Origin of the sequence: Arthrobacter sp. S39, from assembly GCF_004320525.1 — a bacterium.
Classification (GTDB): Bacteria; Actinomycetota; Actinomycetes; order Actinomycetales; family Micrococcaceae; genus Arthrobacter.
Genome location: NZ_SIHX01000016.1, coordinates 1 through 56,790, shown reverse-complemented (window position 1 = coordinate 56,790; position 56,790 = coordinate 1). Strand labels below are relative to the sequence as shown.

At 66.3% G+C, this 56,790-nt stretch carries 53 protein-coding genes and 1 pseudogene (1 of these 54 only partly in view); 32 read left to right on the top strand and 22 right to left on the bottom strand.

All coding sequences use genetic code 11. The features are described 5' to 3' along the window. The 5 genes from EYS21_RS21220 to EYS21_RS21200 form a co-directional block, all read right to left on the bottom strand. Positions 1-1,145: the beginning of a molybdopterin cofactor-binding domain-containing protein gene (locus tag EYS21_RS21220; protein ID WP_131135227.1), read on the bottom strand. It extends 1,705 nt beyond the left edge of the window; only the first 1,145 of its 2,850 coding nucleotides appear in the window; the start codon lies at positions 1,143-1,145; its stop codon lies beyond the left edge, outside the window. A gap of 3 nt (positions 1,146-1,148) precedes the next feature. After that, positions 1,149-2,078 carry an FAD binding domain-containing protein gene (locus EYS21_RS21215; RefSeq protein ID WP_131135226.1) on the bottom strand — a complete coding sequence of 310 codons (930 nt, stop codon included), beginning with the start codon at positions 2,076-2,078 and terminating at the stop codon, positions 1,149-1,151. After that, positions 2,069-3,301, bottom strand: coding sequence for an XdhC/CoxI family protein (locus EYS21_RS21210; RefSeq protein ID WP_131135225.1), 1,233 nt, complete (start codon positions 3,299-3,301; stop codon positions 2,069-2,071). The genes EYS21_RS21215 and EYS21_RS21210 overlap by 10 nt, the downstream gene beginning before the upstream one ends. A 100-nt stretch (positions 3,302-3,401) precedes the next feature. After that, on the bottom strand, positions 3,402-4,949 hold the full coding sequence (locus EYS21_RS21205; RefSeq protein WP_207307845.1) for an NCS2 family permease: 1,548 nt from the start codon (positions 4,947-4,949) through the stop codon (positions 3,402-3,404). Between the two features lie 15 nt (positions 4,950-4,964). Beyond that, positions 4,965-5,459, bottom strand: a complete 495-nt coding sequence (locus EYS21_RS21200) for a nucleoside deaminase (RefSeq protein WP_131135223.1) — start codon at positions 5,457-5,459, stop codon at positions 4,965-4,967. Between the two features lie 407 nt (positions 5,460-5,866). Here EYS21_RS21200 and EYS21_RS21195 point away from each other — a divergent pair, with 407 nt between their 5' ends. Next, on the top strand, positions 5,867-7,240 hold the full coding sequence (locus tag EYS21_RS21195; protein ID WP_131135222.1) for an 8-oxoguanine deaminase: 1,374 nt from the start codon (positions 5,867-5,869) through the stop codon (positions 7,238-7,240). 131 nt (positions 7,241-7,371) lie between these two features. After that, positions 7,372-8,616 carry a non-homologous end-joining DNA ligase gene (ligD, locus tag EYS21_RS21185; RefSeq protein WP_131135221.1) on the top strand — a complete coding sequence of 415 codons (1,245 nt, stop codon included), beginning with the start codon at positions 7,372-7,374 and terminating at the stop codon, positions 8,614-8,616. A gap of 124 nt (positions 8,617-8,740) precedes the next feature. Here the strand turns inward: ligD and EYS21_RS21180 are convergent, their stop codons facing one another. Then, positions 8,741-8,920 (bottom strand): hypothetical protein, encoded by a 180-nt coding sequence (locus EYS21_RS21180; RefSeq protein ID WP_131135220.1) that lies wholly within the window; start codon positions 8,918-8,920, stop codon positions 8,741-8,743. Positions 8,921-9,281: 361 nt separating this feature from the next. Here EYS21_RS21180 and pucL point away from each other — a divergent pair, with 361 nt between their 5' ends. Together pucL and EYS21_RS21170 are read left to right on the top strand one after the other, a co-directional pair. After that, complete coding sequence (gene pucL / locus EYS21_RS21175) at positions 9,282-10,190, top strand: factor-independent urate hydroxylase (protein ID WP_131135219.1); 909 nt, start codon at positions 9,282-9,284, stop codon at positions 10,188-10,190. Positions 10,191-10,349: 159 nt separating this feature from the next. Beyond that, positions 10,350-11,849: a nucleobase:cation symporter-2 family protein gene (locus EYS21_RS21170; RefSeq protein ID WP_131135218.1), complete on the top strand. Its 1,500-nt coding sequence runs from the start codon at positions 10,350-10,352 to the stop codon at positions 11,847-11,849. 140 nt (positions 11,850-11,989) lie between these two features. On the opposite strand, the gene EYS21_RS21165 is transcribed toward EYS21_RS21170, so the two are convergent. After that, positions 11,990-12,745, bottom strand: a complete 756-nt coding sequence (locus tag EYS21_RS21165; protein ID WP_131135217.1) for an IclR family transcriptional regulator — start codon at positions 12,743-12,745, stop codon at positions 11,990-11,992. Between the two features lie 209 nt (positions 12,746-12,954). Here EYS21_RS21165 and EYS21_RS21160 point away from each other — a divergent pair, with 209 nt between their 5' ends. The 6 genes from EYS21_RS21160 to EYS21_RS21135 all read left to right on the top strand — a co-directional run bounded on the left by EYS21_RS21160 (position 12,955) and on the right by EYS21_RS21135 (position 19,914). After that, positions 12,955-14,421, top strand: coding sequence for an NAD-dependent malic enzyme (locus EYS21_RS21160; RefSeq protein WP_131135216.1), 1,467 nt, complete (start codon positions 12,955-12,957; stop codon positions 14,419-14,421). A 25-nt stretch (positions 14,422-14,446) separates the two neighbouring features. Beyond that, the gene (gene aceB / locus EYS21_RS21155; RefSeq protein ID WP_131135215.1) at positions 14,447-16,045 is read left to right on the top strand and encodes a malate synthase A; all 1,599 of its coding nucleotides are present in this window, start codon (positions 14,447-14,449) and stop codon (positions 16,043-16,045) included. 3 nt (positions 16,046-16,048) lie between these two features. Further along, positions 16,049-17,326 (top strand): aldolase, encoded by a 1,278-nt coding sequence (locus EYS21_RS21150; protein ID WP_131135214.1) that lies wholly within the window; start codon positions 16,049-16,051, stop codon positions 17,324-17,326. Positions 17,327-17,337: 11 nt separating this feature from the next. Then, complete coding sequence (locus EYS21_RS21145; RefSeq protein WP_131135213.1) at positions 17,338-18,150, top strand: bifunctional allantoicase/(S)-ureidoglycine aminohydrolase; 813 nt, start codon at positions 17,338-17,340, stop codon at positions 18,148-18,150. Between the two features lie 187 nt (positions 18,151-18,337). Beyond that, the gene (locus tag EYS21_RS21140; RefSeq protein ID WP_131135212.1) at positions 18,338-19,489 is read left to right on the top strand and encodes a serine hydrolase domain-containing protein; all 1,152 of its coding nucleotides are present in this window, start codon (positions 18,338-18,340) and stop codon (positions 19,487-19,489) included. 65 nt (positions 19,490-19,554) lie between these two features. Further along, on the top strand, positions 19,555-19,914 hold the full coding sequence (locus EYS21_RS21135; protein WP_131135211.1) for a VOC family protein: 360 nt from the start codon (positions 19,555-19,557) through the stop codon (positions 19,912-19,914). Between the two features lie 25 nt (positions 19,915-19,939). On the opposite strand, the gene EYS21_RS21130 is transcribed toward EYS21_RS21135, so the two are convergent. The 3 genes from EYS21_RS21130 to EYS21_RS21120 all read right to left on the bottom strand — a co-directional run bounded on the left by EYS21_RS21130 (position 19,940) and on the right by EYS21_RS21120 (position 22,901). Beyond that, positions 19,940-20,665, bottom strand: a complete 726-nt coding sequence (locus EYS21_RS21130) for an HAD family hydrolase (protein ID WP_131135210.1) — start codon at positions 20,663-20,665, stop codon at positions 19,940-19,942. Next, the gene (locus EYS21_RS21125; RefSeq protein WP_131135209.1) at positions 20,665-20,958 is read right to left on the bottom strand and encodes a hypothetical protein; all 294 of its coding nucleotides are present in this window, start codon (positions 20,956-20,958) and stop codon (positions 20,665-20,667) included. The genes EYS21_RS21130 and EYS21_RS21125 overlap by 1 nt, the downstream gene beginning before the upstream one ends. A 116-nt stretch (positions 20,959-21,074) precedes the next feature. After that, positions 21,075-22,901 carry a glycoside hydrolase family 15 protein gene (locus tag EYS21_RS21120; protein WP_278184760.1) on the bottom strand — a complete coding sequence of 609 codons (1,827 nt, stop codon included), beginning with the start codon at positions 22,899-22,901 and terminating at the stop codon, positions 21,075-21,077. A 130-nt stretch (positions 22,902-23,031) separates the two neighbouring features. Here EYS21_RS21120 and EYS21_RS21115 point away from each other — a divergent pair, with 130 nt between their 5' ends. Genes EYS21_RS21115 through EYS21_RS21105 form a run of 3 tightly spaced genes read left to right on the top strand, consistent with a single transcriptional unit; the run spans position 23,032 to position 25,600 of the window. Further along, positions 23,032-23,763, top strand: a complete 732-nt coding sequence (locus tag EYS21_RS21115) for a GAF and ANTAR domain-containing protein (RefSeq protein WP_131135207.1) — start codon at positions 23,032-23,034, stop codon at positions 23,761-23,763. A 1-nt stretch (position 23,764) separates the two neighbouring features. Further along, entirely contained in the window at positions 23,765-24,496 is a 732-nt protein-coding gene (locus tag EYS21_RS21110) for a DUF72 domain-containing protein (RefSeq protein WP_131135206.1), read from the top strand. Positions 24,497-24,541: 45 nt separating this feature from the next. After that, positions 24,542-25,600 (top strand): phosphatase domain-containing protein, encoded by a 1,059-nt coding sequence (locus EYS21_RS21105; protein WP_131135205.1) that lies wholly within the window; start codon positions 24,542-24,544, stop codon positions 25,598-25,600. A 41-nt stretch (positions 25,601-25,641) separates the two neighbouring features. On the opposite strand, the gene EYS21_RS21100 is transcribed toward EYS21_RS21105, so the two are convergent. Then, the gene (locus EYS21_RS21100; protein ID WP_131135204.1) at positions 25,642-27,186 is read right to left on the bottom strand and encodes a family 1 glycosylhydrolase; all 1,545 of its coding nucleotides are present in this window, start codon (positions 27,184-27,186) and stop codon (positions 25,642-25,644) included. 107 nt (positions 27,187-27,293) lie between these two features. Between EYS21_RS21100 and EYS21_RS21095 the strand changes: the two genes are divergently transcribed. After that, complete coding sequence (locus tag EYS21_RS21095; protein WP_131135203.1) at positions 27,294-28,775, top strand: ATP-binding protein; 1,482 nt, start codon at positions 27,294-27,296, stop codon at positions 28,773-28,775. Here EYS21_RS21095 and EYS21_RS21090 read toward each other — a convergent pair. The 4 genes and pseudogenes from EYS21_RS21090 to EYS21_RS21080 form a co-directional block, all read right to left on the bottom strand. Further along, positions 28,767-29,144, bottom strand: coding sequence for a hypothetical protein (locus EYS21_RS21090; protein WP_131135202.1), 378 nt, complete (start codon positions 29,142-29,144; stop codon positions 28,767-28,769). The genes EYS21_RS21095 and EYS21_RS21090 overlap by 9 nt on opposite strands. 30 nt (positions 29,145-29,174) lie before the next feature. Beyond that, positions 29,175-29,381, bottom strand: coding sequence for a hypothetical protein (locus EYS21_RS23845; protein ID WP_242633547.1), 207 nt, complete (start codon positions 29,379-29,381; stop codon positions 29,175-29,177). A 129-nt stretch (positions 29,382-29,510) separates the two neighbouring features. Next, positions 29,511-29,614: pseudogene (locus EYS21_RS23840) on the bottom strand (hypothetical protein); the annotation flags it as partial. A 126-nt stretch (positions 29,615-29,740) separates the two neighbouring features. Continuing rightward, positions 29,741-30,163 (bottom strand): Hsp20 family protein, encoded by a 423-nt coding sequence (locus tag EYS21_RS21080; RefSeq protein WP_131135232.1) that lies wholly within the window; start codon positions 30,161-30,163, stop codon positions 29,741-29,743. Between the two features lie 153 nt (positions 30,164-30,316). On the opposite strand from EYS21_RS21080, the gene EYS21_RS21075 reads away from it, so the two are divergent. Beyond that, positions 30,317-30,637, top strand: a complete 321-nt coding sequence (locus EYS21_RS21075; protein ID WP_131135201.1) for a MerR family transcriptional regulator — start codon at positions 30,317-30,319, stop codon at positions 30,635-30,637. Positions 30,638-30,674: 37 nt separating this feature from the next. Here the strand turns inward: EYS21_RS21075 and EYS21_RS21070 are convergent, their stop codons facing one another. Both EYS21_RS21070 and EYS21_RS21065 read right to left on the bottom strand, forming a co-directional pair. Next, positions 30,675-30,983 (bottom strand): MmcQ/YjbR family DNA-binding protein, encoded by a 309-nt coding sequence (locus tag EYS21_RS21070; protein WP_131135200.1) that lies wholly within the window; start codon positions 30,981-30,983, stop codon positions 30,675-30,677. A gap of 2 nt (positions 30,984-30,985) precedes the next feature. Continuing rightward, complete coding sequence (locus EYS21_RS21065) at positions 30,986-31,783, bottom strand: phosphatase PAP2 family protein (RefSeq protein WP_242633546.1); 798 nt, start codon at positions 31,781-31,783, stop codon at positions 30,986-30,988. A gap of 139 nt (positions 31,784-31,922) precedes the next feature. Here EYS21_RS21065 and EYS21_RS21060 point away from each other — a divergent pair, with 139 nt between their 5' ends. The 6 genes from EYS21_RS21060 to EYS21_RS21035 all read left to right on the top strand — a co-directional run bounded on the left by EYS21_RS21060 (position 31,923) and on the right by EYS21_RS21035 (position 37,793). Further along, positions 31,923-33,047, top strand: coding sequence for a DNA alkylation repair protein (locus EYS21_RS21060; protein ID WP_131135199.1), 1,125 nt, complete (start codon positions 31,923-31,925; stop codon positions 33,045-33,047). Positions 33,048-33,253: 206 nt separating this feature from the next. Then, positions 33,254-34,378 (top strand): multiple monosaccharide ABC transporter substrate-binding protein, encoded by a 1,125-nt coding sequence (gene chvE / locus EYS21_RS21055; RefSeq protein ID WP_207307844.1) that lies wholly within the window; start codon positions 33,254-33,256, stop codon positions 34,376-34,378. A 111-nt stretch (positions 34,379-34,489) separates the two neighbouring features. Beyond that, the gene (gene mmsA, locus EYS21_RS21050; RefSeq protein WP_131135197.1) at positions 34,490-36,019 is read left to right on the top strand and encodes a multiple monosaccharide ABC transporter ATP-binding protein; all 1,530 of its coding nucleotides are present in this window, start codon (positions 34,490-34,492) and stop codon (positions 36,017-36,019) included. Positions 36,020-36,023: 4 nt separating this feature from the next. After that, entirely contained in the window at positions 36,024-37,334 is a 1,311-nt protein-coding gene (mmsB, locus tag EYS21_RS21045) for a multiple monosaccharide ABC transporter permease (protein WP_131135196.1), read from the top strand. 37 nt (positions 37,335-37,371) lie between these two features. Then, entirely contained in the window at positions 37,372-37,581 is a 210-nt protein-coding gene (locus EYS21_RS21040; protein ID WP_131135195.1) for a hypothetical protein, read from the top strand. Between the two features lie 14 nt (positions 37,582-37,595). Further along, on the top strand, positions 37,596-37,793 hold the full coding sequence (locus tag EYS21_RS21035; protein WP_131135194.1) for a hypothetical protein: 198 nt from the start codon (positions 37,596-37,598) through the stop codon (positions 37,791-37,793). A 94-nt stretch (positions 37,794-37,887) separates the two neighbouring features. Here EYS21_RS21035 and EYS21_RS21030 read toward each other — a convergent pair whose 3' ends face one another. The 3 genes from EYS21_RS21030 to EYS21_RS21020 form a co-directional block, all read right to left on the bottom strand. Next, positions 37,888-39,696 (bottom strand): S8 family serine peptidase, encoded by a 1,809-nt coding sequence (locus EYS21_RS21030; RefSeq protein ID WP_131135193.1) that lies wholly within the window; start codon positions 39,694-39,696, stop codon positions 37,888-37,890. Positions 39,697-39,924: 228 nt separating this feature from the next. Then, positions 39,925-40,797 carry an NAD(P)-dependent oxidoreductase gene (locus EYS21_RS21025; RefSeq protein WP_131135192.1) on the bottom strand — a complete coding sequence of 291 codons (873 nt, stop codon included), beginning with the start codon at positions 40,795-40,797 and terminating at the stop codon, positions 39,925-39,927. Between the two features lie 13 nt (positions 40,798-40,810). Then, complete coding sequence (locus EYS21_RS21020) at positions 40,811-41,389, bottom strand: adenylate kinase (protein ID WP_131135191.1); 579 nt, start codon at positions 41,387-41,389, stop codon at positions 40,811-40,813. 355 nt (positions 41,390-41,744) lie between these two features. On the opposite strand from EYS21_RS21020, the gene EYS21_RS21015 reads away from it, so the two are divergent. Beyond that, positions 41,745-42,488, top strand: a complete 744-nt coding sequence (locus tag EYS21_RS21015) for a GAF and ANTAR domain-containing protein (protein ID WP_131135230.1) — start codon at positions 41,745-41,747, stop codon at positions 42,486-42,488. A gap of 70 nt (positions 42,489-42,558) precedes the next feature. Here EYS21_RS21015 and EYS21_RS21010 read toward each other — a convergent pair whose 3' ends face one another. Both EYS21_RS21010 and EYS21_RS21005 read right to left on the bottom strand, forming a co-directional pair. Continuing rightward, complete coding sequence (locus EYS21_RS21010) at positions 42,559-43,758, bottom strand: MFS transporter (protein ID WP_165478371.1); 1,200 nt, start codon at positions 43,756-43,758, stop codon at positions 42,559-42,561. Further along, a complete protein-coding gene (locus EYS21_RS21005) occupies positions 43,755-44,597 on the bottom strand; it encodes a MurR/RpiR family transcriptional regulator (RefSeq protein ID WP_131135189.1) in 843 nt (280 codons plus the stop codon). The genes EYS21_RS21010 and EYS21_RS21005 overlap by 4 nt, the downstream gene beginning before the upstream one ends. A gap of 163 nt (positions 44,598-44,760) precedes the next feature. On the opposite strand from EYS21_RS21005, the gene EYS21_RS21000 reads away from it, so the two are divergent. The 10 genes from EYS21_RS21000 to EYS21_RS20955 all read left to right on the top strand — a co-directional run bounded on the left by EYS21_RS21000 (position 44,761) and on the right by EYS21_RS20955 (position 56,656). After that, entirely contained in the window at positions 44,761-45,357 is a 597-nt protein-coding gene (locus EYS21_RS21000) for a tripartite tricarboxylate transporter TctB family protein (protein WP_131135188.1), read from the top strand. A gap of 2 nt (positions 45,358-45,359) precedes the next feature. Then, complete coding sequence (locus EYS21_RS20995) at positions 45,360-46,883, top strand: tripartite tricarboxylate transporter permease (RefSeq protein WP_131135187.1); 1,524 nt, start codon at positions 45,360-45,362, stop codon at positions 46,881-46,883. Continuing rightward, entirely contained in the window at positions 46,880-47,890 is a 1,011-nt protein-coding gene (locus EYS21_RS20990; RefSeq protein ID WP_131135186.1) for a tripartite tricarboxylate transporter substrate binding protein, read from the top strand. The genes EYS21_RS20995 and EYS21_RS20990 overlap by 4 nt, the downstream gene beginning before the upstream one ends. A gap of 2 nt (positions 47,891-47,892) precedes the next feature. Continuing rightward, entirely contained in the window at positions 47,893-48,531 is a 639-nt protein-coding gene (locus EYS21_RS20985) for a methyltransferase (RefSeq protein WP_131135185.1), read from the top strand. A 142-nt stretch (positions 48,532-48,673) separates the two neighbouring features. Beyond that, complete coding sequence (locus EYS21_RS20980; protein WP_131135184.1) at positions 48,674-49,651, top strand: phosphodiester glycosidase family protein; 978 nt, start codon at positions 48,674-48,676, stop codon at positions 49,649-49,651. 8 nt (positions 49,652-49,659) lie between these two features. Continuing rightward, the gene (locus EYS21_RS20975) at positions 49,660-50,763 is read left to right on the top strand and encodes a bifunctional glycosyltransferase family 2/GtrA family protein (RefSeq protein ID WP_131135183.1); all 1,104 of its coding nucleotides are present in this window, start codon (positions 49,660-49,662) and stop codon (positions 50,761-50,763) included. Positions 50,764-51,233: 470 nt separating this feature from the next. Further along, positions 51,234-52,925 carry a fibronectin type III domain-containing protein gene (locus EYS21_RS20970; protein WP_131135182.1) on the top strand — a complete coding sequence of 564 codons (1,692 nt, stop codon included), beginning with the start codon at positions 51,234-51,236 and terminating at the stop codon, positions 52,923-52,925. Between the two features lie 584 nt (positions 52,926-53,509). Continuing rightward, positions 53,510-54,244, top strand: coding sequence for a DUF4956 domain-containing protein (locus tag EYS21_RS20965; protein ID WP_242633545.1), 735 nt, complete (start codon positions 53,510-53,512; stop codon positions 54,242-54,244). Continuing rightward, a complete protein-coding gene (locus tag EYS21_RS20960; protein WP_131135181.1) occupies positions 54,241-55,029 on the top strand; it encodes a polyphosphate polymerase domain-containing protein in 789 nt (262 codons plus the stop codon). The genes EYS21_RS20965 and EYS21_RS20960 overlap by 4 nt, the downstream gene beginning before the upstream one ends. A gap of 34 nt (positions 55,030-55,063) precedes the next feature. Then, complete coding sequence (locus EYS21_RS20955; RefSeq protein ID WP_131135180.1) at positions 55,064-56,656, top strand: carbohydrate-binding domain-containing protein; 1,593 nt, start codon at positions 55,064-55,066, stop codon at positions 56,654-56,656. The last annotated feature ends 134 nt before the right edge of the window (positions 56,657-56,790 follow it).

Here is a 56,790-nt window from a genome sequence, read left to right as displayed (position 1 = left end):
CTGTCCACCGAGGCGATGGAGGCATGGGTCTCCAATGCGACGTGCTGGACGCGCTGGGTCTGGTAGGTCTGCTCATGGACGAAGCTCGCGGCCGCGAAGCCCTCCTCCACGCTGCCCAGTTCCGAGTGGAGTTCGGCCACGACGTTTTGCTCCGGCCGGGCAATCCGGGCAGCGTGGGCGTCCTTCTCCCCGTGCAGCGTGGGCGCGCCGGGACGGATGGCATCCTGCGGAGTGAACACAGCGTCGAGGATTTTGTACTCCACGGCGAGTGCCCGGACGCCCAGTTCGGCTGCCTGAACGGAGTCAGCGACGACGGCGGCGACCCTCTGGCCGCGGAACCGCACCACGTCGTCCAGCACGCGGGTGTCGTCGGGGTCGTCCGTGTACAGCTCATGCTGGGCGGTGGAAAACAGCGATGCAGGGGCATCCTCGTGCGTGAACACCGCCACGACTCCGGGCACTTTGAGTGCTGCTTCGGTGTTGATGCTGAGGACGCGGGCGTGGGCGTGCGGCGAGCGCAGGAGCTTCAGGTGCAGCAGCCCGGGCAGCTGGTCTGCGGGAACATCCAGGGTGTAGCGGGCTGTGCCCGTGACGATGGCACGGCTGGCGGGGGCGGGGACGTCGTCGCCCATCCCCCCGGGCCGCGGTTCGGGCTGGCCCTCGCCCGCGATTCCGGAACCCGGTCCGGCCGGATCCGGGTGGCCGGCGTGCCCGCAGACGGCGTCCTCGATGGCGCGGTAGCCCGTGCAGCGGCACAGGTTGCCCTTGAGGCTGCGGGGCAGGTTCTCCTTCTGTTCGTCGGTGAACGTCGCAGCGGTCATCAGCATGCCTGCGGTGCAGAAACCGCACTGGAAGCCCTGCCGCTCCAGGAACTGCTGCTGGACAGGATGCAGATCCCCGCTGGCTGCGCCGGACTTCCCGGCCAGCCCTTCGATGGTGGTGACGGCGTGCCCCTCGGCCCGGACGGCCGGGTAGATGCAGCTGTGGACGGGAGTGCCGTCCACGTGCACGGTGCAGGCACCGCAGTCGCCGCCGTCACAGCCCTTCTTAACGCCCAGGTTGCCCTGCTCCCGAAGGAACGTCCGCAGGCACTGCCCGGGGCGCGGCCCGGCTTCCGCCGGAATGCCGTTGATCTCGATGGCCATTCGTCAGGCCCCTTCCTGCTGTGGGATGTGCCGGGGCGCGGGCGAACTGCGCACCTGCGGCGGCCAGAAGTCGCCGGACACGACTGCTCCGTCTTCGGAGCCGGCGAGCTCGGCGCGGATCTCCTCCGCCAGGCGGTAGGTCATGTCCTGCCGCCAGGCCGTCAGCCCGTGGATGTCGTTGTGGTAGAGGTTATGGGGAATGGCGTCGTCCAGTGCTGCGGCCAGTTCCGCTGCGCCCGGCAGGTGCCGGAAGCGCAGCTGCACGGGCCGTTTGGTCGCTGCGGTGACGGTCAGTATCAGTGATGTGCCGCCGTCGAGCCTTCCGATCAGCAGGACGCCGGAGCGTCCCAGGTTGCTCAGCGACAGGCGGCGGAACGCCACGCGGGAGGAAAGGGCCGACGCCGGGAGGTGGATGCTGCGCAGCAGCTCACCGGGTGCCAGGCAGTTTGTCCCGTCCCCGGTGACGAAGTCGGCCACGGGGACGGTGCGGGTCATGCCGCCGGGGCCAAGGATGGTGGCCACGGCGTCGAGCCCTGCGCAGAGCGAGGTCATGGGTCCTGCCGGGAGTGCGGTGCAGATGTTGCCGCCCACCGTGGACATGTTCCAGACCTTGAAGGACGCCACGAAGGAGTCGCAGCTGGGCCGGACGAGGTCCAGCCCGGGCCAGCCGCGCCGGGATAGGTCCGTGGATTCCGGGAGGGCGTAGAGTTCCGCGACCGTGCAGGTTGCGGCCAGTTCGATACCGTCGTCGGTGACCGTGACGGGGGTCCAGCCGGCGGAGCCCAGGTCCAGGAGGCGTTTGAGCGGTTCGGGGCCGAAGGCGTAGCTTCCGTAGGAGAAGAGGACGGTGCCGCCCGCCAGCCAGGCGTCGCCGTCGCGCCAGTCGGCCGGGTCCGTGGTGCGGACCACCGCCTCGATGGTGTTCATGTCCATGCGATCTCCTGCTGGCTGATGATGGTGGGCGCCGCCTGCGCGGCGGTCTGGTGGATGGGTCCGGAGGTTTCCCGGAGCGGCGCGCATGAGGACTTCCGGCTGCGGGAGGCGATGAGCTCCGCGGTGACGGAGACGGCCACTTCGGCCGGGGTTACGGCGCCAAGGTCCAGCCCGATCGGCGAGTGCAGCTCCGCGATCTTTTCGGGCCGCACGCCGATGTCGAGGAGGTCATCCACCCGCTGGAGGTGGCTGCGGCGCGACCCCATGGCGCCCACGTAGGCAAGGTCCAGGGCCAGCGCCGTCTCCAGCAGCGGGATATCGAACTTGGGATCGTGGCTCAGGACGCAAACGACGGTGCGCGGGTCGAGCCGGCCCGCGGCCGCCTGGGCTGCAAGGTATCGGTGCGGCCATTCCGTGACGACGTCGTCGGCGCAGGCGAAGCGTGCCTGGCCGGCGAAGGCGGGGCGGGCGTCCACCAGGGTCACCCGGTAGCCCAGCAGTTTTCCGGCCGGCACCAGGGCGGCGCCGAAGTCATTGGCACCAAACACCAGCATGCGGGGCGGGGCGAGCCGGGTTTCCACGAGGAGGGTGACGGGTTCGCCCGCATCGTCCGGCGTTGCCGCATCGGGACCGGTGGGGCACGTGCCCGGCGAGGCCATAGTGACGACGCCGGAGCCGCCGCTGCGGAGGAATGACTCGAGCTGCGCCACGCCCGTGTGGGCCACAACAGTGTGGTCCCCGCCGGCGTGCAGCAGCGCGGCGGCTTCCGGGGACCCGGCCACGCTGAACGTGGCCGGGTCCGGAATCACGACGGCGCCGCTGCCGCCGGCATCCAGCCGGCGGACCAGTGCTACGGGCTCCCCCGGCGGGACGGTGGCGAGCTGCCCCACGGCTTCCCGCAGGCTGCGGCCGGCAGGCTCGATGTGGATCCCAAGTTCACCGCCGCAGGTGAGTCCGGCGGCGAACGCGTCCGCGGCACTGTAGCCGAAGGTCCCGTGGCGGGTGCCGCCGTCGTGCATTGCGTCCAGGGCAAGCGCCACCACGGCGCCTTCCACACAACCACCGGACAGGCTGCCCAGGACGGCCCCGGACTCGGCCACCAGCATGGACGTGCCCACCGGCCGCGGCACCGAACCGGTCGCCGCAACAACGGTGGCCACGGCATACCGCTCTCCGGCCACGGCAGGCGGCCATGAACTGAGCGAAGGTATCAGGTCGAGCATGGCGGCACTCCTTCATCCGGCGCGGCGGTGGTTTCCATATTGTCGTTCCTATCGGGGGCCGGACCAAGCACCGGTCCGGCGGTTGTGCAGTGAAATGCGGTCAGGCGCCCAGCAGCAGGTTGATCGGTCCGCGGGCGAAGTACACCAGGAAGCCGGCGCTGACCACCCACATGAGCGGATGGATCTTCTTCGCCTTCCCGGACGCCGCGCCGATGATCGCCCAGGACACAAAGCCCACGCCGATGCCGTTGGCGATCGAGTAGCTCAGCGGCATGGTCACGATGGTGAGGAAGGCCGGCAGTGCCACGGAGAACTTGCTGAACTTGATCTCGCGGATCTGCGCCATCATCATCGCGCCCACCACCACCAGGGCTGCGGCTGCCACCTCCAGCGGGACAACGCTGGTCAGCGGGGTGAGGAACATGGAGCCCAGGAACAGCACGCCGGTGACCACCGACGCCAGGCCGGTGCGGGCGCCTTCGCCGATCCCGGCCGCGGAGTCGATATATACGGTGTTGGAGGAGCCCGACGTGGCACCGCCTGCCACAGCCCCGAAGCCTTCGACGATGAAGGCTGCCTTGAGCCGCGGGAACGTGCCGTCCTTGTGGGCCACTCCGGCGCTCTTGGCCAGGCCCGTCATGGTGCCCATCGCGTCGAAGAAGTTGGTGAAGACCAGCGTGAACACCAGCATGGTGGCGGCGAGCCCGCCGATCCGGCCGAAGGCGCCGAACATGTCGAACTGTCCCACCAGGCCCAGGTCCGGGGCGGACACGAGCTGGCCGGAAAGGACCGGGGTGTTCAGGTGCCAGCCGCCGGGGTTGGTGGCGCTGGCGGGGCCGATCTTGAGGAAGGCTTCGACGACGGCGGCCAGTACTGTGGTGGCCACGATGCCGATCAGTAGGCCGCCCTGGACTTTGCGGGCCACGAGGATGCCCATGGCCAGCAGGCCCACCACAAACACCAGGGTGGGGATGGAGGTGATGGAGCCGCCGTCGCCCAGCTGCACAGGCGGGCCGGCCACCGTGGCGCGGATGAAGCCGGAGTCCACAAACCCGATGAAGGCGATGAACAGGCCGATACCCACCGTGATGGCGGCTTTAAGTTCCTTGGGGACGGCCCGGAAGATGGCGGTACGCGCCCCGGTGATGCCGAACAGGACAATGAGGACGCCGTTGATGACCACCAGCCCCATGGCCTCGGCCCAGGTGACTTCCTGGATGACCGAGACGGCGAGGAAGGAGTTGATGCCCAGCCCGGCGGCCAGGCCGAACGGGAGGTTGGCGACGAGGCCGAACAGGATGGTCATGACGCCGGCCGTCAGCCCGGTGACTGCTCCCACCTGGGCGGCGGAGAGCCAGCCGCCGGCGACGTCGGTAGGCGCGTTGTCCGCCGCGAAGCCGCCCAGGATCAGCGGGTTCAGGATCACGATGTAGGCCATGGTGAAGAAGGTGACCAGCCCGCCGCGGAACTCGCGGACGATGGTCGAGCCGCGCTCGGTGATCTGGAAGAAGCGGTCCAGGGCTTTCGACGCCGGCGACTTGGGGCTGTTGGGCCCTTGCGTTGGAGCGGGGGCAGTTGCAGTGTGTGCCGCAGTGCGGGCGGGCTTCGGAGCCGAATGCTCCTCGTGGGAATGATCCAGGATGGTCATGTCTGCCACCGGGCCCTAGTAGTCAATCCTGGATTCGAGCGTGTTCCAGGTGTTGAACGGCTCCAGCGGCGTAGGCGCCTGGGGATCGTCCAACGTGAGTTTTGCCACCGGCATCAGGGAATCCCTGTCCCGGTTCTCGAAGTATTCGTAGAAGACAGCGTCGTCGAAACCGACGGAGGCGGCGTCATGGCGGTCGGCGGCGAAGACGACCCGCTGGACGCGGGCCCAGAGTGCGGAGGCCAGGCACATGGGGCATGGTTCGCAGCTCGTGTAGAGGACTGCGCCGGTGAGATCGAACGTTCCCAGTTCCCGGCAGGCGTTTCGGATCGCGGTGACCTCGGCGTGCGCGGTGGGATCGTTGTCGGCGGTGACGCGGTTGACGCCGTCGAACGTCTGGCCATCAGCCGTGACGATCATGGCCCCGAACGGGCCCCCGCTGTTCAGGACGTTGGCCGTGGCCAACTGGATGGATCGGGCCAAATACTGTTCGGCCGTGACGGTGGTACTCATGATGCGACTCCCTTTGCTTGGAAGCCGGTATCCCGTTGCGGGACCAGTAGAACCAGATGCGACGGTTACCAGGCTTCAGCATGTGCTGTGAAGGTTAAGTTGCGCCTGGTAGATAGCTTCCCGAAGTCCGGGTGCCCGCCTTTGGCAAGTTCGAGATTAGCACCACGGTGTGGCCTGCGCCATAGTTTTCTGGAAATTTAATTTCGCAATGTGAAATCCATGTTTCCTGGGCTTAACGCCCGGCAGTCACATTTGGCGGCCACCTGTTGCCTCATTGACGGGCTGCCCGCGGCGCCCCTACGCTGATCCCCAACCGCAGCTGCCCGCAGCCGCGGCCACCTGGATCAGCAGACAGGGCTTCACTGAGCTGGCATCGCCATATTGACCCTTCCAGCCAAAGGAATCCCATGAACGCTATCCCCACTCACAGCACAGCCACCCGGCTCTGGATCAGGAACCCCCAGGCCGCCTTTACCGCCAATACACTGGACGCCTCGGGCGGCCTGGTGGTCAGCGGGGGCGTCATCGTGGAGGTCCTTGCCGCGGGCCAGCAGCCTTCGGCACCGTGCGAGTCAACGTTCGACGCCGGCAACCACGTCCTGCTGCCCGGCCTGATCAACACACACCACCACTTCTACCAGACCCTCACCCGCGCCTGGGGCCCGGTGGCGAACGCCCCGCTGTTCCCGTGGCTGCAGAACCTGTATCCGGTGTGGGCGCGTCTCACGCCGAAGGACCTGGAACTGGCCACCACCGTTGCGCTGGCCGAACTCCTGCTCTCCGGCTGCACCACTGCGGCGGACCACCACTACCTTTTCCCGGACGGCCTGGAAAACGCGATCGACGTGGAGGTGGAGGTGGTCCGCCGGCTCGGGATGCGGGCCACCCTGACGCGCGGCTCCATGACGCTGGGAACGGACGACGGCGGCCTGCCGCCGCAGTCAACGGTGCAGGCTCCGGAAGTGGTGCTGGCGGACAGCGAACGGCTGATCGGCCAGTACCACGAGCGCGGCGACGATGCAGTCATCCAGATTGCGCTGGCCCCCTGTTCGCCGTTCTCGGTGACCAAGGAGATCATGGCCGAAAGCGCCCTGATGGCCGAGCGGCTGGACGTCAGGCTGCACACCCACCTGGCCGAAACGCTGGACGAAGAAGACTTCTGCCGGGAGATGTTTGGCCTGCGCACCGTTGACTACCTGGACAGCGTGGGCTGGCTGACGGACCGCACCTGGCTGGGCCACGGCATCCACTTCAGCGACGCCGAGATCGCCCGGCTGGGAGCCGCGGGCACCGCCGTCGCGCATTGCCCCACCTCCAACATGCGGCTGGCGTCCGGCACTGCGCGCGTCCTGGAACTGGAGGACGCGGGAGTTCCGGTGGGGCTGGGAGTGGACGGATCGGCGTCGAACGATGCGTCCAACATGATCCTGGAGGCCCGGCAGGCGCTGTACCTGCAGCGGCTCCGGTACGGGGCTGACGTCCCGGTGGAGCGGGCGCTTGGCTGGGCGACCCGGGGCTCGGCGGCCGTCCTGGGCCGCCCCGGACTGGGGCAGCTGGCGCCCGGTATGCAGGCGGACCTGGCCATGTTCCGGCTGGACGACCTGCGCTTCTCCGGCAGCCACGATCCCATCGCCGCACTCCTCCTGTGCGCCGCGGACCGGGCCGACCGTGTCATGGTGGGCGGCGAATGGCGGGTGGTGGACGGGCAGATTCCGGGGCTCGACGTTGCCGGGCTCATCGCGGAGCACTCCGCCGCAGCGCGCCGGCTGGTGAACGGGTAGGGCTGGGTCCGCCGTTTCGACGGTTCCCTGCACACACGATGTTCGGTCACGTCGAGCGTGCAGGGAACCGTCAGAACGGGGCCGATGCATGAGGTCTGGCCGGGACATCTGATCGTTGCTAGCGTGGCGGCATGAGCCCGTCCAAGACCCCGGCCGAGATCCTCACCATTGACGGCACAGAGGTGCGCATCTCGAGTCCGGACAAGGTGGTGTTCCCCGGGCCCGGGCTGACCAAGCTTGACCTCGTCCGCTACTACCTCGCCGTCGCGGATGGGGCGCTCCGCGGTGCCGGCGGCCGGCCCATGGTGCTCAAGCGCTTCCCGAAGGGCATCGACGCCGAGCCGTTCTTCCAGAAGCGGGTGCCCGAAAACCACCCCGGCTTCATTGATACAACAACGCTGCACTACGCGTCGGGGACGTCGGCCGAGGAGGCCGTCATCCGCGATGCTGCGGGCCTGGCGTGGGTGGTGAACCTTGGCTGCCTCGACCTCAACCCGCATCCGGTACGCGCCGAGGACCTCGAGCACCCCGACGAACTCCGGGTGGACCTCGATCCGATGCCGGGAGTCAGCTGGTCACAGATCGTCGACGTCGCCTATGTCGCGCGGGAGGTGCTCGACGACGTGGGGCTGGTGGGGTGGCCAAAGACGAGCGGGTCGAGGGGACTCCACATCCTGGTGCGCATCGCGCCGCAATGGTCGTACCGCGACGTGCGGCTCGCCGCCGAGACACTCGCCCGCGAAGTCGAAAACCGCGCCCCTGGCCTCGCCACCGCGCGGTGGTGGAAGGAGGAGCGCGGCGAAAGTGTCTTCGTCGACTTCAACCAGAACGCCAAGGACCGCACCGTGGCATCCGCGTACTCGATCCGGGCCCTGCCGGATGCCCGGGTCTCGACCCCGCTCACCTGGGACGAGGTCCGCTCCACGCGGCCGGAACAGTTCACGGTGCGCACCGTGCCCGGGCGCTTTGCCGCCATGGGCGACCCGCACGCCGGGATCGACGACGCGGTTGGCTCTCTCGACGGGCTCCTGGCCCTGGCGGCGAAGCTCGGCCCTGCCGAGAAGCCGCCCCGCGGCGGCGACGGCTCCGGCCGCCGCCAGTCACTGATGCCGCTCATCGAGGTGGCCCGCACCAGGACCAAACCCGAGGCGCTCGCCGCGCTCGACGAGTGGAAGACCCGGCATGCCGGCGTCGTACCGGCCCTGCACCCGGCCGACGTGCTCGTGGACGGAATGCGCGGATCGAGCTCACTCTGGTACCGGGTGCGGGTCAACCTGCAGCACGTGCCCGAAGCGGACCGCCCGCCGCAGGAGGAGCTGATCTCCGACTACGACCCCTGGGCCGGCAGGGAGTGGCCGGGACGGCCCGTGTCCTGACGCCCGCGACCGAGGCTGGCGACGCACAAAACGCCCCGCGACGCGCAAAAGGCCTGGCGACACCCGAATTCCGAATTCGGGTGTCCCCAGGCCTTTTACGTGTCCTCAGCGAAGATGCGTGTCGTCAGCTCCGGAAGCCCGGCAGGGCATGGACCCAGCGCGAGAAGCGGCCGGGGACGTGCTCCCGGTCTGCGGGCAGATAGAAGTCCGGATCCGTTCCGCCTCCAAGGGGGAGGTAGAACTCCTGGACTGAGGGTGCCGCCGTTTGTGCCGGTGCAACCGGCGTTGTGTCCTGCTGGTACATCTGATCCTCCTCCGAGGTGGTTGGTGATGCTTCATGGATTCCGCAAAGTGGAAAAGAACTTTTGCTATGTGAAATAGCGTAGACGGCCATCTCCTAGTTCGTCAACGGTCTGGAGCGCAGTCAGTCACAAACTGATTTTTCAGATTGTGATGTACACCACCGCGCCGCTGGGCTATTCTGGGAACCAACTCGTGGCGCAAGTCACGTAACCTGGGAGCAGCAGGCAGGGTCGTAATGAGCTGGCATCAATCGATGTCGGCTCATTTTTTGTTGGGCCGACGGTACTAGAAACGCGTGGGAAACGCGCGCTTAATTTCTATGTGGGACCTTGTCCCGCATACCTGAAGTTGGGAATCTGACCATGAGCAGCAACATCATCCTCGGCCACAACCAGTACGGAAAGGCCGAAGTCCGGGTCGTCAAGATCACCCGCGACACCGACCGCCACGAGATCGAAGACCTGAACGTCACCTCGCAGCTGCGTGGCGACTTCGAGGCCGCACACCTCGAGGGCGACAACGCCCACGTGGTGGCCACTGACACCCAGAAGAACACCATTTACGCGCTTGCCCGCGCCGGAGTCGGCTCGCCCGAAGCCTTCCTCCTGCGCCTCGGCGAACACTTCACCTCCAGCTTCGACTGGGTCACCGGCGGCCGCTGGGAAGCCGAGTCCTACAGCTGGGACCGGATCCAGGCCCACGGCAGCGAACACGACCACTCGTTCGTACGCAACGGCCAGGAAGTCCGCACCGCCGTCCTGGTCCGCGACGGCGCCACCGCGCACCTGATCTCCGGGCTCAAGGACCTCACCGTCCTGAAGTCCACCCAGTCCGGCTTTGTGGGCTACCCCAAGGACAAATACACCACGCTCCCTGAAACCACGGACCGCATCCTGGCCACCGACGTTTCCGCCCGCTGGCGCTTCAAGACCGGGACTGACTTCAGCACCCTGGACTTCAACAAGAGCTACGAGGACATCAAGGGCCTCCTGCTCGAAGGCTTCACGGAGAAGTACTCCCACGCCCTGCAGCAGACGCTGTTCGACATGGGCACCAAGGTCCTGGAAGCCCACAGCGAGATCGACGAAATCAAGTTCTCCATGCCCAACAAGCACCACTTCCTGGTGGACCTCTCGCCGTTCGGCCTGGACAACCCCAACGAGGTCTTCTTCGCGGCCGACCGCCCGTACGGCCTGATCGAGGCCACGGTCCAGCGCGACGACGCCACCCCGGCGGACATCGCCTGGTCCGGCATCGCCGGCTTCTGCTAGACCAGTCGCGGTGATTGGGCCTGTCGGGATCCGCGGATCTCGACAGGCTCGGCCACCGGTGATCGAGCCCGTCGCGAAATCCACCGGGCACGTCGCCGCGCTTTTAGCCAGACCACGTTAGCCAGACAAAGACGTCTGCCATGAACCAGAAAGTCTGCCGTGAACTTCAAAAAACCCAACCTGGCCGCCAAGACCGGCCGCCAGCCCTCTGACCGTCCCGAAGACCAGCGCCTCTCCATTGGCAGCAGCTTCGCCTACGGTTTCCAGCACGTCCTCACCATGTACGGCGGCATCATCGCCCCGCCGCTGATCATCGGCGCCGCGGCCGGCATGTCCTCCCAGGACATCGGCCTGCTGATCGCCGCCTGCCTCTTTGTGGGCGGCCTGGCCACCATCCTCCAGACCGTGGGCATCCCGTTCTTCGGCTCCAAACTGCCGCTCGTCCAGGGCGTCTCCTTTGCCGGCGTCTCCACCATGGTGGCCATCGTCCACGGCGGCGGGGGGATCCAGTCCGTCTTCGGCTCGGTGATCGTTGCCTCGCTGATCGGCCTGGCCATCACGCCGCTGTTCTCCAAGATCATCCGGTTCTTCCCGCCGGTGGTCACCGGCACCGTCATCACCACGATCGGCCTGACGCTGATGCCGGTGGCCGCCAACTGGGCCATGGGCGGCAACAGCAAGGCCCCCAACTACGGCAGCATGGCCAACATCGGCCTGGCCGCAGCGACCATGGGCATCGTGCTGCTGCTCAGCAAGGTGGGCAGTGCCACCATCTCGCGGCTGTCCATCCTGCTGGCCATGATCATCGGCACGGCCATCGCGTTCGTCACCGGCATGGCCGATTTCTCCAAGGTGGCACAGGGCGAAATCGTCGCGTTCCCCACGCCGTTCGCCTTCGGCCCGCCCACGTTCCACATCGCGGCCATCATCTCCATGCTGATCGTCATCCTGGTGACCCTGACCGAGACCTCGGCGGACATCATCGCCGTCGGCGAGATCGTGGGGACCAAGGTTGACTCCCGGCGCATCGGCGACGGCCTGCGCGCAGACATGCTCTCCAGCGCCATCTCGCCGCTCTTCGGTTCCTTCACGCAGAGCGCCTTCGCCCAGAACGTCGGACTGGTGGCCATCACCGGCATCAAGAGCCGCTTCGTAGTGTCCGCCGGCGGCGTCATCCTGGTGGTCCTCGGGCTGCTGCCCGTGCTGGGCCGGGTAGTCGCAGCGGTGCCCACGCCCGTCCTGGGCGGCGCCGGCGTCGTACTCTTTGGAACCGTGGCCGCGAGCGGCATCCGCACGCTGTCCAAGGTTGAGTACCGGAACAACATGAACCTGATCATCGTGGCGGCGTCCATCGGCTTCGGCATGATCCCGATCGCCGCACCGGCCTTCTACGACCAGTTCCCGTCCTGGTTCAGCACCATCTTCCACTCCGGCATCAGCTCCGCGGCCGTGATGGCCATCGCGCTGAACCTGCTCTTCAACCACCTGAAGGCAGGGAACTCGGAGAACCAGTCGGTGTTTGTGGCCGGCACCGGACGCGTGGTCCGCGAGGAGGACCTCAAGTGCCTGGCCGACGGCGACCGCTACGAAGGCGGCAAGCTGATCGACTGCGACGGCAAGGAAGTCCCGGTGGAGTCGTCGTCGAAGTCTGACCACTAGCCTCCCCCACTACCCAAAGCGCGAACTGGCAGCAAATGCCCTCAAATGAAGAATTTGAGGGCATTAGCTGCCAGTTCGCGCCGGGTGCGGTTGGAACTATAGGGAACGACGACGGCGGGACGCGCCGGGTGCCGTTGGGCTCAGTTGCGGTTGAGCTCGTCCGAGATCGCCTGGGCTGCCTCGCGCAGCATGGGGACGGCGCGTTCACCGAAGGACTGGTCCACGCGGGATACCGGCCCGGACACGGAGATGGCCGTTGGCGTAGGCGCGTTGGGCACGGCCATGGCGAAGCAGCGCACGCCCAGCTCCTGCTCTTCCTCATCGATGGAGTAGCCGCGTTCCCGGATCCTGCCCAGGTCCGCCAGCAGGGACTCAATGTCGCCGATGCTCTTGGACGTGGGCGTCGGCATGCCGGTGCGGGCCACGATGCCGCGGACCACGTCGTCGTCGAGCTGGGCCAGGATGGCCTTACCCACTCCTGTGTCATGCGTGTGGGCGCGGCGGCCCACCTCGGTGAACATGCGCATGGAGTGCAGGGACGGGACCTGGGCCACGTAGATGACCATGTCCGAGTCGAGCACCGCCATGTTGGAGGTCTCCCCCAGCCGGTCCACCAGCGTCTTCAGCTGCGGCCGGGCCACGGCGCCCAGCTGCTTGTTGGCGCCTTCGCCGAGCCGGATGAGCCGCGGGCCCAGCGCATACCGGCGGTTGGGCAGCTGGCGGATGTACCCCAGCGTGACCAGGGTGCGCAGCAGCCGGTGGATGGTGGGAAGGGGCAGATCTGTGGAGGACGAGAGTTCGCTGAGCGTTACTTCCCCGCCGGCATCCGTGATCAGTTCCAAGAGTTCGAAGACGCGCTCTACGGACTGCACGCCGCCCGAGGCTTTTTCAGCCATGTACCAGTCTCCTGAGGACTCGATTTCCGACAACTCTTATCCGCATCGTGAAAAGAATTGCCCTAGAACTCCCAAGATACATCACGGCCACACGCCAGTCGACGAACCACGCAGGCTTGTATTTCCACAAAGTAGATAATAATATCCATAATACGAAAACATTTAGATCAGCAACGAGCCCGGCTACGGGCCTAACAGGAGGACATTCAATGGCGAACCCGAGCCCCGGAAATTCGATCACCCTGCGCGTGGAAGCACCGTCAAGCTTCTCCGCAACCAGCGAACTGGCCGCAGCCGTCGGAGCAGCCGGCGCGGCCATCACCGCCCTGGACGTCACCGAGTCCCACCACGAAACCCTGGTTGTGGACGTCACCTGCAACACCACCGACGACGAACACGCCGCCCGCGTCAAGGACGCCCTCAACGCGCTCGACGGCGTCAAAGTCCAGCATGTCTCCGACCGCACCTTCCTGATGCACCTCGGCGGCAAGCTTGAAGTCGTCCCGAAAGTAGCCCTGCGCAACCGCGACGACCTCTCCCGCGCCTACACTCCCGGCGTCGCCCGCGTCTGCCTGGCCATCGCTGAGGACCCGGCCGCGGCCCGGAACCTCACCGTCAAGCGGAACACCATCGCCGTACTCACCGACGGCTCCGCGGTGCTGGGCCTGGGCAACATCGGCCCCGCCGCTGCCCTGCCCGTCATGGAGGGCAAGGCCGCCCTGTTCAAGCAGTTCGCCAACGTGGACGCCTGGCCGGTCTGCCTGGACACCCAGGACACCGAAGAGATCATCATGATCGCCAAGGCCATGGCCCCGGTCTACGGCGGCATCAACCTTGAGGACATCGCAGCGCCGCGCTGCTTTGAAATCGAGAAGCGCCTCCGCGACGAACTCGACATCCCCGTGTTCCACGACGACCAGCACGGCACGGCCATCGTCACCCTGGCCGCCCTGGTCAACGCGCTCCGCGTCGTCGGCAAGAAGCTCGATGAGGTCCGCATTGTGGTTTCCGGCGTCGGCGCTGCCGGCTCCGCCATCATCCAACTGCTCAAGGCCCAGGGCGCCCGGCACATCGTTGCTGCCGGCCGTTCCGGCGCCATCCACTCAGGCGAACAGTACAACGACGAACACCGCGCCTGGATTGCCGCGAACACCAACGAGGAAGGCTTCGCCGGCACCCTGCACGAGGCCCTCAAGGGAGCGGACGTGTTCATCGGCGTCAGCGCCCCGCACGTGATCGGCGAAGAGCAGGTTGCCTCGATGGCCGACAAAGCGATCGTCTTCGCAATGGCCAACCCGACGCCGGAAATCGACCCGTCCATCGCGTCCAAGTACGCGGCCGTCGTTGCCACCGGACGCAGCGACTTCCCCAACCAGATCAACAACGTCCTGGCGTTCCCCGGCTTCTTCCGCGGGCTCCTGGACGCCGGGGCGTCCGACATCACGCCGGAGATGCTGGTTGCCGCCGCAGAGGCTATCGCCAACCGGGTGGCTGATGATGAACTGAATGCCAGTTACATTATCCCCAGCGTCTTCGATCCCCACGTCGCCTCCGACGTCGCTTCCGCCGTAGCAGCGGCAGCGCACGCGGCGGCGGCAACCGCAGCAGCCAGCACGGCCACGGATGCAGCAGGGGCTTCAGCTGACACTGAAGCCGCCGCCTTCGCCAACGCCTGATTCGCAGCCAACGAAAGGACCAGAAATGGCCATCACAGTCACAGACCCCCGGCCGATCGAACGCGCGGAGGAGATCCTTACCCCCAAGGCGCTGGCGTTCCTGGAGGAACTCCACAAACGCTTCGCCGGCACCCGCAACGAGCTCCTCGCCGCCCGCGGCGTCAAGCGCCAGCGGGTAGCGGACACCGGCAAGCTGGACTTCCTGCCGGAAACCCAGGACGTGCGCGACGGCGACTGGAAAGTTGCGGAGGCCCCTGCGGCCCTGCAGGACCGCCGCGTTGAAATGACCGGCCCGGCGAGCCCGGCCAAAATGGCCATCAACGCCCTGAACTCCGGCGCCAAGGTGTGGCTGGCCGACCTTGAGGACGCCAGCACGCCCACCTGGGGCAACGTCATCGACTCCATCCTGAACCTCCGTGACGCCGCCCAGGGAACCCTGAGCTACACCTCCGCCGAAGGCAAGGAATACAAGCTCCGCACCGACGCGCCGCTGGCCGTTGTGGTGGCCCGCCCGCGCGGCTGGCACATGCCGGAAAAGCACCTGCTGATCGACGGCGAACCTGCCGTGGGTGCGCTGGTGGACTTCGGACTGCACTTCTACCACGTGGCCAAGCAGCTGGTCCTCAACGGCCACGGCCCGTACTACTACCTGCCCAAGATGGAAAGCCACCTCGAGGCCCGGCTCTGGAACGACGTCTTCGTCTTCGCCCAGGACTTCCTGGGACTGGGCCAGGGAACGGTCCGCGCCACGGTGCTGATCGAGACGATCCCGGCTGCGTTCGAGATGGACGAGATCCTGTACGAACTGCGGGACCACGCCTCGGGCCTGAACGCCGGCCGCTGGGACTACCTGTTCAGCATCATCAAGTACTTCCGCGACGCCGGCGAGGAATTTGTCCTTCCGGACCGGGCCTCGGTGGTCATGACCGCACCGTTCATGCGCGCCTACACCGAACTGCTCGTCAAGACCTGCCACCAGCGCGGCGCATTCGCCATGGGTGGCATGGCAGCCGTCATCCCCAACCGCAGGCACCCCGAGGTCACCGAGGCGGCCTTCGCCAAGGTCCGCGCTGACAAGACCCGCGAAGCGAACGACGGGTTCGACGGCTCCTGGGTGGCCCACCCGGACCTGGTCCCCACCTGCCGCGAGGTGTTCGACGCCGTCCTGGGCGAGCGCCCCAACCAGCTGGACAAGCAGCGCCCCGAGGTTTCGGTGACCGCTGACCAGCTGCTGGACATCGCTTCCGCGGACGGCCAGGTCACCGAAGGCGGGCTGCGGCTGAACCTGTACGTCGCCGTTGCCTACACCGCGGTGTGGCTGTCGGGCAACGGTGCCGTGGCCATCCACAACCTGATGGAGGACGCCGCCACCGCGGAGATCTCCCGCTCGCAGGTGTGGCAGCAGATCCGCAACAAGTCAGTCCTCGCCGACACCGGAAACACTGTCACGCGGGAACTGGTGGAGCGGATCCTGGGCGAGGAAACGGAACGGCTCCGCACCGAATTCGGTGACGAGGCCTTCCGCCGCTACTACAAGCCGGCCAGCGACCTGATCGCGGACATCTGCCTGTCCGAGGACTACACGGACTTCCTCACCACCCCGGCCTACGAACTGGTGGGCTGAGCGATGGCGGTCTCCCCCACGCCGTCGCTCTCCGCGGCGGACACCGCCCACATCGACGCCCAGCTGGCCGCCACCGACCGGCTGCTGGACCGGAACTACCCGGGCGACGACGGCTCACGCCAGCCCGTCCACACCGTCTATATCCCCGCGGACCGGTTCACGCCGTCGTTCGCTGCCGACTGGGGCGCCCAGGCGCTCACGACGGCGGCGGCGCACGGCGGCCTGGAACGGCTGGGCCGGCTGCTGGGCCAGGACGCCGAACTCGCCGGGGCAGTAGCGCCGCGGGTCCAGGCGAAGCTCGAAAGCGAACCGGTCGAGGACCTCCGACTCGACTTCGAGGACGGCTTCGGGGACAGGGGCGACGACGCCGAGGACGCCGCGGCGGTTGCCGCGGCGGCCGCCGTGGCCACCGCCGTCGCGGCCGGCTCCGCGCCGCCGTTCATCGGGATCCGGTTCAAATGCTTCGAGGCCCCCACCAGGGCCCGCGGCCTGCGAACCCTGGACCTCTTCGTCTCCGGACTCGTCTCTTCCGGCGAGCTCCCGGCAGGACTGATCCTGACCCTGCCCAAGGTCACCACCGTGGCGCAGGTCCAGGCAATGGACTACGCCGTGTCCCGGTTGGAGGAAGTCCACGGGCTTCCGGCCGGCCGGCTGCGGTTCGAGGTGCAGGTGGAAACACCGCAGCTCATCCTCGGCCCGGAGGGCACCTCCCCCGTGGCGCAGCTGCCGCACGTGGTCCCGGGACGCATCAGTGCCCTGCACTACGGCACCTACGACTACTCCGCGTCGCTGCAGATCTCGGCCGAGTACCAGTCCATGGAGCACCCGGTGGCTGACTTCGCCAAGGAGGTCATGCAGCTGGCCGTCGCCGGCACGGGCATCCGGCTTTCCGACGGTTCCACCAACATCATTCCGGTGGGCGACGCCGTCGAGGATGCCTGGAAGCTGCACGGGCGGCTCGTCCGCCGCTCGCTGGAGCGGGGCTACTACCAGGGCTGGGACCTGCACGCCGCGCAGCTGCCCAGCCGTTTCGCCGCCACCTATGCGTTCTACCGCGAGGGGCTCCCGGCCGCCGCGGCACGCCTGCGCAACTACGTCGAACGCACCGAAGGCGGGGTCATGGACGAACCCGCCACCGCCCGCGCTCTGGCCGCCTTTGTCCTGCGCGGCGTCCAGTGCGGCGCAGTGGGGACCGAAGAGGTCCAGGCGCTGGCCGGCGTCGAACTTTCCCAGCTGACCGCACTGGCGCACCCGCGGCTGGCACACTCCACTTCGAAGTAAAGGATCCCATGATGGGCAAGTACTACCACCCCCAGGGCGGACTGCCGCCGCAGACCCACCTCACCACGGAACGGGCCATCGTCACGGAGGCCTACACGGTCATCCCCAAGGGCGTTATGACCGACATCGTGACCAGCACCCTGCCGGGTTTCTCCAACACCCGCTCCTGGATCCTGGCCCGCCCGATCTCCGGGTTTGCCACCACGTTCTCGCAGCTGATCGTGGAGATCGGCCCCGGCGGCGGCGCTCCGAAGGCCGAGTTTGAGGCAGGGGTTGAAGGCGTCATCTTCGTCACTAAGGGCAAGGTCAACCTGACCCTCGACGGCGAACTCCACCAGCTGGAGGAAGGCGGCTACGCCTACCTGGCCGCCGGTTCCACCTGGGGCCTGGAGAACGTCTCGGACGACATCGTCTCGTTCCAATGGATCCGCAAGGCCTACGAGCGGCTCGAAGGCTACGAGGCCAAGTCCTTCGTCACCAGCGATGCCGCGGTGGAGCCCACCGCGATGCCGGATACCAACGGCGCCTGGAAGACCACCCGCTTCACGGATTCGTCCGACCTCGCCCACGACATGCAGGTGAACATCGTGACGTTCCAGCCGGGCGGGGTCATCCCGTTCCCGGAGACCCATGTCATGGAGCACGGCCTGTACGTGCTGGAGGGCAAGGCCATGTACCTGCTCAACAACGACTGGGTTGAGGTGGAGGCCGGCGACTTTATGTGGCTGCGCGCCTTCTGCCCGCAGGCCTGCTACGCCGGCGGTCCCGGCGAGTTCCGGTACCTGCTGTACAAGGACATGAACCGCCAGATCCGCCTCACCTAACCCTGCCGTCCCTATCCCAACCAGGTAGCACTAAGTGTCGTTATGGAGCCTCATAACGACACTTACTGCTACCTACTTGGGGTTAATGGAGGCACCGGGGCATTGACCCCGTACTTCACTACGAGGAGCATTGAGGTGCCGGCACTGCAGGTACCTGGCCGAGGCGCCGGCTTGAAGGGTCAGCGACATGCCCGGCACCAGGCGGCACCGCATCAGGAACAGGATCGCGGCGGCTGTGTCCGCAGCGCTGGTGGCCGCTGCCCTGGGCAGCTGCACTCCTGACCCCCTCCCACCGGACCGGCATGAGGACATCTACGCCGCGCTGGAGGCTTTCAGCCGGTCGATGATCGAGGACGGCGCCCCGGCAGTCCTCATCGAGGTGAGGCACAGCGGAAAAGCGTGGACCCATGCCAACGGCGTCCGGAACCTCGACACGCGTGAACCCGCCACGGCCTCGGACCCCTTCAGGGTAGGCAGCATCACCAAGTCCATGGTGGCTGTTTCCGTCATGAAGCTGGTGGAGGAAGGCAAAGTCGGCCTGGACGAACAGGTCAGCAAATACCTCCCGGAGTTCGGAACCGTCCTTCATCCGCCGGGCCCGGTGACTGTACGCCAACTCCTGATCCACGAAACCGGGCTGCCCGAGTTTGGCATTCCCCTGCTGGCCTCGGGGCCGTGGCCGGAAGTTATGAACAGGCCGCTCAGCCTGGAGCAGCAACTGGCGCTCGCGGCCACGGTGCCGTGGGAACGGCGGCTCGCCCAGGGCTTCGAATACTCCAACTCGAATTACGCGGCGCTGGGCCTGATCGTCCAGCGGCTCCGCGGCAAGGGCATCAGTACAGTCCTGAAGGAGGACATTGCTGATCCGCTGGGGCTGGAGTCAACCGGGCTCCCCCGGCCCGGTGCCGCCCCGGCCACCATGGTCCACGGCTACATCACCGTGAACGGCCAGCGCCTGGACGTCACACAACCCGCATGGCTGTCAGAGTTTGCCGCGGGCGGCGCAGTGTCCACCGTGTCCGAGGTCAACACCTTCTACGCAGCCCTGTTCGAGGGAAAGCTCCTGCGGGACGAAAGCCGGGCAGCGATGCTGCGGCGGGACGGCGACTTCTATGGCTTCGGCCTGTGGAGATGGAACGACACCTGCACCAACAGGCTGTACCACGGGCACCGGGGCGACATCGATGGCTACGGGTCCGTTTCCATGAGCAGCGAAGACGGTTCGAGGCAGCTCACCATCGCCGTGGCCTACCCGCCGGAACCGCCGACGCTGGATACGAATCCGCTGGTCCTGGAACTTGAAGACGTAGCTGAACAAGCATTGAACGCACTCTGCTGAGTTCGGCCGGGCCCGGACAACCGCCGGGGCTTGCCTGCCTGTCCTGATGGGGGAAGCATACAAACATGCTGACTATCGGAACCACTGTCCTCGGAGTGGAGGACGTTACCCGTTCCACCGCGTTCTGGTGCGACGCGCTGGGCTACGTCCCGCGCGAGGAGGGCGACGACACCTGGGTGGTCCTCGTCCCGCATGGCGGCAACGGGGCCAGGCTCGCCCTGATGCTCAGCGAGACGCCAGTCCAGGAGCACCCGCGGATCCACCTGGACCTCTACGCCGACGACCAGAACGCCGAGGTGGCCCGATTGCTGGACCTGGGCGCCTCGCGCGTGGACTGGGACCTGTATCCGGACGATCCTGATTTCATCGTGCTCGCGGACCCGGACGGAAACCGGTTCTGCGTGGTGGACGTGGCCCGGTCCTGAAGCAGGCCGGGGGCGCGCCGGTGGGTTAACCCCCGGCGGAGGACGCCGTAAGCAGCCTTCCGATGGCGCTTGACTGGAGATTGTCCAGGAGGTCACGCGGACCCGAGTAGACCTCGGCGGCGCCGGCGTCCCTGAGTTCAGCAGCAGTTGTTCCGCCGCAGGTGAGTCCTATGGCGGGCATACCGATTGCGGCTGCGGCCTGCATGTCCCAGACAGCATCGCCGACGTAGACGGCATCGGAAGGCTGGACGCCAACAGCCTCCAGCGCGGCCACCAGGATGTCCGGGGCCGGCTTGCTGGCCTTCGCGTCGTTGGCACTGGTGGCTGCATGGATGTGGGCGTCGGAGCCGAGGGCCCGCCGGGTTGCCAGCAGGTCCTGCGTCCGGGCGGACGACGCCAGGGCAACCGCCAGTCCTCCGAAGTGGCATTGCGCCAGGAGGTCCCTCGCGCCGTCAAAGGGGCGAAGGACGGCCCAACTGGACGCAAAAAGGGCGGCGTGGCTGGCCAGGATCTCGGCGTCGGCGTTCCTGTCCCTGCCCTGCGGAAGGAGGCTGTCAACCAGCCGGTCGCCGCCCATGCCCACGCAGTGGTGGATGGAGGCCATCGGCACGTCGTGGCCCTGCTGCCGGAATGCCTGCCACCAGGCCAGCGTATGGAGATAGGACGAATCCACCAGGGTTCCGTCCACGTCAAACAGGACGCCCCGGCGTCGTTCCGCCGCTCCCGCCGGGCGAAGGTGCTGGGGGTCCATCAGCCGGCTGCGGCCCGCGTGGTCCCCGAAACCCTGTTGAGCCGTGGCGCGGCCCCCTCCTTGGCGGACACCACCGGCCGGACCCGTTCACGGATGACCGACCCGGCGCCGTCTCGGCTGCGGTCGCGGATCAGCCCAGTCCCGGCAATTTCGCGTGCCATGGCCACGCCGGCCACCGCGGCGCGCTTGGTGGGAAAGGTCACCGAAATCGCCATCAGGTCCCCGGCCCCATCCATCATCCTGACCCTGTAGCCACCGTCAGCTGCATCCACCAGTTCAAAATAACCGGCCATTCGAATCACTCCTCCGTCAGTCACTGCGCTGTGCTGGGAGCACGCCGCGAAGTGTTAGTAAGTATACTTACTGGTTCTGTTGGGGAAAAGTGCTGCAATCCCCCAATTGCAAGCAGTCACGACACATTCTCCGTCTCGGACGGAATGGGCGCATCACTCCGGCGAACCGTATCCTGATGCAGCTCCAATGCGCTAGTCACAAGCCCGAAGTGGCTGAATGCCTGGGGTGTATTGCCCAGCTGGCGCCCCGCCCTGACGGCCCATTCCTCACTCAACAGGCCCACGTCGTTCCGCAGTTCCAGGAGCCGCTCGAACAGCTCGGTGGCTTCCCGACGGCGGCCCGCACCCAGGAGCGCCTCCACCATCCAGAACGAACACGCCAGGAACACCCCCTCATCCCCGGGAAGTCCGTCGTCGCTTTCGGCCGGGCGGTACCGGAGCACAAACCCGTCGTCGGTCAGTTCGTCCAGGATCGCGTCGATGGTCCCCACCACCCGCGGATCGTCGGGTGGCAGGAACCCCACACGCGGGATGAGCAGGAGGCTGGCATCGAGTTCGGGCCGGCCGTAGGACTGCACAAACGTGTTGCGCTCCGGGTCGAAGCCGTTGGCCATCACGTCCTGGTGGATGGTGTCCCGGAGCGCCTCCCAGCGCTCCGCCGGACCAGGCAGGCCGGACTCACGGACGCCTTTCACCATCCGGTCAGCGGCCACCCAGGCCATGACTTTCGAATGCGTGAAGTGGCGCCGCGGTCCGCGCATCTCCCAAAGCCCGTTGTCCGGCTGATCCCAGATGGTTTCGAGGTGCTGCATGAGGGCAATCTGGACATCCCAGGCCTCGTCGGTGTGTTTGAGCAGGGAATTCCGGGTCAGGGACAGGCAGTCCAGCACCTCGCCCCACACGTCCAGCTGGAACTGCTCCGCCGCGCCGTTGCCGATCCGCACCGGGCTGGAGCCTTCATAGCCGGAGAGCCAGGGCAGTTCCATTTCCGGAAGCCTGCGCTCGCCGTGGATTCCGTACATGATCTGCAGGTCCGCGGGGTCGCCGGCAACAGCCCGTAGCAGCCAGTCCCGCCAGGCTGCGGCCTCCGCTGTGTAGCCTGCGGCCAACAGTGCCTGCAGCGTCATGGTGGCGTCCCGCAGCCAGCAGTAGCGGTAGTCCCAGTTGCGGGGGCCGCCAAGCTGTTCCGGCAGCGAGGTGGTGACCGCGGCGACGATGCCTCCGGTGGGCGCGTAGGTCAGGGCTTTGAGGGTCACCAGCGAGCGCACCACAGCGTCCCGGTACTTCCCGGTCACCGTGCACTGGGAAGTCCAGCCCCGCCAGAAGGCCGCCGTGGTACCCAGCACTTCCTCGGCGTCGACCGTGGTGGGCCGCCGCACGTGGCTCGGGGCCCACGTCAGCACAAACGGGATCCGCTCGCCTGCGCTGACCGTGAAGTCGCTGACGGTGTGCAGGTTTTGGCCGTGCAGCGGCGCCCCGGTCACGAAATAGACGGCGTCCGGACCCGCAATCGCATGGATGCCGTGCTTGTCCTTCCGGACCCAGGGGACAATATGGCCGTAATCGAAGCGCAGCGCCAGCTCGCCGTGCATCCTGACGCTTCCACTGACGCCCTCCACGATGCGCACGATGTCTGCCACCTCGTCGCGCGGCGGCATGAAGTCAATGACGCGCACCGTCCCGTCCGGCGTTTCCCACTCCGTCTCCAGGATGAGGGTCCCGTCGCGGTAGCTGCGCCGGGTGCAGGTCCCGCCGGCCTCAGGAGCCAACAGCCACCTGCCCGCATCCGGAGTGTCCAGCAGTGCGTTGAAGCAGGCCGGCGAGTCAAACCGCGGCAGGCACAGCCAGTCGATGGATCCGGCCGTACTCACCAGGGCCCCGGTGTGGAGGTCGCCGACTACCGCATAATCCTCAATTCGCGCCATTTCCCTACCCTGCCACACGCGTGCCCGGCCGGCCGGAGGATCACGGGGTGTAGCCTGAAATCAGGGTAATGCAGCTGCCTGTGGCCATCGGTGGTGGCCGCCAGCAGGCCAGATTCCCCGGTTCCGGCCCGCAGCACCGGAGGCACCCTTGGAACAGCCATCTACCAGCCTGGTCATCGAGAAGATACAGGACCTCCTCCTGGACACCCAGGATGTTGAGGACTTCCTCAACGAACTCGCAACGTATTCGGCCGAGAACCTCTCCGGTCCACGGGGCGAAGTCCTGTGCGGGATCACCTTGCTCCGCCACCGGACCGCAGCCACGGTGGCCAGCAGCGGAGACCGGGCCCTCCTGCTCGATGAGCTCCAGTACGAGTACGGCGACGGCCCGTGCCTCCAATGCGCCAGGGAAGGCGTCCTCGTTCACATCCGGGACTTCAAGACAGAAACCCTGTGGCCGGAATATGCTGCCAAGGTGCTGAACCACGGCATCCGGTCGGTCCTGGCCGTACCCTTCGAGCTTTCCGGGGACGACGCCAAGGCGGGGATCAACCTCTACTCGGACCGTCCTGGCGCTTTCGACGCCAACGCCGTGGAGCATGCCCTCAGCTATGTGTCCCAGGCTTCGAAGGGAATGCGCCTTGCGGTGCGGCTGGCCCAGCATTCGGACACCGCGGCCAACCTGAAGGCGGCCCTCGATTCCCGCACCGTGATCGATACGGCCGTGGGAATCATCATCGGGCAGAACAGGTGCACCCAGGACGAGGCCATGAACCTGATCAAATCCGCTTCCAGCACGCGGAACGTGAAACTCCGGGACGTTGCTCTCGCAATTGTGGAATCCGCCGGCGGCGGCACGCTGACGACACACTTCAGCTGACATGGCCATCCACATTGGAACGTCAGGCTGGAGCTATGACCATTGGGATAACGTACTGTACCCGCCGGGGCTGCCCGTTCGGGACAGGCTTCAGCAGTATGTCTCCCGGTTCGGCACGGTGGAACTCAACGCGAGTTTCTACCGCTGGCCCAGGGACACCTCCTTCGCCAGCTGGCGGCGGCGGCTTCCCGACGGCTTCGCCATGTCGGTCAAGGCCCCGCGCGGGCTGACGCACGGCAAAAAACTGTATGCGCCGGAGGTCTGGCTGGAACGGATCTCCCGGTGCTGGCATGAACTCGGCGATAAACGGGCGGTGCTGCTGGTCCAGCTCCCGCCGCAGCAGGCCAGGGATGACGCCCGGCTGGAATACTTCCTCGCCAAAGTACCGCGCTGGATCCGCGTGGCCGTGGAGGTCCGGCACCCCAGCTGGGACCACCCGGACGTATACGGGCTTCTGGAGCGGCACGGGGCCGCGTACTGCATCATGAGCGGCGCCAACCTGCCGTGCATCCTCCGCGCCACGGCGCCCTTTGTGTACGTCAGGCTGCACGGCCCGGACCACCAGCACCTCTACGGCGGCTCCTATTCCGACGCGGACCTGGGCTGGTGGGCTGACCGCATCCGGGAATGGGCGGCCGGCGGGCGGGACGTGTTTGTATACTTCAATAACGACGGCGGCGGGAATGCCGTGCGGAATGCCGACACGCTGCGCTGGATCCTGGGCGCCGGCTGAAGTCACGCTGGGCGTTCGCCGCAGCGCCTGTGGCAGAGTGGAGGCATGGACAGGGCCCCGCAGAAAACTTCATTGGCCGGCAACCGCGCATTCCGGCTGGCTCACCGGCTCTCCGACGGCGTTAACGGTGTCCGCCTGCAGCTGGCAAAACGCTGGAACTTCGTGCCGAAAACCATCGCGTACCAGGGTTACGGATCCACTGAGTGGGTGCGGGTTCTGGGCCGCGTGCTGCTTGCCAAGGAGCCGGCACCCGGCAGCCGTGCCGAACATGCTGCCCGCAACGGTACGCAGAACGTCCGCGGCTGGCGGGCTTTTACCAGCGTCCCCGTGCAGTTCACCAACGTGGAAGTCACCATCGGAGACGTCGTGACCACGGTGAAGGCAGACCGCGGCGGCCTGATCGACACCGTGGTGGACATCCGGCTGTCCCCCGGCTGGCACACTGCCGTCCTGCGCGCCGAAGGGACAGAGCCGGTGGAGGCGCTGATCCAGGTGATCGCACCGGACACCACCTTCGGCATCGTGTCCGATATTGACGACACCGTGATGGTCACGGCCCTGCCCCGCCCGTTCCTCGCGTTGTGGAACACGTTTGTCCTCAGCGAGAGGGCCCGGATGGCCACACCCGGGATGGCGGTCCTGATGGACAGGCTCACCGTCGAGCATCCGGAAGCACCCGTGATCTATCTGTCCACCGGGCCGTGGAATGCAGCACCCACGCTGGCGCGTTTCCTGGGCCGCAACATGTACCCCGCCGGCGCCCTGCTGCTCACCGACTGGGGACTGACCCAGGACAGGTGGTTCCGCAGCGGGCAGGAGCATAAGCACCGCAACCTCGAACGCCTCGCTAAGGAGTTCCCGGACATGCGCTGGCTCCTGATCGGCGACAACGGCCAGCACGACGAACAGATCTACTCAGGCTTCGCCCAGGAGCACGCGGATAAGGTTGCCGCCATTGCCATCCGGCAGCTTTCCGTCAGCGAGGCCGTGTTTGCGGGCGGGCACTCCGAAGACGGGGATCACAGCGCGTCGGCAGTCCCGTGGATCTACTCCACTGACGGCGCCGGGATGGCCAAGCAGCTCAAGTCCCTGGACCTCCTCTAGCCCACCGGACTCCAGCTCGCCGGACTCTGGTCCCGCCGTCCTTACGCGGTGGCACCCAGGGTGGACACGTCGTCGTTCTCCTCCGTCACGGCCGGTTCCGGTCCGGCAGCCTTCGCTACGACGGTCCCGGCCGCAGCCACCAGGTTCCGTTCCTCGAGGAGTTCCTGGAACCAGAAGTAGGACGCCTTGGGCGTGCGTTCAAGGGTCTCGAAGTCCACGTGGAGCAGGCCGAACGGCTGGTTGTAGCCTGCGGACCACTCGAAGTTGTCCATCAGCGACCAGACGTAGTAGCCGCGCAGGTCCACTGATTCGGCCTCCCCGCCCGGGGCTGTGGCTTTGAGCGCCGCCTCCAGGTGGTCCGAGAGGTATTTCAGGCGACGTTCGTCCGGGATGAACGTCGTGTTGGTGGACTTGTCGCGGACGATGATGTCTTCGAAGCTCGCCCCGCCCTCGGTGATGATCACGGGCGGCAGGTTCGGGTAGCGCTCCGCCATTTCCTTCAGCGCGACACCCATGTATTCGGACTTGACGGGCCAGCCGTAGGCGGTGACGTCCGCTTCGGGCCAGGGCTCGACGTGGAAGGGGGTGCCGCCGTTGCCCATCGCGCTGAGGTCGCTGCCCATGGCCTCCGCCATGCTCTCCGGAACCGCACCCTTCCCCGGACCGACGGCCACCTTGGTGGGCATGTAGTAATTCAGCCCGTAGTAATCCAGCGGCTGGGAAATGATCTCCATGTCCTCTTCCGGGTGGTCGAAGGAGCTGAAGATCTTCGCGGCGCGGATGAGGTCCGGGTACTTGCCCAGCAGGACCGGGTCCGCGTACAGCCGGTTCTGGGCAAGGTCCATCAGGCCGGCGCTGATCTTGTCCAGCGGGTTGATGGAGTTGGGGACCATCGGTGAGTAGACGTTGGTCATGCCGATCTCGCCGGGAACGCCGGCGGCCCGCAAAGCCTGCACAGCGAGGCCGTGGCCCAGCAGCTGGTGGTGCACGGTGGGGAAAGCACCGAGCATGAGGGACTCACCGGGCGAATGCAGCCCCAGGGTGTAGCCATTGGTGGTGACCGTGGCAGGCTCGTTGATGGTGGCCCAGCGCGCCACCCTGTCGCCGAAGGCTTCCGCGGCGATCGCGGCGAACTCCCCGAGCCGGTACGCGGTGTCGCGGTTCATCCAGCCGCCGGCGTCGTCCAGCGCTTTCGGGGTATCCCAGTGGTAGAGGGTGGCCATGGGCGAAATCCCGTTGGCCAGCAATTCATCGATGAGACGGTCGTAGAAATCCAGTCCCGCACGGTTCACGGTTCCGCTGCCGGTGGGCTGGATCCGCGGCCAGGCGAGGGAGAAGCGGTAGGAGTCCACGCCCAATTGCTTCATCAGGGCGACGTCGTCGGGCATCCGGTGGTAGTGGTCGCAGGCGATGGCCGGGCTGTGGTCCTCAACAATGGCTCCCGGTTTGGACGCGAAAACATCCCATCCTGCCGGGCCGCGGCCATCTTCCTCCAACGCACCCTCGATCTGGAAGGCCGCGGTGGCCACGCCCAGGGTGAATCCGGACGGGATGAGCGCTGCCAAGTCCTTGGCGGTGATATGCACGGTAGTGCCAACTTCCTTAGCTGGGATCGGAAACTGTACCCCTCAGAATGGCACACGGCCGGGCGGCTGACGAGTAGCAATCCGGGGCCTCCTGCTAGGGTCTGGGGATGGATGAAAAACTGGGGAAGTTCATCGATGATTTTGCTGCGCTGGTCCAGCTTGCGCAGTCCGGAAACCACCGGCAGCAGGCCGGTCAACAACTGCTTCAAGCACTGACTGAGCATCTTGGCGTGCCGGCCGCGGAACTTTCCGTTGTGGTGGAGAACATCCCGCCGCACCGTTTTGTCGACGCCGACATTGTGATGGCGGAGCTCGTTGGGCAGGACCCTGCCGGCCGGCTGGTGGGCATCGGCGGCGGCGGCCAGCGGCACCACCAGTCGCTGAGCGACATGGTCCAGCAGTCTCAGCTCTTTCCGCAGTTTCCGCTCGCCCAGCCCGACTATGCCAACCTGGCGGTGGGACCGGACACCCACCGCCAGGCTGTGGCGCTGGGCCTCTGGCTTTTCAGCTTCGCCGGCAACCCGCTTGCGGTATTGCAGCGTGATGCTGATCCGAGGTCCGGGCGCCAGGCCGCTTCCCTGGAAGTCCTCGCCGCCGGACGGGATACCGCAACCGGGTTCCTGGCGGAGTTCCGGCACCGGATGGACAGTAACAGCGTCCTCAAGGGCCAGGTCATCTCCCTCGTGATGTCCGAATACGGACCCAGCACCGCAGGGGTGACCTTCCACCACCGGCCCAGCCTGCCGGCGTCGGACGTCATCCTGCCAGCCGGACTGCTGCAGAAGGTGGCCGACCACACCGTGGGGATCGCCACCCACCGCACCTCGCTCAAGGACCACGGACAGCACCTCAAGCGCGGCATCCTGCTCTACGGCCGGCCCGGAACGGGCAAGACACACACCGTGCGTCACCTGCTGAGCAAGAGTGAAGGTTCGACGGCGATCCTCCTCTCGGGCGGTTCGCTCGCGAGAATCTCTGACGCGGCACGCATGGCCCGGGCGCTGCAGCCGTCCATTGTGGTGCTGGAGGACTGCGACCTGATCGCCGAGGACCGGAGCTTCGGGCATGGTCCGCAGCCGCTGCTGTTTGAGGTGCTGGACGCCATGGACGGCCTCGACAACGACGCCGACGTAGCGTTTGTCCTGACCACCAACCGGCCGGACATGCTGGAGCGGGCCCTGGCCCAGCGCCCTGGCCGTGTGGACCTGGCCGTCGAGATCCCGCTCCCCGCACACGATGAACGGATCCGGTTGCTCGAGCTGTACGGCCGACTCGTGAATTTTTCACCCGAGGCGCTGCGTGCCGCCGCGGAACGGACCGAAGGCACCACTGCTTCCTTCGCCCGTGAACTGGTCCGCCGGGCTGTGGTCGCCGCTGCGCTGGAAGATGCACCGGTGTCCGACGCGCACCTCGATGCCGCGGTGGAGGACCTGATGGCCGACGCCGAAGCCCTCACCCGGAGCCTGCTGGGCAGCGGCCCGGACGCGGCGGGAGCACCGCCTGACGGGAGGCCGGGATTTCCCGGGGCGGGCGTCGTCGGGCGGAGCTACACAGGTCCCGGTTTCACGCAGGCCACCGGCTCACTGTGAGCCGAAGAGGAACTCCTTGGCATGGGCTACTGCCTTGCGGTAGGCGTCGTTCCGGAGCGTGACCAGGTGCTCGGTGTCGCCGTCGGCAGGCTCGAGGTACCCCGTGTATCCGGGACGGAGCACCCAGATGTCGCCGCCGGGCGGCAGGTAGAACACCCCAAAGGACCGCTGCTGGCCGTCGTCCGCCGCCCACACCGGCACTACCGCAAGCGCCGCACCGGTGGACGGGTTGATCCACTGGGCCCGGGGTACAGGTTCCTCATGCGCCTCCGGATCGAGGAACGGTGCAGTGCCCTGGCCCCAGCGCTGTTCGAAGCGCTCGTGGAAGGCGGGGATCAGATGTGAATCGTAGCGGCGCCACTCGCTCATAGTGGTGCTCCTCCTTGGGATTGGGCGGGGTCATGCCCACGGTCCGCTTTCCCAGCGCACCGGGGTGATCCTGATCGTGCGGCTCGTGCGGCTCGTGCGGCTGGGGACGTGCCGGACGGGGATGCTTTGCGGTTCCGCCTCCGGACGGGCACTGGCCTGCAGGTGGGCAACGGCTTGGTCGTAGGCCTCCCGCCGGACGGGGTCCCGGAGGACGGCGAACGCCTGCATGATGCCCAACAGCTCATCCTGCTGTGCAGCGGCTTTCCCTCGGTCCGGCCCGGTTCAGCCGGGCTGTCCTTTGCCGGGCTCCCGGCGGGACTGCCGCCGTCGACGTCGGGATGGAGCTTGCGCATCAAAGCACGGTAGGCGCGGGCGATCTCCTGCTGGCTGGCCGAGGACTCCACCCGCAAGGCTGCATAGTGGTCCTGCAGGTCAGCCCTGACCACGGTTCTTGTGTCCGGTTTGTCCATATCCGGCCAGCCCCTGCTTTGAGAATCCATGCCTGCCGCCCGTTCGAACGGCGGGTTCGAAGTGGCGGGCGCAGGCAGTGCGTTCCCTGCCCGCGCCCGGCCCATGTGGCGGAGGTCCTGCGACGGTTAGCTTCCGATCTCGTGCAACTGCCCCTTGGTTTCGATCTCGATCCTGCGCGGCTTGGCCTGCTCGGCAACGGGGATCCTCAAGGTCAGGACGCCTTGGTCGTAACTGGCCTTGATACTGTCAGCATCCAGGGTGTCGCCCAGGATCAGCTGGCGGCTGAACACGCCGCGGGGCCGTTCTGAGGCCACGAGTTCAACGTTGGGCTGCGTCGGGTCAAGCCGCTCAGCCCGGACCGTCAGGACGTTTCGCTCAACGTTCAGGTCCACGGAGTCCACGCTAACGCCCGGGAGGTCGAACGCCACCACAAATTCGCCGTCTTCCTGCCAGGCATCCATCGGCATGGCCGCCGGCCGGGCTGCGGTTCCAAAGACCTGCTGGGTCAGCCGGTCCAGCTCACGGAACGGGTCCGTACGCATCAACATCATTTCCCACTCCTTCTGCACGCAGTTGTTGGTTATAGGTGCCTACCCACCGCCGTAATCTATGGTGGTGGATATAGATTTTTTATAGCACCCGTGGCAAACTGAGGCAAGGGACCAGTCCAGGATTTTTGGGCAATAATTTTTGGAGCAGACATGGCAGAGCCAGGACCCGGCCAAACCCCCCGCCAGGGGGCCGCGCAGGCGCTTTACGCCATCTCCGTGGCCGCCCGGTTGACGGGCACGGGCCAGCAGAACATCCGCCTGTACGAAACGCGGGGGCTGCTGACGCCGGTCCGGACAGCCGGCGGCACACGGCAGTACAGCGACGCTGACATTGCCGTCCTCCTGCACATCGGGGAACTGCTTGAACAGGGGTTGAACCTGGCCGGTGTGGCAAAGGTTTTGGAACTGGAGGCAGCCAATGCCAGGCTGTACCGCGCCCTCCGGCGCGCCCGGTCGCACCCGGACGCATAGCCTGTCCCGCCCGGAAACGCTGCCGCAGCGGCGGCGGTCAGGCCCCGCGGCCGCCAGCCAGCCGGTACGACTCGTCCAGCAGTTCCCCGAGCTCGTCGGTTCCGATCCGGTCGAGGCGGACCAGCACCAGCTGCGGTGAGCGTTCGTGGTGCGGTGTCCAGAAGTACGTGTCGGGCTCTGTGCCGGCCAGCGCCTCCCGCTCGTCCGTCTTGACGGTGAGCACACCTTCTTCCCAGATGCGCGCCATCAGGGTCTTGGCGAACCACGCCGGCTGGCCCCAGCTGCTCCGCTCCGAAACGCCTGGCAGCGCCAGGCACATTCTCCGCACGTCCGCCTCGGATGCCACAGCTAGTCGCCCGGCGCGTCGGCTTTGGAGAGTTCGCCCGTGATCCGTTCGCCGGGAATCCGGGCGGTGCGCCACGTGTCGAGGGCGATGACCGCGCCGAGGATGACCAGCGAGAGGGAGAGGGATGCCAGGGCATCACTGAGCCAGTGGTATCCCAGGTACAGCCTGCTCAGTGCGGCCAGCACGATGCCGACGCCGGCGCCCACAAACCCGAGAACGGCAGAACGGGTATTCTCGCGCCGCGAGAAAATCAGGAATGTGCCCACCAGCAGGAAGTCACAGGCTCCGAGGACGTGCCCGGAGGGGAACGAAAATGTGTGGTCCGCGCCGAACAGCATCAGCTCCACAGGCGGGCGGGCCCTCTTGATGATCTGCAGGATGATCTGGGAGGCCACGACGCCGGTGATCATGGCACCCGCCAGGACAAGGGGGCGCCATGCATGCTTGGCCGCAAACCCCCAGACCACGGTCACCACAAGGACGATAATGGGCAGGGCGACAGGCCCGAACAGCACAGCCAGGAAGATCATCACGACAGTGAGCAACTCCGAACGGACCGACAGCAGCCAGTCCCGGATGGGCTCGTCGGGTCCCCACGGTGCGGTGTTGCTTTGCACAACGCCCACCAGGGTCGCGAGGAACAACACGGCACCGACTCCGATGAGGATCACCGCCCAGCGATAGAGTGCCTTGCGTGCCTCCGGTTCCATGAAACGTTCCTCCACAACGAACTTGTCATGGAACGTACTCCACCAGTTCGGCGTCTTGCCTGATGTTCCCTGTCCTGACTGCTGTCCCACGTGTATTCCGTCCCTGCGCCGTTGAACACTTTCCTAAGGTGAAGATTATCCCCGTTCTTCCACGATTGGTTGGCGGCCCCGCCTGCCAAACGTTCGCACCGGTTCCTCGCGAATCAGCGCCCCGCTGTAGCCTGACGGAATGGGTGCGATGAACGAGCTGATCAACAGGCACGCCGTAAAGGCGCTGGCTGACATTCTGACCGCAGCGGCACCGGGCGCCCAGTGGCCGGCCCTCGCTGTCGCCGGCACAACGCTGGACGGGCTCAGCCTGCGCGGACGCACCGACCACATCAGCGGAGCGCTGGTGGACGACCTGAAGCGACTGCCGCGTCCCGGATATGCGACGGCGGCCGGCATCTTCCGCCGCGCGCTGGACAACCCCGGCTTTACTGGCTGGGTCCTGTGGCCCGTATCCGAGGCAGCCGTCACCCTGGCTCTCGAATCGGGCACCGTTTCGGACTTCAAAGACTGCCTGGCCCTCCTGGCTGAACTGACTCCCCGGCTGACGGGCGAGTTTGCCATCCGGCGACTGCTCGCCCGTGATCCGGACGCGGCGCTGCAGGCCATCCTGGCGTGGACGGAACACCCCGATGAGCATGTCCGCCGCCTGGCAACCGAAGGGACCCGGGCCTATCTCCCCTGGGCTGTCCGGGTCCCGGCCCTGGTCCAGCGGCCATGGGCGACCCTCCCCATCCTCGATGCCCTGTACCGTGACCCCTCCGAATATGTCCGGCGGTCTGTGGCCAACCACCTCAACGACCTCGCCCGCCACGCGCCGGACGTTGTGGTGTCGACGGCGGCCGGCTGGCTGGGCGCGCCGGACGCCAACACTGCGTGGGTGGTCAGGCACGGCCTCCGGACCCTGGTCAAGAAGGCCCACCCCGGGGCGCTGGCGCTCCAGGGGTTCGTGCCGGCGTCGGTGGCAGTCACCGGACTCCGGCTGGACCGGGACGTGGTGGCCATGCCCCAAGACCTCGGCTTCGAATTCGAGATTTCCAACACCGGCACCGGCGATGCCCGGCTGGCGGTAGACTACGCGGTCCACTACCGCAAGGCCAACGGCAGCCAGTCCGTGAAGATTTTCAAGCTCACGGCCCTGACGCTTGGCGCGGGCGAGACCAGGCTGCTGGCCAAGCGCCACGCCTTCCGGCCGATGACCACCCGGGTCCACCACCCGGGAATGCACGCCCTCGAGCTCCAGATCAACGGCGTGCGCCACGGCCGTGCGGAGTTCCGGCTGGACACGGCGTCCACTCCTGACTAAAACGTGACTTGACTCACAGATTACCCTGCAGTAGCATTTTGTGTTAGCGCTAACAAAACATTGAACTCCGCGCCTGCCTGTTGGCAGCTCTTCAGATGTCCAGGGCTCGGGCCCTGCACATCTAGGCAGTAAAGCTCTACCGGCAGGCGCAGACGCCTGCCGACCCAGCACCACTTCGCGGACAAGCTTCCGCGGGAGGAGAAATCGTGAGAATTAGGAAATTCCTGGGCGCCGTCGCCGTCGTCCTCGCAGTCACTGTGGGTGCCACAGGGTGCGGAAGCCGGGGCGGAACAGCCACCCCGGACGCCACTGCGAATCCCAGTGAATCCCTCGTGGGTATTTCGATGCCCACCCAGACGTCCGAGCGTTGGATCGCCGATGGCGGAAACGTGGAAAAGTCCCTGAAGGGACTTGGTTACAAGACTGACCTGCAGTTCGCCAACGACGACATCCCGACGCAGGTATCGCAGATCGAGAACATGCTGACCAAGGGCGCCAAGGCGCTCATTATCGCCGCCATCGACGGCACCACCCTGACCGATGTGCTGGCCAAGGCGAAGGAACAGAACGTCAAGGTCATCGCCTACGACCGCCTGATCAACGGCACCCCGAACGTTGATTTCTACACCACGTTCGATAACTACACGGTGGGCGTGCAGCAGGCAACGTCCCTGCTGACAGGCCTGGGCCTGGTTGATGCCGCCGGCAAGAAGGTGGAGGGCAAGGGCCCGTTCAATGTTGAGCTTTTCGCCGGCAGCCCGGATGACAACAACGCCAACTTCTTCTGGACCGGCGCCATGGACACGCTCAAGCCGTACCTGGACGCCGGAACCCTCAAGGTCCCCAGTGGCCAGACCAAGTTCGAGCAGGCAGCCATCCTGCGCTGGCAGGCCCCTGTTGCCCAGAAGCGGATGGAGGACGTCCTCACCGCGGCCTACAGTTCCGGGACCAAGCTTGACGGTGTGCTCTCCCCCTATGACGGCCTCTCCATCGGCATCATCTCCGCACTGACCAGCACCGGCGGCTACGCCAAGGGCGACCTGCCGGTTGTCACGGGCCAGGACGCTGAGAAGGGCTCGGTTAAGTCCATCATCGCCGGTGAGCAGTACTCCACCATCTTCAAGGACACCCGCCAGCTGGGTGCCCAGGCAGTGAAGATGGTCGACGCCCTGCTGAAGGGCCAGGAGCCGGAGGTCAACGACACCAAGACCTACAACAACAAGGTCAAGGTGGTTCCGGCCTACCTGCTCAAGTCCGTGATCATCACTGCGGAAAACTACAAGAAGGAACTCATCGACTCCGGTTACTACACCGACGCCGACGTCAAGTAACGCTTCTTGCGGGGTTGCGGCGAGGCCGCACGGCCTGGCCGCAACCCCTTCCCGTAGGCCCCTGCAGCCGCAGGCCGGTCCAGTTTTCCAACCAGTCAGTGGGAATTGACGATGAACACACCCATTCTTCAAATGCGAGGAATCACTAAAACCTTTCCGGGCGTGAAAGCCCTGCAGGATGTCACCCTGGACGTGAACCGTGGCGAGGTCCACGCCATTTGCGGCGAGAACGGGGCGGGCAAGTCCACCCTGATGAAAGTCCTGTCCGGGGTCTACCCGCACAACTCCTTCGACGGGGACATCCTCTTCGAAAACGAGCCCTGCAACTTCGCCAGCATCAACGACAGCGAGAAGCGCGGCATCGTCATCATCCATCAGGAGCTCGCCCTGAGCCCCTACCTCTCGATCGCCGAAAACATCTACCTTGGAAACGAGCAGGCCAAAAACGGCTGGGTGGACTGGCGGAAGACCAACCTGGAGGCCGCCAAACTGCTGGCCAGGGTGGGACTGAGCGAAAACCCCATCACACCGGTCCAGCACATCAGCGTGGGCAAGCAGCAGCTGGTGGAGATCGCCAAGGCGCTCTCGAAGGAGGTCAAGCTCCTCATCCTGGACGAGCCCACAGCGGCGCTCAACGACGAGGACTCCGGCCACCTCCTGGACCTGATCCTGCACCTGAAGGGCCAGGGCATCACCAGCATCATCATCAGCCACAAACTCAACGAAATCCGCAAGGTCGCGGACGCCGTCACCATCATCCGTGACGGCAAAACCATCGAGACGCTCCGGCTCGACGAAGGCCAGATCACCCAGGAACGGATCATCCGCGGCATGGTGGGCCGGGACCTGGAAAGCCTCTACCCGGACCGGGACCCGAAAATCGGGGAGGAAGTCCTGCGGATCGAGGACTGGTCGGTCAGGCATCCGCAGGACCACACACGCATGGTGGTGCACAACGCCAGCCTCAACGTACGCAAGGGCGAAGTGGTGGGCCTCGCCGGCCTGATGGGAGCGGGCCGGACCGAGCTGGCCATGAGCGTTTTTGGGCGCACGTACGGCACGGCGATGTCCGGGAAGGTGTACAAGTACGGCAAGGAAATCAACACCTCCACGGTGTCCCAGGCGATCGGGCACGGGATCGCCTACGCCACCGAAGACCGGAAGCACTACGGCCTGAACCTCATCGAGGATATCCAGCGGAACATCTCCATGGCCGCGCTCCGCAAGCTGGTCAAGGGCGGATGGGTGGACAAAAACCGCGAAACGGTGGTGGCCAACGGCTACCGCAAGAGCATGAACATCAAGGCACCCTCCGTAGCTGCCATCACCGGCAAACTCTCCGGCGGAAACCAGCAGAAAGTAGTGCTGAGCAAGTGGATGTTCTCGGACCCGGACGTGCTGATCCTCGATGAACCCACTCGCGGGATCGACGTCGGCGCCAAGTTCGAGATCTACACGATCATCGCCAAGCTCGCGGCGGAGGGAAAAGCTGTCATTGTCATCTCCTCGGAGCTGCCCGAACTCCTCGGTATCTGCGACAGGATCTATACCCTGTCCGCCGGCCATATCACCGGCGAGGTGCCCATCGCCGAAGCATCCCAGGAAACCCTCATGCACTACATGACCAAAGAGAAGGAATAGGACCATGTCCGCCCTACGAGAATCCCTCGGCTTCCTGACAAGCCGCCTCCGGCAGGTTGGCATCTTCGTTGCCCTGATCCTGATCGTCCTGCTGTTCCAGGTACTGACCAACGGCATCCTCCTGGAGCCGCAGAACGTCACCAACCTGGTGGTCCAGAACAGCTACATCCTCATCCTCGCCATCGGCATGGTGATGGTGATTATTGCCGGCCACATCGACCTCTCGGTGGGATCGATCGCCGGCTTCATCGGCGCCGTTGCCGGCGTCATGATGGTCCACTGGGGCTGGGCCTGGTGGCTTGCCATCCCGGCCTGCCTCCTGGTGGGAGCGCTCGTCGGGGCGTGGCAGGGATACTGGATCGCCTACGTCGGGATCCCCGCGTTCATCGTCACCCTGGCCGGCATGCTGATCTTCCGCGGCCTGACCCTGATCACCCTCAAGAACCAGCAGATCACCCCGTTCCCCGCCGAACTGCGCGCCCTGGGCGGCGGCTTCCTCCCGGACATCTCCGGGGGCACCTCGGTACTGGAATGGCTGACCGTCATCCTGGGCGTCGGCGCCACGGTTGCGCTGCTCATCCAGGCGCTCAAGGAACGCCGGATCCGCAAGAAGTTCGACCTCGAAAATGAACCCATGGCCTGGTTCGCGACCAAGACCACCTTCGTTGCCCTGCTCATGCTGATCATCACGTTCCTCCTCGCCAGCTACCGGGGCACACCGATCGTCCTGATCGTGCTGGCAGTCCTGGTGATCGTGTACACGGCGCTGATGAACAACAGCGTCTTTGGCCGCCACACCTACGCGATCGGCGGCAACCTGCACGCCGCGGAGCTGTCCGGCGTCAAAACCAAAGCCGTCACCTTCCGGCTCTTCGTCAACATGGGCGTCCTGGCGGCACTGGCAGGCCTGGTGTTCACCGCCAGGCTCAACTCGGCACAGCCCGCCGGCGGCACCGGCTTCGAGCTCGACTCCATCGCCGCGGCATTCATCGGCGGCGCCGCAGTCCAGGGCGGCATCGGCACCGTGGCCGGAGCCATGATCGGCGGCCTGATCATGGGTGTGCTGAACAACGGCATGTCCATCCTGGGCCTGGGCACCGACTACCAGCAGCTCATCAAGGGACTGGTCCTCCTGCTCGCCGTCGGCTTCGACATCTTCAACAAGAACCGCAGCGGCGGCGGAGGCAGCACCATCGGGAAGAGGTTCAAGCTCAGGACCACACCTCCCGCCACGACCGAGTCAAAGGCGCCCGCAGGGACGACGGACCAGGCCAAGGATCGCCCTGTCCCCGTTTCCGCAGCCAAGCCTGAGTAACCAAGAACCCTGCCCCAACTATTAACAAGGAACTGATATGTCTACCCCCATAGACCGCATTGATATAGATGTCGCAAGCCGGCACCTTCTGGACGAAGAGCTTGATGCTGCCGTCCGGCGCCTTCAGGAAGTAGCCCTCCTCACAGGCACGCACGGCATCCTGGTGACCCGTGTCGCCCCGGGGCGCTACACGGCAACACTGTCAGAGCAGGTTCCTTTCGGGATGACCCGCGAACTGGTTTCCTGAGGGCTGCCGGAACCGTGGACGAGGCAACCGAAGACTGGCATCAGCTGATTGGCAGCTGGGTGGAACTCCGCTCTGGGGGGAGCATAGTCCGCACCGGCGAAGTTGAGGCAGTTTTGGCGGACTCGTCTGTGATGTGGCTGAAGTTCAACGGAAACCATGGCCGGCAGATGGTGGCCAGGGCCGACGGTTATGAGGTTGTCCCGCTGGGCTGATTGGGCGTTGCCCACTGCGTCTGTAACGCAAAGGAGGCCGACGGCGGCGGGCAACTGCCGCCGTCGGCCTCCTTTTGCCGTGGCGGAGAAGGCGTCAGAACGAACCGGTGGTGAACTGCCAGGTTTTGGTGGCCAGCTGGTTGCCTGCGAGGTCCCGGATGGCTGCAGCGCCGCCGGTCACCGTCACCGTGTATTTGGTCTTGGCGGCCAGTGCCAGCTGCGGATCAAGGATCCACTGGTTGCTGGTGCCGTTCGGGACCACAGCGGCGGCAACAACCGCGCCGGTCGCAGCATTCTTCACCGTGAACGTGGAGGCTGTCACGCCCTGGACAGCTTCGCTGAACGTCACGGACACGTTGTTTGAGCGCCTGACCAGGAGGTCGTTGCTGCCGGGGACAAAGCCCGTGACTGTGGGCGCCGGACCGGTGACGAAGGTCCAGCTCGTGGTGGCCAGCGGGGTGCCGGCGGCGTCGCGGATGGCGGCGGCTCCGCCCACGAGGGTCGCCGTGAACTTTGAGTCCAGGGCCAGGTTCGACGCCGGGTCCAGGGTCGCGGTCTTCGTTGTGGCGTTGTAGGTGACTGCGGCCGGGACTGAGGCGCCGGCGGCATTCTTGAGGACGAACGTTCCGGCGCCCACGCCCTGGACGCCGGCGCTGAAGGTGGCCGAGATGTTGCTGCCCACGGGGACCGCCGTCGAATTCGCGCCGGGTGACTTGGCCGTAACCGTCGGGGCGGGGAGCACTGGGGCTGGTGCGGGCGGCGGGGTGGAAACGGGGGCCGCGCCGGCAGAGTACAGCAGGCGGTTCGGCGTGCCGGCTCCGGTGCCGCTGACGACGCCGGCAGTCGAGCTGGCTGCCAGCGCCGCCGCAACCTGCGCCGGAGTGAGCGCCGGATTCTGGGCGAGCAGGACTGCGCCCGCGCCGGCAGCGTGCGGCGTGGCCATGGACGTGCCGGACATGGAGGCGGTCGCCGTGGTGGAGGTGTAGGACGCGGACGTGATGCCCACACCCGGTGCGTAGAGGTCAACGCAGGAGCCGTAGTTGGAGAAGCTGGCCTGCCGGTCGGCGGAATCGCTGGCTGCCACGGTGACGGCGGACGGAACGCGGGCAGGTGAACTGCCGCAGGCGTCAACGGCGGAGTTGCCGGCGGCCACAAAGGCGGCCACGCCGTCGTTGATGACGCTTTGAAGTGCGGCGTCCACGGCTGCGCTGGCCGCCCCGCCCAGGCTCATGTTGACCACGGCCGGGGTGCCGGCGGCGTGGTTGGCTGCGATCCAGTCGAGGCCGGCGACGACGTCGGAGTTGTAGCCGGAGCCGTTGCAGTCCAGGACCCTGACGGGGACCACGGTCGCGGCCTTGGCCACCCCGTAGGTGCTCCCGGCCACCGTTCCGGCCACGTGGGTGCCGTGGCCGTTGCAGTCCCCGGAGCCGCGGCCGTCGGCCACCGCTGTCCAGCCTGTCGTGATGCGGCCGGTGAACTGGGTGTGGGTTGCGAGGACGCCGGTGTCCACCACGTAGGCGCTGACCCCTGCGCCGGCCGCGGTCCAGCTGTAGGAGCCGGAAAGGGGCAGGGCCCGCTGGTCCACCCGGTCCAGTCCCCAGGGCGCCTGCTGCTGCGTTTCGGAGATGGTGACCGGCGCGTCTGCCTCCACGGAGACCACCCGCCCTGAACGGGACAGCGCCTCGGCCTGCGCCGGCGTGGCGGTCACGACGGCGCCACGCACCGCGTGCGAAAACGTGCGGCCCACGCCAAGGCCGCGGGAGCGGATGGCTGCAGTTTCGGTGGCAACGTCGGCGTCGGCTGCGTAGCGGACGAGGTAGCGGACGCTGGCCTCGCTGGCGGCCGGTGCAACGGCGGCTGCCGGAAGTCCCGTGGCGGTCAGGGCGACGGCGGAAACAAGCATCGCGGCAGCGGCGGGCCGGAGCAGGCGTGAAGTAGGAATTTTAGGGTCCTTGCAGGGCGGCTGGGGCGGTTAGTGGCGGGCGGGGAAGCCCCGCCCATCACCAGAATAGGAGCCAGCTGCGTGCCGCGAACCGGAATTTCGCCAATCCTGCGCCAACCCTTTGCCGGTTACGCAAATCCGTGGTTTGCCTTGAGGGAAACGCGCTTTCCGGCCCGCCGCCGTAGGGCCTCAGTCTTCCGTGGGCGTGGTCCTGTTGGGGTGGTAGGTCCGCCAGCTGTGCTCAGGCTCGAAGCCCAGCAGCCTCCTCGCCTTGCCGATGGAGAGCATGGTTTCGTGTTCACCGAGTTCCCTGGTCACCGTGACATTCGGGAACACCTCTGCGGCGAGGCTGGCGCTGGAACGGCTCATGACGGTGTCCGCGTTGGCGATGATGAACGCCTCAAACCCGGGCCGCCCGTTTTCCAGGGCCCGCGCCACGGCCTGGGCTCCGTCGCGGCCGTCAATGTAGCCCCACAAATTCCACTTGCGCTGCCTGGCGTCGGCATCGAATGACGGGAAGCGTTCGTAGTCCGCAGCGTCCATCACGTTGGAGAACCGCAACGCCACGATGCTCAGGTCCGGGTCCCAGCGCGTCAGTTCGATGGCCATCTGCTCCTCGAGGTGCTTGACCAGCGAGTAGGTGCTCTCCGGGCGGGCGGGGTATTCCTCGTCGACCGGGATGTAGGGCGGGTCGACGTCGAACGGCAGTCCCAGCACCGTCTCGCTGGAGGCGTACACCACCCTCTTGATGCCGGCCCTACGGGCCGCCTGGAAGACGTTGTAGGTGGAAAGCATGTTGTTCTCGAAGGTTGCAGCGTCCGGGAGGATGCCGGGCGCGGGGATGGCACCCAGATGGACGACGGCGTCAAAACCCGAGTGCCTGTCGTCCAGTCCCAGCAGCACATCCAGGACCTGGCCGTAGTCGCGCAGGTCCACAATGGCAAGGCCCGGGCTCCTGTCCCCGGCACGGTCCAGATTCAGGACCTGGTGCCCGTCCGCCGTGAGCCTGCGGACCACGTGCCGCCCCAGTTTTCCGCTACCGCCGGTCACTGCAATTCTCATCGGTATTCCTGTCCTAGGTTGCGAGAAACTTCTCGACGGCGGCGATGGCCGCTTCGGTGATTTCGCCCGGGCTCCCGCTGCCGTCTACGGAGACAAGCAGTCCCCGGCCCGCATAAACGGACACTACCTCATGCGTTTCGCGGTGGTAGAGATCTAGCCTCCGGCGAAAGACGTCCACCGTGTCATCCTTGCGGCCCTGGTCCTGGGCGCGCTTCAGCATCCGCTGTTCCAGTTCGGCATCAGGGGCCTGGAGTTCGATGACTGCGTCCACGCGCTGGTCCCGGGCGGCCAGCATGTTGTCCAGTTCGGTAACCTGCGGCGCCGTCCTGGGATAGCCGTCCAGCAGGAAACCCACCTGCACGTCGGCGTCCAGCAGCCTGTCCTTCACCAGGGCGTTAGTCAGGTGGTCGGGCACAAACAGGCCGTCGTCCAGGTATTTGGAGGCCTCCTTGCCCAGCGAAGTTTCCCGGCCGACGTTGTCCCGGAAGATCTCGCCGGTTGAGACGGCGGGGATGTTGAAATGCCGCGCGATGTGTTCGGCCTGGGTGCCTTTGCCGGAGCCGGGCGGACCGATGATGAGCAGTCTGGTCATGTTCTACGTCCCTCTGCGGCGCCATCGCCGCTGGTCTCGGGGTCCGTCGCCGGCAGCGCCAACGCGTGGTTCATTCTGCCCACAGTTGGCAACACAATGCCAGCCTCCGGGAGGGGATCCGGAGGCTGGCATTAGTTTGAAGGGGCGTTGGAGGTGGGTCTGTGCGTAACCGTGCCGTGCGTACCCTCAAGTGACGTTTCCACAGGCCAGGGCGTGTATATACTTCTGGATATCGGTTTAGCAGCAGGCCGTTGGAAAGTTCGTCGATCCAGCGACTTTTACCGCCAGCCGCCGTTTGGGGTTTGGGCGGTATGTTGCCGGCTCGTTTTGACCTGAGCGAATGGCACCAAGAATCGTGGCCAGCGAGTCAACAGCAAAAACCGATACATCCATCACCGAGCACCTGCATGAACTCGTCCTCAACAGCTCCGATGTTGAGGATTTCCTTAACGAGCTCGCCCGCGTATCCGTGCGCGGCCTCTCGGACCTTGACGACGAAGTCCTTTGCAGCATCACCCTGCTGCGGGAGCGCAAGGCAGCCACCGTGGCGAGCAGCGGGCCGGATGCCCAGGCCATCGGCCAGATCGAGTACGAGTGCAGCAACAGCCCCGGCATGGCCGCCTCGCTGGAGCAGTCCGCCATCCACATCCCCGACGTCACAGAGGATGACCGCTGGCCGGAGTACTCTGCGGCCGTCCAGGGGCAGGGGGTCCGCTCGGTCCTTGCCCTGCCGTTCGATCTCGAGGGGGACACGAAGGCCGCCCTCCTGCTGTATTCCCGGCGGCCCAACCGGTTTGATGGCCGCGTCCTCAAGTTCGCGGCGGACTTCGTCAGCCAGACATCCCTCGCCCTCCGCCTCGCGGTGCGTTTCGCGCACTACAGCGAGACGGCTGCCAACCTGAGGGCGACTCTGGAATCCCGCACCGTGATCGACATGGCCGTGGGCATCATCATGGCCCAGAACCGCTGCAGCCAGCTCGACGCTTTCGAGATCCTCAAAACCGCCTCCAGCACCCGCAATTCAAAGCTCCACGACGTGGCCGCAGCGGTGGTCAACTCGCTGGGTCAGGGACCCGCGCGCACACACTACGACGGGTGACGTCCGACGGCGGATAACCCCCGACGGCGGCTGGCCGGCGTCGTACGTTCCGGCAACAGGAAGCCCGGCGTCAGGTGAGGGTATCCGCCCCAGGCGGCTGGCCGGCATCGGACCCTGCCACCACGGCGATGGCTCCCAGGAGCAGCGCGGCGTTGGCCCAGAAGATCCCCAGCACGCCAAGGGGCGCGGCAAAGGAGCCGACGGCGATCGGCAGCGTGATCTGCGCCAGCCGGTTGACCGTCATCCGCAGGCCGAGGACCGCGCCGTGGCTCGACGATGCGGTGAGCGCCACCACCCAGGCCATGGTGAGCGGCTGGGGGATGCCGAGCCCCAGCCCCAGCCCGACCATCACCGCAATGGCGCCGAAGGGGCCCACCAGCGGCAGGGCAGCCAGTGACAGGGCAGCCGCACCGATGGATACGACCAGCATTGCCTTGCGTCCGAAGCGCGCAATCAGCCGGGTGAGGCCCAGCCTGCTCGCGACGGAGACGGCAGCCCGGAGGGCAAGCAGCATCCCCACGACGGCGGCGCTGACTTTCTGCTCGGTGGCCCAGACCGGGACGAACGCGTACATCAGGTCGACAGTCACCAGCACGGCGCCGCTGACCACCAGCGAGCGCCACAGCCCCGGTGCCTTCAGCACACCGGCAACGCTGACGGGCTCAGCGGCTGTCTTGCGCCGGCCCCTGCGAAGGCCGGCGTCGGTCCGCCGCAGGAAGAAGTAGGCAGGAGTGGCCAGGGCGCTGAAGCCCAGGCAGACCAGGAGCCCCAGCGTGGTGTCCGGCGCAGCCCCGTCCGCGATGCCCAGCGAGGCCACGAGCGTGACGGCGGGCGGACCGATGAGCTGGCCGATGGAGGCAGCGGCGGTGAGCGTACCGAACGCACTGTCAGTGGATCCTTCACTGCTGACGTGTGCCACGAATGCCTGCTGGCCCACCATCACCATCAGGTGCCCCAGGCCGATGATGGCGCTGGCAGCCAGCAGGACCGGAAGTCCCCGCACGGCGAGCATGAGCAGAGTACCCGCGGCCGCGGTCAACAGGCCGATGAAGGCCATGGCGGTGCCGCCGAACCTGTCAGCCAGCCTGCCCGCGGGCAGGGCCGTCAGCAGTGCGGGCAGCGCGAAGCTCGACGCCAGGACGCCGAGGAACACGGGGTCGGCGCCTTCGGACAGGGCCCGGTATCCGATGATGAGCCGGATTCCCACCCACGCGGCCTGTGCCAGCACCGCCTGCGCGCTGAGTGCCCGCCGCCATCTGGCGGCGCTCACGCCCGAAGCGGAATTTCGTCCGCTCCGCCCAGCAGGCGGGTCAGGTCCTCGATGCCGTCCCGCGCAGCCCGGTAGCGGGCAGGGTCCAGGTGGAAGACCGCCAACTGCAGGGCATATGCAAGGAGAACGGGGATCAGCTGGGTCCGGTATTCGCCGTCGTCGCCTCGCCTGGCGGTGATGAGGTGGTCGGGGCTGGGGCGGAAATGGTAGCCGGGAACGTCCGAGATCAGGATGCTCTTGCCTCCCCGCCGGGCAGCCTCGGACACCAGCGCACCAAGCTGCATCGGGGCCTCACGCAACGCAAAGCCTATAAGGGTGCTGTTTTCATCGAAGCTGATGAACCGCTCGGCCAGATCCTTCGGGGCAGTCCCCAGCGTCACCGTGGTCAGGCCCAGCCGCCGGAGGCGCCGGGCCATCAGGTCACGGGTGGGCTTCTCGTCGTCCCTCGAGAACAGGTAGATGGTCCGGGATCCGTGCACGGTCCTGGCGGCCGCGTTCAGGTCTTCCTGGGAAACAAAGTGCGGCAGCCGCTTCAGGGCGACGATCTCATCTGCCACGAACGCGGACAGGTCGTAGCCGGTATCCCCGCGCATGATGCCGCCATGCTGCTCATGGACCTCAGTCTCGTCCTTGCGCAGGTCATTGCGCAGGTCCGGGTAGCCGCGGTAGCCCAGCTTCTTCGCCAGCCGCACAACGGTTGATTCGTGGGTCTTGGCCCGGTCCGCAACCTCCGCGGCGGGAATCCCTGACATGTAATCGCCCATAAGGACGTTCATGACGCGCTCCTCCGAGGCGCTGAGCTGGACCGTGCTGCTGGCCACTACTGCTTTAAAACCCACTCTGGCTCTCCTTTGAGGTTCCCTGAGGTTCCCGCTTGAAACACTGTGATGCTTGACACTCTCTCACGGACATGCAATCCTGTGCAAGGTTGCAAGATTGCTTTACAGCTAATCCTGCTCCCACTATTTTCTCCACTTTGCCGCAGAGAGGCGGACAACGAAGATGCAAACCCTCAACGCACCTGTTGCGCTTGAATGGACGGTGGCCGCAGCGGCCGTCGCCGGGGGCCTGACCATGGCTGTGGTCGGCGCCGGCTACGGGCTGACGAACACCTCCGGTGTGGGGGCCGGGTTCTTTCCCACCGTCGCCGGCACGCTTATGGCGCTGGCCGGGGTCCTCTGGGCCCTCCAGCTGGTTGCGGCGCGCCGGACATCCGTCCCGGCACCTGTCACCGGCGACACCGTCGAGTCACTGCCGCCGCACCACGAGTCGGAATCCGCACTGGTATCCCTGCTTGATGATGACAACAGCGACGAGCCGGACTCCCCGGATTTCCCGGACCGCCAGGGGTGGGCACGTGTGGGGATCATCTCCGGCGCCATCCTCCTCGCCGCCCTGCTCCTCCCCCTGCTCGGCTACACCGTGGTGATGACGCTGATGCTGGGAACCATCCTGTTCTTCGTCAGCAAGCGGAAACTCTGGATGGCCGCCCTGGTGGCCGTCGGCTCCGCCCTGGCGTCACGGCTGGTCTTTGAGGTCTGGCTGGGAACGGCCCTGCCGACGGCCAGCATCGACTTCCTCGCAGGACTGGGGCTGTAACCATGGGATTTGATCAGCTCCTGGGTGGCCTGGCCACCGTTTTTACCCCCGAACACCTCCTGTTCGCGCTGCTGGGCTGTGTCCTGGGCATGCTCGTGGGTGTGCTCCCGGGCTTCGGTCCGGCTGCCGCCGTCTCACTCCTCATCCCGGTCACGTTCGGCCTGGACGCCACTTCCGCGATCATCATGCTGGCCGCCATCCTCTACGGCGCGGCCTACGGCGGAACCACGACGGCGGTGCTGCTGCGGATTCCCGGCGAGGCCTCCTCGATCGCCACCACGCTCGACGGCTACCAGATGGCCAAACAGGGACGCGGCGGTCCCGCCCTGGTGATCGCGGCCCTTGCTTCCTTCGTCGGCGGCCTGGTCGGTGTCATCGGCTTTGTGGTGGTGGCACCGTTCAGCCGGCTGGCACTGGAATTCGGCGCACCGGAACTGTTTCTGGTCTCCCTCCTGGGCTTCGCCCTGATCACGTCCTTCGCCGGCTCCAACCCCGCCAAGGCCCTGCTCAGCGCGGCGGCCGGACTGGGCATCGCCACCGTCGGCGTGGATTCCGGCGTCGGCATTGCCCGCTTCACCTTTGACATGCCGGAACTGTTCGACGGCCTGGGACTGGTGGCCATCGTGATGGGCGTCTTTGGCCTCAGCGAAGTCCTCGGCCAGGCACAGAAAGGTCCGCTGGGTGTTCCGAGCCCGCTCAAGGTCGCCCGACTCCTGCCCACCCGCACCGACCTGCAGCGCTCGGCCTTCCCGTCCCTGCGTGGATCACTGATCGGCTTCTTTATGGGCCTCCTGCCCGGCTCCCCCGGCGCGGCGACATCGCTGGCCTCCTACGCCGCGGAAAAGCGGATCTCCAGGCGCAGCAAGGAATTCGGCAAGGGCGCCGTGGAAGGCATCGCCGGTCCGGAAGCAGCGAACAACGCCCTGGCCGTCTCGTCCATGATCCCGCTGTTCACGCTGGGCATCCCCACCTCCGCGACGGTGGCCATCATGGCGGGCGCGTTCACCATGAACGGCCTGATCCCCGGGCCCCTGCTGTTCCGCGACAACCCCGACGTTGCCTGGGCCATCATCGCCAGCCTCATCGTGGGCAACCTGATCCTGCTGGTACTCAACGTCCCGCTGGCCCGGGTCTGGATTGCCGTCCTGAAGGTCCCGTTCCACTACCTCATGGCCGCCATCCTGGCGTTTATGTTCCTGGGCACCTACTCCATCAACGGCAGTGCCTTCGACATCCTCATCATGCTGGGCGCCGGCCTCCTGGGCTACATCTTCCAGCTGGTCAAGGTGCCGCTCACCCCGCTCGTCCTGGGACTCATCCTGGGCCCGCTGCTGGAAGAGAACTTCCAGCGCTCCCTGGCGCTGTCCCGCGGCGACTACAACGTGTTCCTGCAGGGCCCCATCAGCCTCACGCTGATCGGTGTGATTGTCCTGGCCATCCTGTTCGGCGCAGTCCGCCCCCTCATTGCTTCCATGCTGAAGAAAAAGACCATCACCCCCATCGCACCAAAGGAGCTTGCGAAATGAAAAAACTCACCGCACTGACCACCACCGCACTGGCCGCGTCAGTTGCCCTGGCCCTCACAGGCTGCGGCGGACAGGCCGGCAGCACCACCAGCACCGCTGCCGTGGACTTCCCGAAGGCAGGCGCCACCATCGAGTGGATCGTCCCTTCGGCCGCCGGCGCCGGCAACGACATCCTCGCCCGCATCGTGGCACCGGCCATGCAGGAGGACCTGGGCGCCAACATCAAGGTGGTCAACAAGGAGGGCGGCAGCCAGGTGGTGGGCCTGAACTACGTGGCCCAGTCCAAGGCGGACGGCCTGACGTTCGGCTACACCAACATCCCCTCCATCCTGGGCCGCTACCTGGACCCGTCCAAGAAGGCGGCGTTTGACCGGAGCAGCTTCACGCCCATCGGTTCCTTCGCCACGAACTCCGTGGTGATCGGCGTCAACAAGGACAGCAAGTACAAGTCCCTTAAGGAACTGTTCGACGCCGTCAAGGCAGAACCCGGCAAGATCACGGTGGGCACCGACTCACGCGCCGGTGACGACCACATCAACCTGCGCCTGCTGGAGAACCAGTTGGGCCTGGATTTCAACATCGTGCATTACAACAGCGGCGCGGACAAAGTGGCCGCCATCGTGTCCGGCGAGGTGGACTTCGCGCTCGGCGGTGTGTCCAGCTTCTTCGGCCAGTACAAGTCCGGCGACATCAAGCTCCTGACGGTCATCGAGGACAACACCAGCCCGTTCGTTCCGGATGTGCCCACCATGAAGAGCGCCGGCTACGACGTCAAGCCCATGGCCAGCAACTTCGCCCTCTCCGTCCCGTCCAAGACGCCCAAGGAAGTTGTGGCGAAGCTCGAGTCGTCGCTGAAGAAGGCCGCCGAGACTGCCGCCGTGCAGGAAAAGCTCAAGGGTGCGGCCACGCAGCCCACCTGGGTCCCGGCCGCCGAGGTCAGCAAGATGTGGGAAGAGCGCGAAACCCTGATCAAGCCGGTCATCGACGAACTCCTCAAGCAGCAGTAACCATGGACACCATCGGAAAGGCCGGCGACACGATGCAGGCAGAACACACTTCTTCCCTCTCCACAGCTGAGCTGGTGCGCCGCCTGGCGGCCATCCCGGCAGCGAATCTCGGCGACGCGCAGGAACGCATCGGCGTGGCATCGGCCCTGTCGCCATCCTGGCCGGGGGCCAAGCTGGCCGGACCTGCCTACACGGTGTGGACCCGTCCGGGCGACAACCTCTACATCCACAAGGCGCTCGACGAAGCCCAGCCGGGCGACGTGATCGTGGTCAACGGCGGCGGGGACCAGTCCCGTGCCCTGATAGGCGACATGATCGGCCTCCGCGCCAAGAACATGGGCCTGGCCGGCTTTGTGATCGACGGCGCCGTCCGCGACGCCGATGCCCTGGCGGACTGCGGACTGCCGGTCTTCGCCCGCTCGGTCACCCCTGCCGGACCCTACAAGTTCGGCCCCGGCCGGCTGCAGCTCCCGGTGGCGATTGACGGCGTCGTGGTTGCCCCGGGCGACATCGTGGTGGCGGACGCCGACGGCGTTGTGGTGGTCCGGCGCGACGAAGCGGAACAGGTCCTGGCAGAGGCGGAAAAGATCGAGGCGAAGGAAGCGGCCAAGCGCATCGCGTTCGAGGGCGCCTCCGTCTGACCCGCTGACACCATTTTGGATAACGCATGGCCGGCTCAACCACGGTTGGGCCGGCCATTGCGCTGCCCGGGCCACACCCTTTCACAGGCTCAGCACATCCTCGGCAAATCGAAGCGATAGCTTGGCTGCCTAGAAATGATGCATGACTCCTCTCAAGAACACACAACGCAAGGGCAGCCGGGTCCGGCGCGCCGTCCTCGCCGGGGCCGTGGCCTTTACGCTTTCGGCAGGAGGTGCCACGGCCTGGGCCCTGGACCGCTTTGTGATCCAGCACGTGGAGATCTCGGATGTCTCCGCCTACCAGGCCAGCCAATCGGGGACCAGCCAAAGCACGACGGCGGACACCACCTCGGATTCCACCACGGCCGTCACCACCGACACCTCGTACGTCTCGGACAGCTCGAACATCAGCATCTCCACGGTGACCACCGGCAGCGGCGACAGCACCGTCACCTACTACGTCGCCGACGTCGTCCTCGACGACGCCACCACCCTCCAGTCCGCCTTCGCCAACAACAGCTTCGGCGAGAACATCACCGAAACCACGTCCGCCATCGCAGAGGCCAACAACGCCGTCTTCGCCATCAACGGCGACTATTACGGCTTCCGCGACACCGGCATCGTGATCCGCAACGGCGTGGTGTTCCGCGACGAAGGCGCCCGCCAGGGCCTGGCCTTCTACCGCGACGGCACCGTGAAGGTCTACGACGAAACCACCACCACCGCTGAGCAGCTCTTGGCCGACGGCGTCTGGAATACCCTCTCGTTCGGCCCGTCCCTCCTGGACAACGGCGAGGTGGCCGATGGCATCGAGGACGTGGAGGTGGACACCAACTTCGGCAACCACTCCATCCAGGGCGAACAGCCGCGCACCGCCGTCGGGATCATCGACGAAAACCACCTGGTGTTTGTGGTGGTGGACGGCCGCAGCCCCGGCTACAGCGCCGGCGTCACCATGACCGGGCTGGCGGAAATCATGCAGGGCCTCGGCGCCACCACCGCGTACAACATCGACGGCGGCGGATCCTCCACCATGTACTTCAACGGCGGACTGGTCAACAACCCGCTGGGTGAGAACAAAGAACGCGGCACCTCCGACATCCTCTACATCGCGGAGTAGGGCCGGCCATGATCATCCTGATCCCGGCCTACGAGCCGGACCAGCAGCTGCCCGCCCTGATCCGATCCATCCGCGATGCCGAGCCGTGGGCCACGGTGGTGGTGGTTGATGACGGCAGCGGCCCCGCCTACAAGGACGTGTTCGACGGCGTCAAGGCACTCGGGTGCCACGTCATCGGGTACGCCCGCAACCGGGGAAAAGGCTTCGCGCTGAAGACCGGGTTCGGGTTCATCGCGGACCATCTGCCGGGCCGCAACGTTGTCTGTGCGGACAGCGACGGCCAGCACACCATCGTGGACATCCTTCGCGTCGCGGCGGCGGTGCAGGCCGGCTCGCCGGCCATGGTGCTGGGAACCCGGAACTTCACCGGCAACGTCCCCGCCCGCAGCAAATTCGGCAACACCGCCACCCGGCTGCTGTTCACCCTGGCCACCGGCGAGCGCATTTCCGACACCCAGACGGGCCTCCGCGGCTACCCGGCAGCCATGCTCCCGTGGCTGCGCTCTGTCCGCGGCGAGCGGTACGAGTACGAACTGAACCTGCTGCTGGAAGCCAAACAGGCCGGCTACGCCATCTCGACCGTGGACATCGCCACTGTCTACCTGGACCACAACTCGGGGTCGCACTTCCGGCCGCTGGCGGACTCCGTGCGGATCTATGCCCCGCTGCTGAAGTTCCTCGCCTCGTCCTTCACGGCGTTCCTCGTGGACACCGTGGTGTTCCTGCTGCTGACCCTGGTCACCGACTCGCTGCTGGTTGCCGTAGTGGGCGCCCGGGCCGTGAGTTCGGCGGTGAACTTCCTCGTCAACCGGCGCGTCGTGTTCGAACACGGCCGGGACCGGCCCGCCGCCGCTGCCGGCCTGCGCTACTTCAGCCTGGTGATCGTCCTGCTGGCCGCCAACTACGGCCTGCTCTATGCCCTGGACGCCCTTTCCGTGGCGGCCCTGCCGGCGAAAATCCTTGCGGAAATTACCCTTCTGGCCGTCAGTTACGTGGTGCAGCAGCGGTTTCTCTTTTCCCGGCGCACGGGCAAAGCGGTGCACGGGAGTGCAGAGTGTCAGACTCTGGACCTCGGACGCAGCGGATGTCTCCGATGGCGTCAAATGACCTGAATGCCCCAGCCTGGAAACCCGGCAAAACTTCCTGTGGCTTCACTCTTAGTTCCACCACCCCAGGGACATGGAGGCCTGGCTGTCACAGACACGGCCACGCGACGCCAAAGCCTCGGCGTAAAGGTCAGTCTGCCCCTTGATACTGATGGAATGACAATTGCGGACCCTCGTAGGGCCGGGACCGCCACGGGAAAAATTATCCAACGGAGTCAGTTATGCATATGAGATCGATGTATATCAAACGACCCGCGCGCACAGTATTAGCCATACTCCTCGTGGCTAGCACCGCACTCGGCGCCCCCGCTCCAGCCGTGGCCGATACCCCCAGCCCCGTCACCTGCGACGGTTATCCCGAAAAGCGTCACTTCGTTGATTCCCAGTCCTGGTGGTTGCCCACCGAGGGCGCGACTCCTGCCGGTACGGACCACGGTCATATCCACGTGGGGGCGTGTATCCCCGAACGTGAAACCATGACCGGACCATTTAGGCTCGACATCCGCATGGTTTTACATGATCCCGGCCTCCAAAAGGTCAATACCGGCAGTACCTCCACGCCATACGTGTCGGTTGTCATGAAAGATAGCTCGATCGAGAAGACGCAGTCCAAGCTCTACCAAACAGGCTGGACGTGTTCCACTCCAGGGACATGCACCCGTTGGGGCCAGGTTACGGTCGACCCAGCCATTTTCACGACCGATGGTCTCAAGGAAACGCGCCTGCGCTTCTTCTCTGATGTCAAAGACCCTGCTGCCAACGGGACGACAAGCACCGCCCGCATGACCGCCAGCCTCAATTTTCAGTACTACGTCGACCTCTCGCCCACCCGCACTGTCAAGGACATCTCCCGCGATCCCTACTTGCGTGGTAAGGGATGGTATTCAGCGCCAGGCAACGATCTGGCGGTAGGCGGCTACTGTGAAGCCGACCTCATGACCGTTCCAGTTCCTGATACTCCCATCAGCGGCACATGGTCACCCGCCGTCAAGATGGTTTGGCACGGCGATGCCGGCGACCCGCCCGTCACGGCCCATGAAGTCCGCATCGACCCAGATTTCCATAACAACATTCCCGGTACAATCATCCGTCAGGCGAGCGGAGAGTACGATGCCCCGATCGGTATCGACACCAGGCAGCTGACCAATGGCAGGCACACGCTGTTCCTGCGCGCCGAATGCAACGACCAGTACGGCCGTAACTCCACCAGCTCGGGCGTCCTGATCGTGAAATTTGACGTCGACAACGGCGCCGGCGCCGGCGCCGACACCAACGCCCCGAGCACCCCAGCCAACCTGGCCTCAACATCGCGCACCGTGAACACGGTTGCCCTGGCCTGGGATGCCTCTACCGATCATGTCGGCGTCACCGGCTACAGGGTTTACCGCAACGGCACACAAATTGCCGATCAACCGGGCCGCACCTATACCGACTCCGGCCTATCGCCCGCCACGGCATACACATACACGGTCAGGGCTTACGACGCCGCCACGAACCTCTCAAACCCGTCGACAAGTCTCACCGTCACCACCAATGCTCAAACAAGCGGCATCCAGCGCCAAGGCATGAGCACCGTGGTAAACACCACGAGTACCACGAGCCACACGATTACCAAGCCCGCTTCGGCCGCGGCAGGCCAGGTCTGTGTCGCCTCATTGGCGCTCAACGGCTCGACCGTTTCAGCGGCCCCGACCGGCTGGACCCAGTTTGCCGCAATTACGTCGATCTCCAACCCGCATCTGTATGGCTACTACCACGTTATGGGTGCGTCCGAACCTGCCAGCTACACCTGGACCACGGCAGGGTCGGTCGCCAGCGGTGGCGGCATCAGCTGCTACTCCGGAGTGAACACCACAACGCCGTTGGACACAACAGCCTCGGTAGCCGCGTCTGCCACCGCTGCCTCCACGGGCTCGGTTGCTGGAGTCACCACAACGACCGCCGGAGCGATGCTCGTCGGCGCAATCGCCATCAACTCAAGCAATACCACTATCGTCATCGCTGGCCCGTCAGGCATGGCGGAAGTGTATGACCTCGGTGGTAAGCGCACTGAGCTTGACGATGGCCTTCAGGCAGCCGCCGGTTCCTCGGGCAGCAAGTCCTGGACCTGGAGCAGCGGTTCGGCGCGCGAATGGGCCGGGTGGCTCGTCGCCCTCCGCGCTCAATAACCCCAGCGCCACAGCCAGTGGGCAATCGGGGCTACGGGTGAGCGTCGGCTCCTCGAAGCCTTCACAAGCGCGACCACCGCAGCGAGGGCAAACACGGCGTGGAGCCTGAGCCCTCCATCTGCAAACAGCAGCGCCGGACCGAGGGACCGCGCGAGGGCGCAGCACCCTTGTCTTGTCAGTAACCGGCGCTGAAGGCGGCATCGTCGATGTTGAAGGGATCCGCTTCTCCGGAACGAACTGCATGTGTCCTATGGCGCCGTCACGGCGATCGTAGCAATCGAGGACGCGACGTCCGTATCAGCGATGGCGGCAATTCCGTTGCCCGCCAGGCTCGACCCGACATGTCTTCGCTCGCCTGCCCTGCTGGTGCCATGCTTCCGCCGCCGTATGCTCCGTGGGCGGATTAGATGAAGCCGATCGCTGCCACCGCGTGCCACAAGGAACGGCGGTTGCATGATCCCTGGAACCAGCAGCCTTGACGATCCAGTCGGCACTCATATTCCTGCCTAGGTCCCGTCACAGCACCTGCACAGTTTGGCCGTGGATCGTAAGGAACAGCCCACCAACAGATTCCGGAGAATCCGATGACTTCCCTTATTTTTATTGCCGCAGACCTGGCGGCCATCAGCATCCTCACGTTCGTCCTCTACCTGCGCCGCCACCGCCGCCGCGACCTGGTGGTGTCCTACCTGGGCATGAACGTGGGAGTCCTGGCTGTGGCCACCGCACTTTCCGGCTCCGCCGCCGGACTCGGCCTGGGACTTGGCCTCTTCGGTGTCCTGTCCATCATCCGGCTCCGCTCCACCGAGCTGTCCCAGCACGAGGTGGCCTACTACTTCTCGGCCCTGGCACTCGGCCTCATCGCCGGCCTCGGCATCGAGCCGATCTGGCTCACCGCGTCGCTGATGGGCCTGATCCTGCTGGTGATGTTCGTCGGTGACCACCCCCGCGTCCTGCCCGCCCACCGGCACCAGACGGTGATCCTGGACCGGGCCCTGGCCGAGGACGGCGAACTGTACGCCCGGCTCGAGGAAGTCCTGCACGGCAAGGTCCACTCCGCCACCATCCAGGAACTCGACCTGGTCAACGACAAAACGATCGTGGACGTCCGCTACGCCTACAACCCCCACCCCGCCGCCGTAACCTACCTTCCGACGGCGGCACCCCGGCACGCAGAACCGGCACCTTACGCGTCATCCCGGCCGCTGCCGCCGGTACCCGCACCTGTGGTGACAGCCGGTGCCGACGGAACCGAACCGGCGTCGTCCTCCCCCGTCCACGCCTCGGACCCCGTCCACGCCTCAGCAGGTGCGGCATGAGCGCCCCAGCAGGTGCCGGCGTCGTGAACAGCCTGAGCGGACTGCCGGCCGTGGGGCTGGACGAACTGAACGCCGAAGCCGCGCTGCAGACCCGGGTGGACCGCAAATACGTGGTCCCCGAGGACCTGGCGCAGGAGCTCCTGGCCACGTTCGACGCCGAGGTCCGGGTCCTGGAGATGGACGGCTCCCGCTGCTTCGCCTACGACTCCGTCTACTTCGACACCGCGCAGCTGGACAGCTACCTCCTGGCCGCGCACGGCCGCCGGCGCCGCTACAAGGTCCGCACCAGGACGTATGTGGACAGCGCCATCAGCTTCCTCGAGGTCAAAACCGAAGGCGCCCGCGAAGCCACCGTCAAGGAACGTATCCCCTACGAGCTCTCGGACCGGTCCCGGCTGACGGCGGAAGGCCTGGACTACGTCCACGAAACCCTTGCGACGGCGGTGGGCGGAGCGCCCGCCGCACCCCTCGGGCCGGTCCTGGAAACCCGCTACCACCGCACCACGCTCTACCTGCCGGAATCCGGCAGCCGGGCCACCATCGACACCAACGTCACCTGGCAGCGCCCCGGCGAACACGCCTGGGTCCTGGACGGCGCGGTGATCCTCGAAACCAAGTCCGGCTCAGCGTCAGGCCCGCTGGACCGGCACCTCTGGGCCAACGGAGTCCGGCCCTCCAGGATCTCCAAGTTCGCCACCGGCATGGCGGCGCTCTGCCCGGACCTGCCCGCCAACCGCTGGAACCGCACCCTCCGCCGCACCATGAACCTCCGCCCCGCCGCCTGACCCACCTCCCCCACAGATTTCGAAGGAACACACCATGAAACGCTTCCGCACCGCTCTTTCCGTCACCGCCCTCGCCCTGGCCGTGGGCCTGGCCGGCTGCTCCGCCGCCGGCACCAGCACCGGAACGTCCATTACCGGGACGTCCGCCAACTCGTCCGCCACCTCCGGGACCGCCCAGGCCGCCGTCTCCCTGGACACCCTCGCCGCTGACACGCACTACGACGCCGATGACCTCACCTGGGATGCGGCCTCCGAAGTAGCCGTGACCCTGGCGGACGGTGCCAGCAGTGTAGCCGCCGGCACGTCGTCGGACGCGGTAAAGGTCGACGGCGACACCGTCACCATCAGCGCGGCCGGCACCTACCGCCTGAGCGGTTCGCTGTCCGACGGCCAGGTGGTAGTGGCCGCCGGCGAGGAAGACGTGGTGCGCATCATCCTGGACGGCGCCGAGATCTCCAGCTCCACCGGCTCGCCGTTTGTGGTGCAGAGCGCCAACGAGGCCATCGTGTTCCTGGAGGACGGCACGTCCAACTCCCTGAGCGACGCCTCCGCCTACACGGACACCGCTGAGGACGCCCCGAACGCGGCCCTCTACTCCCAGGCCGATCTCACCATCGCCGGCACCGGCTCGCTGGCCGTTGACGGCAACTTCAACGACGGCATCTCCTCCAAGGACGGCCTGGTGCTGGCCGCCGGCAACGTCACCGTGGGCGCCACGGACGACGGGATCGTGGGCAAGGACTACGCGGTACTGCTCGACGGTGCCTACCAGGTCACCGCCGGCGACGACGGCTTCAAGTCGGACAACGAGGAGGACGAAGGCCGCGGCTGGGTCCTCATCAACGGCGGAACCCTGAACGTCAGCGCGGGTGACGACGGCATCAAAGCCTTCAACACCCTCACCATCGCCGCCGGCGTCACCACCGTGGCAAAGTCCGAGGAAGGCCTCGAAGCCCAGCACATCGTGATGTCCGGCGGCACGGCCAACGTCACCGCGAACGACGACGGCGTGAACGCCTCAGGCGGGGCCTCCACGTCCACCTCGGCCCAGGGCGGGATGGGCGGCGGCGGCGGCGAAATGGCTGTGGGCGACTACACCGTGGAAATCACCGGCGGCTCGCTGACCATCAACGCGCAGGGCGACGGGCTGGACTCCAACGGCAACGCCAGCATCTCCGGCGGCACCGTGGTGGTCAACGGCCCCACCAACTCCGGCAACGGGGCCCTGGACGTCAACGGCGAACTGACCGTCACCGGCGGCACCGTGGCGGCGGCCGGCAGCGTGGGCATGGTGGTCACCCCGGGCACCTCCTCGACTCAGTCCGGCGTGCAGGTCACGCTCGGCTCGGCTGTCCCGGCCGGCACGGTGGTGCAGATCGCCGATTCCGCAGGCAACGTGGTGAGTGCCTTCGTAACCACCAAGGCCACCGCGTCCCTGGTGTTCTCCTCGGCCGCGATCACTGACGGCGAGGTGTACACGGTCTACACCGGCGGCACCGCCACGGTCAGCGCCGGCGTCGGCGAAGGTTCCCTGGACGGGGCCAAAGAGGTCGGCACCGTGACGGGCGGCGAGTACACCGCGTCCGAGGGCCCGGGCGGCGGGGGCGGCTTCGGCGGCCGCCGCTAACCCTGGCACGCTCGTTACCTTTTTCGTAGCCCGTTCCTGTTGCAGGATATGGGTGTGCTGGCCTGCCGGTCCCGGCATGATTGAGACGCTCTGTTGGTCATGATCTTGAGAGTGTTGTCACCGGGGCGGGCAGG

What these genes read in the sequence shown, in the direction of transcription:
- EYS21_RS21215 (WP_131135226.1), bottom strand. Translation starts at nt 2,078, where the DNA reads ATGGACATGAACACCATCGAGGCGGTGGTCCGCACCACGGACCCGGCC.
- EYS21_RS21210 (WP_131135225.1), bottom strand. Translation starts at nt 3,301, where the DNA reads ATGCTCGACCTGATACCTTCGCTCAGTTCATGGCCGCCTGCCGTGGCC.
- EYS21_RS21205 (WP_207307845.1), bottom strand. Translation starts at nt 4,949, where the DNA reads ATGACCATCCTGGATCATTCCCACGAGGAGCATTCGGCTCCGAAGCCC.
- EYS21_RS21200 (WP_131135223.1), bottom strand. Translation starts at nt 5,459, where the DNA reads ATGAGTACCACCGTCACGGCCGAACAGTATTTGGCCCGATCCATCCAG.
- EYS21_RS21195 (WP_131135222.1), top strand. Translation starts at nt 5,867, where the DNA reads ATGAACGCTATCCCCACTCACAGCACAGCCACCCGGCTCTGGATCAGG.
- ligD (WP_131135221.1), top strand. Translation starts at nt 7,372, where the DNA reads ATGAGCCCGTCCAAGACCCCGGCCGAGATCCTCACCATTGACGGCACA.
- EYS21_RS21180 (WP_131135220.1), bottom strand. Translation starts at nt 8,920, where the DNA reads ATGTACCAGCAGGACACAACGCCGGTTGCACCGGCACAAACGGCGGCA.
- pucL (WP_131135219.1), top strand. Translation starts at nt 9,282, where the DNA reads ATGAGCAGCAACATCATCCTCGGCCACAACCAGTACGGAAAGGCCGAA.
- EYS21_RS21165 (WP_131135217.1), bottom strand. Translation starts at nt 12,745, where the DNA reads ATGGCTGAAAAAGCCTCGGGCGGCGTGCAGTCCGTAGAGCGCGTCTTC.
- EYS21_RS21160 (WP_131135216.1), top strand. Translation starts at nt 12,955, where the DNA reads ATGGCGAACCCGAGCCCCGGAAATTCGATCACCCTGCGCGTGGAAGCA.
- aceB (WP_131135215.1), top strand. Translation starts at nt 14,447, where the DNA reads ATGGCCATCACAGTCACAGACCCCCGGCCGATCGAACGCGCGGAGGAG.
- EYS21_RS21150 (WP_131135214.1), top strand. Translation starts at nt 16,049, where the DNA reads ATGGCGGTCTCCCCCACGCCGTCGCTCTCCGCGGCGGACACCGCCCAC.
- EYS21_RS21145 (WP_131135213.1), top strand. Translation starts at nt 17,338, where the DNA reads ATGGGCAAGTACTACCACCCCCAGGGCGGACTGCCGCCGCAGACCCAC.
- EYS21_RS21140 (WP_131135212.1), top strand. Translation starts at nt 18,338, where the DNA reads ATGCCCGGCACCAGGCGGCACCGCATCAGGAACAGGATCGCGGCGGCT.
- EYS21_RS21135 (WP_131135211.1), top strand. Translation starts at nt 19,555, where the DNA reads ATGCTGACTATCGGAACCACTGTCCTCGGAGTGGAGGACGTTACCCGT.
- EYS21_RS21130 (WP_131135210.1), bottom strand. Translation starts at nt 20,665, where the DNA reads ATGGACCCCCAGCACCTTCGCCCGGCGGGAGCGGCGGAACGACGCCGG.
- EYS21_RS21125 (WP_131135209.1), bottom strand. Translation starts at nt 20,958, where the DNA reads ATGGCCGGTTATTTTGAACTGGTGGATGCAGCTGACGGTGGCTACAGG.
- EYS21_RS21110 (WP_131135206.1), top strand. Translation starts at nt 23,765, where the DNA reads ATGGCCATCCACATTGGAACGTCAGGCTGGAGCTATGACCATTGGGAT.
- EYS21_RS21105 (WP_131135205.1), top strand. Translation starts at nt 24,542, where the DNA reads ATGGACAGGGCCCCGCAGAAAACTTCATTGGCCGGCAACCGCGCATTC.
- EYS21_RS21095 (WP_131135203.1), top strand. Translation starts at nt 27,294, where the DNA reads ATGGATGAAAAACTGGGGAAGTTCATCGATGATTTTGCTGCGCTGGTC.
- EYS21_RS21090 (WP_131135202.1), bottom strand. Translation starts at nt 29,144, where the DNA reads ATGAGCGAGTGGCGCCGCTACGATTCACATCTGATCCCCGCCTTCCAC.
- EYS21_RS21080 (WP_131135232.1), bottom strand. Translation starts at nt 30,163, where the DNA reads ATGTTGATGCGTACGGACCCGTTCCGTGAGCTGGACCGGCTGACCCAG.
- EYS21_RS21075 (WP_131135201.1), top strand. Translation starts at nt 30,317, where the DNA reads ATGGCAGAGCCAGGACCCGGCCAAACCCCCCGCCAGGGGGCCGCGCAG.
- EYS21_RS21060 (WP_131135199.1), top strand. Translation starts at nt 31,923, where the DNA reads ATGGGTGCGATGAACGAGCTGATCAACAGGCACGCCGTAAAGGCGCTG.
- mmsA (WP_131135197.1), top strand. Translation starts at nt 34,490, where the DNA reads ATGAACACACCCATTCTTCAAATGCGAGGAATCACTAAAACCTTTCCG.
- mmsB (WP_131135196.1), top strand. Translation starts at nt 36,024, where the DNA reads ATGTCCGCCCTACGAGAATCCCTCGGCTTCCTGACAAGCCGCCTCCGG.
- EYS21_RS21040 (WP_131135195.1), top strand. Translation starts at nt 37,372, where the DNA reads ATGTCTACCCCCATAGACCGCATTGATATAGATGTCGCAAGCCGGCAC.
- EYS21_RS21030 (WP_131135193.1), bottom strand. Translation starts at nt 39,696, where the DNA reads ATGCTTGTTTCCGCCGTCGCCCTGACCGCCACGGGACTTCCGGCAGCC.
- EYS21_RS21025 (WP_131135192.1), bottom strand. Translation starts at nt 40,797, where the DNA reads ATGAGAATTGCAGTGACCGGCGGTAGCGGAAAACTGGGGCGGCACGTG.
- EYS21_RS21020 (WP_131135191.1), bottom strand. Translation starts at nt 41,389, where the DNA reads ATGACCAGACTGCTCATCATCGGTCCGCCCGGCTCCGGCAAAGGCACC.
- EYS21_RS21000 (WP_131135188.1), top strand. Translation starts at nt 44,761, where the DNA reads ATGCAAACCCTCAACGCACCTGTTGCGCTTGAATGGACGGTGGCCGCA.
- EYS21_RS20995 (WP_131135187.1), top strand. Translation starts at nt 45,360, where the DNA reads ATGGGATTTGATCAGCTCCTGGGTGGCCTGGCCACCGTTTTTACCCCC.
- EYS21_RS20990 (WP_131135186.1), top strand. Translation starts at nt 46,880, where the DNA reads ATGAAAAAACTCACCGCACTGACCACCACCGCACTGGCCGCGTCAGTT.
- EYS21_RS20985 (WP_131135185.1), top strand. Translation starts at nt 47,893, where the DNA reads ATGGACACCATCGGAAAGGCCGGCGACACGATGCAGGCAGAACACACT.
- EYS21_RS20980 (WP_131135184.1), top strand. Translation starts at nt 48,674, where the DNA reads ATGACTCCTCTCAAGAACACACAACGCAAGGGCAGCCGGGTCCGGCGC.
- EYS21_RS20975 (WP_131135183.1), top strand. Translation starts at nt 49,660, where the DNA reads ATGATCATCCTGATCCCGGCCTACGAGCCGGACCAGCAGCTGCCCGCC.
- EYS21_RS20970 (WP_131135182.1), top strand. Translation starts at nt 51,234, where the DNA reads ATGACCGGACCATTTAGGCTCGACATCCGCATGGTTTTACATGATCCC.
- EYS21_RS20965 (WP_242633545.1), top strand. Translation starts at nt 53,510, where the DNA reads ATGACTTCCCTTATTTTTATTGCCGCAGACCTGGCGGCCATCAGCATC.
- EYS21_RS20960 (WP_131135181.1), top strand. Translation starts at nt 54,241, where the DNA reads ATGAGCGCCCCAGCAGGTGCCGGCGTCGTGAACAGCCTGAGCGGACTG.
- EYS21_RS20955 (WP_131135180.1), top strand. Translation starts at nt 55,064, where the DNA reads ATGAAACGCTTCCGCACCGCTCTTTCCGTCACCGCCCTCGCCCTGGCC.